44 protein-coding genes (1 of these 44 running past the window's edge) are annotated in these 57671 nt (G+C 62.6%); 34 read left to right on the forward strand and 10 right to left on the reverse strand.

The genetic code is table 11. The annotated features are described in order from the left end of the window. The first annotated feature begins 532 nt into the window (after nucleotides 1–532). The 18 genes from PQR53_RS24365 to PQR53_RS24450 all read left to right on the forward strand — a co-directional run bounded on the left by PQR53_RS24365 (nucleotide 533) and on the right by PQR53_RS24450 (nucleotide 22978). On the forward strand, nucleotides 533–4627 hold the full coding sequence (locus PQR53_RS24365; protein WP_408459547.1) for a DUF3683 domain-containing protein: 4095 nt from the start codon (nucleotides 533–535) through the stop codon (nucleotides 4625–4627). Nucleotides 4628–4661: 34 nt separating this feature from the next. Further along, on the forward strand, nucleotides 4662–5090 hold the full coding sequence (locus tag PQR53_RS24370) for an HIT family protein (protein ID WP_408459550.1): 429 nt from the start codon (nucleotides 4662–4664) through the stop codon (nucleotides 5088–5090). An 84-nt stretch (nucleotides 5091–5174) separates the two neighbouring features. Further along, on the forward strand, nucleotides 5175–5588 hold the full coding sequence (locus tag PQR53_RS24375; protein WP_408338487.1) for a gamma-butyrobetaine hydroxylase family protein: 414 nt from the start codon (nucleotides 5175–5177) through the stop codon (nucleotides 5586–5588). A gap of 67 nt (nucleotides 5589–5655) precedes the next feature. Beyond that, on the forward strand, nucleotides 5656–6387 hold the full coding sequence (gene ubiE / locus PQR53_RS24380) for a bifunctional demethylmenaquinone methyltransferase/2-methoxy-6-polyprenyl-1,4-benzoquinol methylase UbiE (RefSeq protein ID WP_408418522.1): 732 nt from the start codon (nucleotides 5656–5658) through the stop codon (nucleotides 6385–6387). A 38-nt stretch (nucleotides 6388–6425) separates the two neighbouring features. Next, nucleotides 6426–7418: a Tim44 domain-containing protein gene (locus tag PQR53_RS24385; protein ID WP_408459554.1), complete on the forward strand. Its 993-nt coding sequence runs from the start codon at nucleotides 6426–6428 to the stop codon at nucleotides 7416–7418. 152 nt (nucleotides 7419–7570) lie between these two features. Then, nucleotides 7571–8215 (forward strand): ubiquinone biosynthesis accessory factor UbiJ, encoded by a 645-nt coding sequence (locus PQR53_RS24390; RefSeq protein WP_408459557.1) that lies wholly within the window; start codon nucleotides 7571–7573, stop codon nucleotides 8213–8215. Nucleotides 8216–8230: 15 nt separating this feature from the next. Beyond that, nucleotides 8231–9808 (forward strand): ubiquinone biosynthesis regulatory protein kinase UbiB, encoded by a 1578-nt coding sequence (ubiB, locus tag PQR53_RS24395; RefSeq protein ID WP_408459560.1) that lies wholly within the window; start codon nucleotides 8231–8233, stop codon nucleotides 9806–9808. A 29-nt stretch (nucleotides 9809–9837) separates the two neighbouring features. Next, a complete protein-coding gene (locus PQR53_RS24400; protein WP_408459563.1) occupies nucleotides 9838–10461 on the forward strand; it encodes a methyltransferase domain-containing protein in 624 nt (207 codons plus the stop codon). A 153-nt stretch (nucleotides 10462–10614) separates the two neighbouring features. After that, on the forward strand, nucleotides 10615–11019 hold the full coding sequence (locus tag PQR53_RS24405) for an FmdB family zinc ribbon protein (RefSeq protein ID WP_408459566.1): 405 nt from the start codon (nucleotides 10615–10617) through the stop codon (nucleotides 11017–11019). A gap of 75 nt (nucleotides 11020–11094) precedes the next feature. Continuing rightward, nucleotides 11095–11748, forward strand: coding sequence for a DUF502 domain-containing protein (locus tag PQR53_RS24410; protein WP_408459569.1), 654 nt, complete (start codon nucleotides 11095–11097; stop codon nucleotides 11746–11748). Nucleotides 11749–11824: 76 nt separating this feature from the next. Further along, entirely contained in the window at nucleotides 11825–13624 is a 1800-nt protein-coding gene (gene aspS, locus PQR53_RS24415) for an aspartate--tRNA ligase (protein ID WP_408459571.1), read from the forward strand. Between the two features lie 204 nt (nucleotides 13625–13828). Continuing rightward, a complete protein-coding gene (gene nudB / locus PQR53_RS24420; protein WP_408459574.1) occupies nucleotides 13829–14332 on the forward strand; it encodes a dihydroneopterin triphosphate diphosphatase in 504 nt (167 codons plus the stop codon). Beyond that, entirely contained in the window at nucleotides 14329–15588 is a 1260-nt protein-coding gene (gene clsB, locus PQR53_RS24425; RefSeq protein WP_408459576.1) for a cardiolipin synthase ClsB, read from the forward strand. The genes nudB and clsB overlap by 4 nt, the downstream gene beginning before the upstream one ends. A 226-nt stretch (nucleotides 15589–15814) precedes the next feature. After that, a complete protein-coding gene (locus PQR53_RS24430; protein WP_179736094.1) occupies nucleotides 15815–16414 on the forward strand; it encodes a TetR/AcrR family transcriptional regulator in 600 nt (199 codons plus the stop codon). 99 nt (nucleotides 16415–16513) lie between these two features. Beyond that, on the forward strand, nucleotides 16514–18301 hold the full coding sequence (locus PQR53_RS24435; protein ID WP_408459579.1) for an acyl-CoA dehydrogenase C-terminal domain-containing protein: 1788 nt from the start codon (nucleotides 16514–16516) through the stop codon (nucleotides 18299–18301). A gap of 102 nt (nucleotides 18302–18403) precedes the next feature. Continuing rightward, the gene (locus PQR53_RS24440) at nucleotides 18404–20839 is read left to right on the forward strand and encodes a 3-hydroxyacyl-CoA dehydrogenase/enoyl-CoA hydratase family protein (protein ID WP_408459582.1); all 2436 of its coding nucleotides are present in this window, start codon (nucleotides 18404–18406) and stop codon (nucleotides 20837–20839) included. Between the two features lie 19 nt (nucleotides 20840–20858). Next, entirely contained in the window at nucleotides 20859–22058 is a 1200-nt protein-coding gene (locus tag PQR53_RS24445) for an acetyl-CoA C-acyltransferase (RefSeq protein ID WP_408459585.1), read from the forward strand. Between the two features lie 149 nt (nucleotides 22059–22207). Then, a complete protein-coding gene (locus tag PQR53_RS24450; RefSeq protein ID WP_408459588.1) occupies nucleotides 22208–22978 on the forward strand; it encodes an enoyl-CoA hydratase in 771 nt (256 codons plus the stop codon). A 121-nt stretch (nucleotides 22979–23099) separates the two neighbouring features. Here PQR53_RS24450 and fdhD read toward each other — a convergent pair whose 3' ends face one another. After that, on the reverse strand, nucleotides 23100–23939 hold the full coding sequence (gene fdhD, locus PQR53_RS24455; RefSeq protein ID WP_408459591.1) for a formate dehydrogenase accessory sulfurtransferase FdhD: 840 nt from the start codon (nucleotides 23937–23939) through the stop codon (nucleotides 23100–23102). 156 nt (nucleotides 23940–24095) lie between these two features. On the opposite strand from fdhD, the gene PQR53_RS24460 reads away from it, so the two are divergent. Together PQR53_RS24460 and PQR53_RS24465 are read left to right on the forward strand one after the other, a co-directional pair. Beyond that, entirely contained in the window at nucleotides 24096–24572 is a 477-nt protein-coding gene (locus PQR53_RS24460; protein ID WP_408459594.1) for a nitrate reductase associated protein, read from the forward strand. Between the two features lie 153 nt (nucleotides 24573–24725). Continuing rightward, the gene (locus tag PQR53_RS24465; protein ID WP_408459597.1) at nucleotides 24726–27836 is read left to right on the forward strand and encodes a sensor domain-containing protein; all 3111 of its coding nucleotides are present in this window, start codon (nucleotides 24726–24728) and stop codon (nucleotides 27834–27836) included. Between the two features lie 126 nt (nucleotides 27837–27962). On the opposite strand, the gene PQR53_RS24470 is transcribed toward PQR53_RS24465, so the two are convergent. Further along, nucleotides 27963–28577 (reverse strand): glutathione S-transferase, encoded by a 615-nt coding sequence (locus PQR53_RS24470; protein WP_408459599.1) that lies wholly within the window; start codon nucleotides 28575–28577, stop codon nucleotides 27963–27965. 330 nt (nucleotides 28578–28907) lie between these two features. Between PQR53_RS24470 and PQR53_RS24475 the strand changes: the two genes are divergently transcribed. Next, a complete protein-coding gene (locus tag PQR53_RS24475; RefSeq protein WP_408459602.1) occupies nucleotides 28908–29240 on the forward strand; it encodes a DUF4148 domain-containing protein in 333 nt (110 codons plus the stop codon). A 179-nt stretch (nucleotides 29241–29419) separates the two neighbouring features. Here the strand turns inward: PQR53_RS24475 and PQR53_RS24480 are convergent, their stop codons facing one another. Further along, complete coding sequence (locus PQR53_RS24480; RefSeq protein WP_408459605.1) at nucleotides 29420–29815, reverse strand: acyl-CoA thioesterase; 396 nt, start codon at nucleotides 29813–29815, stop codon at nucleotides 29420–29422. A gap of 524 nt (nucleotides 29816–30339) precedes the next feature. Between PQR53_RS24480 and PQR53_RS24485 the strand changes: the two genes are divergently transcribed. Together PQR53_RS24485 and PQR53_RS24490 are read left to right on the forward strand one after the other, a co-directional pair. After that, nucleotides 30340–32100 carry a cytotoxic necrotizing factor Rho-activating domain-containing protein gene (locus tag PQR53_RS24485; RefSeq protein WP_408459608.1) on the forward strand — a complete coding sequence of 587 codons (1761 nt, stop codon included), beginning with the start codon at nucleotides 30340–30342 and terminating at the stop codon, nucleotides 32098–32100. 248 nt (nucleotides 32101–32348) lie between these two features. Beyond that, nucleotides 32349–34229 (forward strand): ABCB family ABC transporter ATP-binding protein/permease, encoded by a 1881-nt coding sequence (locus tag PQR53_RS24490; protein ID WP_323043221.1) that lies wholly within the window; start codon nucleotides 32349–32351, stop codon nucleotides 34227–34229. 116 nt (nucleotides 34230–34345) lie between these two features. On the opposite strand, the gene murU is transcribed toward PQR53_RS24490, so the two are convergent. Together murU and PQR53_RS24500 are read right to left on the reverse strand one after the other, a co-directional pair. Then, nucleotides 34346–35059: an N-acetylmuramate alpha-1-phosphate uridylyltransferase MurU gene (gene murU / locus PQR53_RS24495; RefSeq protein WP_408459611.1), complete on the reverse strand. Its 714-nt coding sequence runs from the start codon at nucleotides 35057–35059 to the stop codon at nucleotides 34346–34348. Between the two features lie 3 nt (nucleotides 35060–35062). Beyond that, the gene (locus tag PQR53_RS24500; protein WP_408459614.1) at nucleotides 35063–36154 is read right to left on the reverse strand and encodes an aminoglycoside phosphotransferase family protein; all 1092 of its coding nucleotides are present in this window, start codon (nucleotides 36152–36154) and stop codon (nucleotides 35063–35065) included. 222 nt (nucleotides 36155–36376) lie between these two features. Between PQR53_RS24500 and PQR53_RS24505 the strand changes: the two genes are divergently transcribed. The 4 genes from PQR53_RS24505 (at nucleotide 36377) to rsmA (ending at nucleotide 42238) form a co-directional block, all read left to right on the forward strand. Further along, entirely contained in the window at nucleotides 36377–38743 is a 2367-nt protein-coding gene (locus tag PQR53_RS24505) for an LPS-assembly protein LptD (RefSeq protein WP_408459617.1), read from the forward strand. 67 nt (nucleotides 38744–38810) lie between these two features. Beyond that, entirely contained in the window at nucleotides 38811–40175 is a 1365-nt protein-coding gene (locus PQR53_RS24510) for a peptidylprolyl isomerase (RefSeq protein WP_408459620.1), read from the forward strand. Nucleotides 40176–40180: 5 nt separating this feature from the next. After that, nucleotides 40181–41191, forward strand: a complete 1011-nt coding sequence (gene pdxA, locus PQR53_RS24515) for a 4-hydroxythreonine-4-phosphate dehydrogenase PdxA (RefSeq protein ID WP_408459623.1) — start codon at nucleotides 40181–40183, stop codon at nucleotides 41189–41191. A gap of 180 nt (nucleotides 41192–41371) precedes the next feature. After that, nucleotides 41372–42238 carry a 16S rRNA (adenine(1518)-N(6)/adenine(1519)-N(6))-dimethyltransferase RsmA gene (gene rsmA, locus PQR53_RS24520; protein ID WP_408459626.1) on the forward strand — a complete coding sequence of 289 codons (867 nt, stop codon included), beginning with the start codon at nucleotides 41372–41374 and terminating at the stop codon, nucleotides 42236–42238. A 78-nt stretch (nucleotides 42239–42316) separates the two neighbouring features. Here rsmA and PQR53_RS24525 read toward each other — a convergent pair whose 3' ends face one another. Then, nucleotides 42317–43252 (reverse strand): DMT family transporter, encoded by a 936-nt coding sequence (locus PQR53_RS24525; RefSeq protein WP_408459629.1) that lies wholly within the window; start codon nucleotides 43250–43252, stop codon nucleotides 42317–42319. 344 nt (nucleotides 43253–43596) lie between these two features. Between PQR53_RS24525 and PQR53_RS24530 the strand changes: the two genes are divergently transcribed. Then, nucleotides 43597–44706, forward strand: coding sequence for a porin (locus tag PQR53_RS24530; protein WP_408459632.1), 1110 nt, complete (start codon nucleotides 43597–43599; stop codon nucleotides 44704–44706). A gap of 4 nt (nucleotides 44707–44710) precedes the next feature. On the opposite strand, the gene PQR53_RS24535 is transcribed toward PQR53_RS24530, so the two are convergent. Both PQR53_RS24535 and PQR53_RS24540 read right to left on the reverse strand, forming a co-directional pair. Beyond that, nucleotides 44711–47563: an autotransporter family protein gene (locus tag PQR53_RS24535; protein WP_408459635.1), complete on the reverse strand. Its 2853-nt coding sequence runs from the start codon at nucleotides 47561–47563 to the stop codon at nucleotides 44711–44713. A 482-nt stretch (nucleotides 47564–48045) separates the two neighbouring features. Continuing rightward, nucleotides 48046–49404 carry an MFS transporter gene (locus PQR53_RS24540; protein WP_408459638.1) on the reverse strand — a complete coding sequence of 453 codons (1359 nt, stop codon included), beginning with the start codon at nucleotides 49402–49404 and terminating at the stop codon, nucleotides 48046–48048. A 103-nt stretch (nucleotides 49405–49507) separates the two neighbouring features. Between PQR53_RS24540 and PQR53_RS24545 the strand changes: the two genes are divergently transcribed. The 6 genes from PQR53_RS24545 to PQR53_RS24570 all read left to right on the forward strand — a co-directional run bounded on the left by PQR53_RS24545 (nucleotide 49508) and on the right by PQR53_RS24570 (nucleotide 55918). Next, nucleotides 49508–50464, forward strand: coding sequence for a LysR family transcriptional regulator (locus tag PQR53_RS24545; RefSeq protein ID WP_408459641.1), 957 nt, complete (start codon nucleotides 49508–49510; stop codon nucleotides 50462–50464). Nucleotides 50465–50625: 161 nt separating this feature from the next. Continuing rightward, on the forward strand, nucleotides 50626–51318 hold the full coding sequence (locus PQR53_RS24550) for a TetR/AcrR family transcriptional regulator (RefSeq protein ID WP_408459644.1): 693 nt from the start codon (nucleotides 50626–50628) through the stop codon (nucleotides 51316–51318). 112 nt (nucleotides 51319–51430) lie between these two features. Then, nucleotides 51431–53251 carry an alkyl sulfatase dimerization domain-containing protein gene (locus PQR53_RS24555; protein ID WP_408459647.1) on the forward strand — a complete coding sequence of 607 codons (1821 nt, stop codon included), beginning with the start codon at nucleotides 51431–51433 and terminating at the stop codon, nucleotides 53249–53251. A 101-nt stretch (nucleotides 53252–53352) separates the two neighbouring features. Continuing rightward, on the forward strand, nucleotides 53353–55005 hold the full coding sequence (locus PQR53_RS24560; RefSeq protein WP_408459650.1) for a long-chain-fatty-acid--CoA ligase: 1653 nt from the start codon (nucleotides 53353–53355) through the stop codon (nucleotides 55003–55005). Between the two features lie 101 nt (nucleotides 55006–55106). After that, a complete protein-coding gene (gene gloA / locus PQR53_RS24565) occupies nucleotides 55107–55493 on the forward strand; it encodes a lactoylglutathione lyase (protein ID WP_179736147.1) in 387 nt (128 codons plus the stop codon). 26 nt (nucleotides 55494–55519) lie between these two features. Then, nucleotides 55520–55918, forward strand: coding sequence for a hypothetical protein (locus PQR53_RS24570; RefSeq protein ID WP_408459653.1), 399 nt, complete (start codon nucleotides 55520–55522; stop codon nucleotides 55916–55918). Between the two features lie 149 nt (nucleotides 55919–56067). On the opposite strand, the gene PQR53_RS24575 is transcribed toward PQR53_RS24570, so the two are convergent. After that, nucleotides 56068–56955, reverse strand: a complete 888-nt coding sequence (locus PQR53_RS24575) for a M48 family metallopeptidase (RefSeq protein ID WP_408459656.1) — start codon at nucleotides 56953–56955, stop codon at nucleotides 56068–56070. 44 nt (nucleotides 56956–56999) lie between these two features. Continuing rightward, nucleotides 57000–57671 carry the 3' portion of a lysophospholipid acyltransferase family protein gene (locus tag PQR53_RS24580; protein ID WP_408459659.1) on the reverse strand. It continues 87 nt past the right edge of the window, so only the last 672 of its 759 coding nucleotides appear in the window; the start codon falls outside the window, past its right edge; it ends in the stop codon at nucleotides 57000–57002.

Consider the following 57671-nt stretch of genomic DNA (forward strand, 5'->3'; position numbering starts at 1 on the left):
GAAGCCATGCGGGTGGCGCGGTGCGCTTTGTGAGACGGGAAAGGGTCAATGATAGCGCCAACGGTGTGCGCTCTGGCCTTTGGCAAACCGTCAACGAAGCTTCCACGTACGCGCGAGGGCCGCCAGCAAAGGCCCGCCCGACCGTTCGGTCGGAGAATTATCCGTAGGCGCGTGTGGCCCCCGTTCAGCGCAAAAACGCTCAAACCCCAGCCACAAACCCGATTTCAGGCGTCAACGCGCGGCTGGATCATGGGGTAGAATTCCATTTTGGAATAAGGATCGGAAGATGCACTGGCAGCCTCGGATCGCCCATTTGATGCCCGTCCCGCGTGAGTCTTGTCCCGCGGCGGAGCGTCACGTCCGTCAGGCACGATCGTGTAGCTGTCTCTGAGCGCCGTGAAGCGACTGATGTGGGTAGGCCGTCGGTTGCGCTTCGCTCCCCTAGAAGATTTCCAGCATTGCGCGCCACGCGCACTGTCAGCCAGCGCCTCACCGATGAGCGCGCCGGGTTGACCCACCGAGTCGTCCAAACATGAACGCACCTCAAGTTTTCGATCCGCACGGGGCCGCCACTGCGGTGGCCGCCGATCCTGAAGCGCGTCTGCGCGAAATTCCCTATAACTACACGTCATTTTCCGACCGCGAAATCGTCATCCGTCTGTTAGGCGACGACGCCTGGACGGCTTTGGCCGAACTGCGCGCGGAACGTCGCACCGGCCGCTCAGCCCGGATGCTGTACGAAGTGCTCGGCGACATCTGGGTCGTGCGCCGCAATCCTTACCTGCAGGACGACCTGCTCGACAATCCGAAGCGCCGCGCGCTGCTGATCGAGGCGCTGCACCACCGTCTGACCGAAATCGAAAAGCGCCGCCGCGCCGATCTGGTCGCGCATGGCGACGAAGCGGGCGTCGATCGGGCCGCCCGCGTTGAAACGCTGGTCGCGGCTGCGCGCCGTGCCGTCGACGATTTCGAAAGCGAGTTCCAGAAGACCTTCGATTTGCGCCGTCGCGCGAACAAGGTGCTGGGCAAGGTCACGGAAAAAGACAACATCAAGTTCGACGGCTTGTCCCGCGTTTCGCACGTGACCGACGCGACCGACTGGCGCGTCGAATATCCGTTCGTCGTGTTGACACCGGATACGGAAGCCGAGATCGCCGGCATGATCAAGGCGTGTTTCGAGCTCGGTCTGACGGTCATCCCGCGCGGAGGCGGCACCGGCTACACCGGCGGCGCGGTCCCGCTCACGCCGTTCTCGGCGGTCATCAATACCGAGAAGCTTGAACAACTTGGTGCGGTCGAAATGACCGACCTGCCGGGTGTTGGCCGCAAGGTGGCGACGATTTTCTCCGGTGCGGGCGTGGTCACACGCCGCGTGACCGAAGCGGCCGAGCAGGCCGGCTTCGTGTTCGCGGTTGATCCGACCTCGCTGGACGCATCCTGCGTAGGCGGCAACGTCGCGATGAACGCGGGCGGCAAGAAAGCGGTGTTGTGGGGCACGGCGCTCGACAACCTCGCGTGGTGGCGCATGGTCGACCCGGAAGGGAACTGGCTCGAAGTCACGCGTCTGGATCACAACCTCGGCAAGATTCACGACATCGAAGTCGCGCGTTTCGAACTGAAGTGGTTCGACGGCAGCTACGCGCCGGGCGAAAAGCTGCTGCGCACGGAAGCGCTCGACATCAAGGGCCGCGTGTTCCGTAAGGAAGGTCTTGGCAAGGACGTGACCGACAAATTCCTCGCCGGTCTGCCGGGCGTGCAGAAGGAAGGCTGCGATGGGCTGATCACATCCGCGCGCTGGGTGCTGCACAAGATGCCGGCGCATACGCGCACCGTCTGCCTCGAATTCTTCGGCCAGGCGCGCGAAGCGATTCCGAGCATCGTCGAGATCAAAGACTATCTGTTCGAAACGTCGCGGCAAGGCGGCGCGATTCTCGCCGGCCTCGAGCATCTGGATGAGCGCTATCTGCGCGCGGTCGGTTATGCGACCAAGTCCAAGCGCAACGCGTTTCCGAAAATGGTGCTGATCGGTGACATCGTCGGCGACGATGCGGACGCGGTGGCGCAAGCCACTTCTGAAGTGGTGCGCATGGCCAACGGCAAGAGCGGCGAAGGTTTCGTCGCGGTCAACGCGGAAGCGCGCAAGCGTTTCTGGCTCGACCGCAGCCGCACCGCCGCGATCGCGAAGCACACCAACGCGTTCAAGATCAACGAAGACGTGGTGATTCCGCTCGACCGCATGGGCGAGTACACCGACGGGATCGAGCGCATCAACATCGAACTGTCGGTCAAGAACAAGCTGCAGCTGGTCGACGCGCTTGAAGCGTTCTTCAAAGCCGGCAAGCTGCCGCTCGGCAAGAGCGACGACGCCAATGAAATCCCGAGCGCCGAGTTGCTCGAAGATCGCGTGCAACAGGCGCTCGATCTGCTGAAGAAGGTGCGCGCGCGCTGGGAATTCCTGCGTGACAAGCTCGATCTGTCGGTGCGCGAAGCGCAGCATTATCTGGTCGGCCTCGGCTACGAAGGTCTGGCGGAGAAGTTCGCCGATCGCGCGGACGCGCAGCCCGACGCCACCGTGTTCCACATCACGCAGGACCGCACGATCCGCGTGTCGTGGAAGCAGGAGATCCGCGCCGAGTTACGGCAGATCTTCAATGGCGGCGAATTCAAGCCGATCCTCGACGAAGCGCAGGCGATCCACAAGAAGGTGCTGCGGGGCCGCGTGTTCGTCGCGCTGCACATGCACGCGGGCGATGGCAACGTCCATACGAACCTGCCGGTCAACTCCGACAACTACGAGATGCTGCAGGACGCCCACACGGCGGTCGCGCGCATCATGAAGCTGGCGCGTTCGCTCGACGGCGTGATTTCCGGCGAGCACGGTATCGGCATTACCAAGCTCGAGTTCCTGACCGATGAGGAAATCGGCGAATTCCGCGCGTACAAGCAGCGCGTCGATCCGCATGGCCGCTTCAATGCGGGCAAGCTGCTCGAAGGCGCCGACCTGCGCAACGCCTACACGCCGAGCTTCGGCCTGATGGGCTACGAATCGCTGATCATGCAGCAGTCCGACATCGGCGCGATTTCGGAATCGATCAAGGACTGCCTGCGTTGCGGCAAGTGCAAGCCGGTGTGCGCGACCCACGTGCCGCGCGCGAACCTGCTGTACAGCCCGCGCAACAAGATTCTCGCCACCTCGCTGCTGGTCGAGGCGTTCCTGTACGAAGAGCAGACCCGTCGTGGCGTGTCGATCAAGCACTGGGACGAGTTCAACGATGTCGCCGATCACTGCACCGTCTGTCACAAATGCGTGACGCCGTGTCCGGTAAAGATCGACTTCGGCGACGTGACGATGAACATGCGCAACCTGCTGCGCAAGATGGGCAAGAAGAAGTTCAATCCGGGCAACGCGGCCGGCATGTTCTTCCTGAACGCCACCAATCCGCAGACCATCAATCTCGCGCGCACCGCGATGATGGGCATCGGCTATAAAGCTCAGCGCCTCGGCAACGACGTGCTGAAGAAGTTCGCGAAGAAGCAGACGGCGCACCCGCCAGCCACCGTCGGCAAGCCGAAGGTCACGCAGCAGGTGATCCACTTCATGAACAAGAAGATGCCGGGCAACCTGCCGAAGAAAACCGCGCGCGCGTTGCTGGACATCGAGGACAACAAGATCGTCCCGATCATCCGCAATCCGAAGACGACCACCGCCGATACGGAAGCGGTCTTCTACTTCCCGGGCTGCGGCTCGGAGCGGCTGTTCTCGCAAGTCGGTCTGGCGACACAAGCCATGCTGTGGGAGGCGGGCGTGCAAACCGTATTGCCGCCGGGCTATCTGTGTTGCGGCTATCCGCAGCGCGGCTCAGGCCAGTTCGACAAGGCCGAGCAGATCGTCACGGATAACCGCGTGCTGTTCCACCGCGTCGCCAATACGCTGAACTATCTCGACATCAAGACGGTGGTGGTGTCCTGCGGCACGTGTTACGACCAGCTTGCCGGTTACGAATTCGAGAAGATCTTCCCGGGCTGCCGGATCATCGACATCCACGAGTTTCTGCTCGAGAAAGGCATCAAGCTCGAAGGCGTGAACGGCGTGCGTTACATGTACCACGACCCGTGCCACTCGCCGATCAAGACGATGGATCCGGTCAAGCTCGTCAATCAGCTGATGGGTTCGGAGAACGACGGCTACAAGATCGAGAAGAACGATCGCTGCTGTGGCGAATCCGGCACGCTCGCGGTGACGCGCCCGGATATCTCGACGCAAGTCCGCTTCCGCAAGGAAGAGGAAATGCGCAAGGGGGCGGCCAAGCTGCGCGGCATTCCTCTGGTGGCTGAGGCCGGCGCCAACGCGATCAACACGGCCAATGCATCGGCCGGCGCGGCGGGTGCGCCGAACGGTTCCGTGCTCAAGGCCGGCGACGGGCCGCAACGCAACGGCGCCACCGACGTGAAAATTCTGACCAGTTGCCCGTCCTGCCTGCAGGGCTTGTCGCGCTACAACGAAGACGCGGGCACCGAGGCGGACTACATCGTCGTCGAAATGGCACGTCACGTGCTGGGCGAAGACTGGATGGCGGATTACGTCCAACGGGCGAACAATGGCGGAATCGAGCGCGTGCTGGTTTAATGGCACGACTGACGATTTTTGCCTGAGGACGACGATGGAATGCGTTTTTTGCCGTGAAGATGGCGGTGATGTGCTGTGGCAGGACGACACCTTGCGTGTCGTCCTCGCCGATGAACACGATTACCCGGGCTTCTGCCGGGTGATCTGGAACAAGCATGTGGCCGAGTTTTCCGACCTTGCCGGAAGCGACCGCGATCGCGTGATGAAAGCCGTGTATGCGGTCGAACACGCGATGCGGCGCATCATGCAACCGGTCAAGGTCAACCTGGCGAGCCTGGGCAACCAGGTGCCGCACGTGCATTGGCATGTGATTCCGCGTTATTCGAACGACGCGCATTTTCCCCTGCCCATCTGGGCGCCGCGCCAGCGCACGGTGTCCGAGGCCATGCTGTCGTCGCGCCGCGCGCAAGCTACCCTGCTGCGCGAAGCGGTGAGACAGGAAATCGAACAGGCGCTCGGCTGAGCGCCGCTGAATCTGTCGCCTGGCGCCGGGCCTTCCTGCGGGCGGAAAACCTGGGGCAGCCCGGCGTGTTCTTACGAGGTCAATATGAGTGGTCTGACTCCCGATACCCCGGTCCCGACCGGCGTGGTCGTGCATTCCAAATCGCGCGTGCTTGAATTGCAGTACGCAAACGGCGAATCGTATCGCCTGCCGTTCGAACTGCTGCGCGTGTACTCGCCGTCGGCGGAAGTGATGGGCCATGGGCCAGGCCAGGAAACCCTGCAAACCGGCAAGCGTGACGTCACGATCACGATGATCGAGGGCGTCGGCAACTACGCGTTGCAGCCGACTTTCTCCGACGGGCATGCCACGGGCATCTATTCCTGGGACCTGCTGCACGATATGGCCGTTCGTCAGGATGAACTCTGGCGCGACTATCTCGCCAAACTGGCAGCGGCCGGTGTCGACCGCGATGCGCCGATGGCCGTAGCGGGCGCTGCGCACGGGCACTGTCACTGATACGATTCGCCCTGGTCGCCGCACTGATGCGGCGCAACATTTCAGAATACGCGAAAGGACGAGCGCGATGAGCAAAACCCACTTCGGCTTTCAATCGGTCGACGAGCAGGAAAAAGCGCAGAAGGTGGCGGGCGTGTTCCACTCGGTCGCTTCCAACTACGACTTGATGAACGACCTGATGTCGGGCGGGTTGCACCGGGCATGGAAGATGTTCACGATCGCCCAGGCCAACGTCCGGCCGGGCTTCAAAGTGCTCGATATCGCGGGGGGCACGGGCGATCTGTCGAAGGCATTTGCCAAACAGGCCGGCGAAACCGGTGAAGTCTGGCATACCGACATCAACGAATCGATGCTGCGGGTGGGCCGCGACCGCCTGCTGGACAAGGGCGTCATTACCCCGGCGCTGCTTTGCGACGCCGAGAAAATTCCCTTTCCGGACAATTACTTCGACGTGGTGACCGTGGCATTCGGCTTGCGCAACATGACGCACAAGGATGTCGCGCTGGCGGAAATGCGCCGCGTGCTGAAGCCTGCAGGCCGTCTGTTGGTGCTGGAGTTCTCGAAGGTGTGGGATCCGCTCAAAAAGGTCTACGACGTCTATTCTTTTAAGGTGTTGCCGTGGCTCGGCGACCGTTTTGCGAAAGACGCCGATAGCTACCGCTACCTGGCGGAATCGATCCGGATGCATCCGGACCAGGAAACTTTAAAAACAATGATGGAACAAGCGGGCCTGGACGGCGTCAAATATTACAATTTGTCAGCTGGCGTGGTAGCTTTACATGTGGGGACCAAATACTAGGGTTCCTAACCCATCGATTTTTAAAGGAAAGTACGAAAATGTCCGATTCAGGTGTGTTATCTCCCCGTAAGGTTAAGCGGTCGTTGGTGAGAAGAATCGGACTGATCGCGATGGTCGGTCTGATCATGGCCGGCTCTCTCGCCTCGCTCGATGCGGAAGCTCGCCGCATGGGCGGTGGCCGTAGTCTTGGCCGTCAGTCGAACACCGTTCAACAGCAATCCGCCCCGTCGCAACCTTCCCAAAGCAATCAGGCGATGCAGCAGCGCGCCCAGCCGGCACCGGCGCCCGCGCCGACGCCGGCCGCCGCGCCTAACCGCTCGCGCTGGCTTGGCCCAATCGCCGGTCTCGCGGCCGGTCTTGGTATCGCTGCGTTGTTGTCGCATTTCGGTCTGGGCGGCGCGTTTGCCGGCGCCATGGCCAACATCATCGTGATCGCGATCATTGCGATGATCGGCATCTGGTTGATTCGCCGCTTCATGGGCCGCAAGCGCGATACCGCGCAACCGGCGTACGCGGGCAGCGCACCTTCGCTGAATGCGGGTAACACTGGCTATTCGCAGGAACCGCGCTACAGCGCTCCGCCCGCCGGCTCGTATCTGGAGCCGCAAGGCAACCCGCTGACCACGCCGTCCATCAACGCAGCCCCCGTAGTGCCGGCCGGCTTCGATTCGGAAGCGTTCCTGCGCAACGCCAAGGTGTACTTCGTGCGGCTGCAAGCTGCATGGGACGTCGGTAACACGGAAGACATCCGCGAATTCACCACGCCGGAAATGTTCGCCGAAGTGAAGGTCGATCTGACCTCGCGCGGCGCTGAATCCAATCAGACCGACGTGGTGCAGCTGAACGCCGAATTGCTGGGCGTTGAAGAGCGCGCGACCGAATACTTCGCCAGCGTGCGCTTTTCCGGCTTGATCCGTGAATCGGCGGATGCGGCGGCTGAGCCTTTCGTCGAGGTCTGGAACCTGACAAAGGCGAACCGGCCGGGTGAAGGCTGGCTGCTGGCCGGCATTCAGCAGGTAGCGCAGCACTGAGCAATAGCAGGGCGGAGACAGGGCAGTCCTGCCCGCCTTGATTCTGCGCACAGGATTGGCCGTTCGGCATAGCAGGCCGCGAAGCGAACGGACGTTACAATAGGAACCCGTGCGGGCACCTCGCCCGCGCGGGTTTTTTCTTGCCACTTTCAATGACCCTCGCCGCCAAGCCCTTCGCCGCTGCTGTCAATCATCTGCTCGCCCGCGAATCGTGGGCTCGCGAGCGTCTCGCCCCTTACGCGGGCAAGACCGCGAGTCTGTCTTGTCCGCCCGTCGTACTGATGCTGCTGGTGCAGCCGGACGGCTACCTGAGCGCGGTCGAGGCAACCGAGGCGCAACAGTTCGACGTGACCATCTCGGTGCCGTCCGAGGCCCTGCCGGCTTTCGTGCAAGGCGGCCAGGCCGCTGTGATGAAGCACGTCAAGATCGAAGGTGACGCTGAGTTCGCGACTGTGATCGCCAAGCTCGCCGAACATCTGCGCTGGGAGCCGGAAGAGGATCTGGCCAGGCTGATCGGCGACGGTCCGGCGTGGCGGGTCGCGTCGGTGGTGCGCACGGTCGGCGAACACGCGCGTCGTACCGGGCGCAATCTGCTCGACACCGCCGCCGAATATCTGCTCGACGAAAATCCGCAACTGGTGCGGCGCACCGCGCTGGAGGATTTCAACGTCGAGCTGGCCCGCGCCCGCGATGCCTTGGCGCGCGTGGAGAAGCGCATCGAGCGTCTTGAACAGAAGGTCGAAGCCCGCGGCGCCAATGCGCCGGGCGGCGCCGCCACGTTGCGCGGCACGCGCTAGTCACCGGGCACAACTATGCGTTTTCTGCGTTTCCTCAAGATTTTCTTCACGGTCATCCGCTTCGGTCTCGACGAGATGATGCTCGGCCGCGTCAACGACCGGCGGGTGCGTCTGCTGCTGCGTATCACCACGATCGGTCGCAAGTTCGACGCGCCGCCGGGCGTGCGCTTGCGGCTCGCGCTCGAAAGCCTCGGGCCGATCTTCGTCAAGTTCGGCCAGGTGCTGTCCACGCGGCGCGATCTGCTGCCGGTCGACATCGCCAATGAACTGGCCAAGCTGCAGGATCAGGTGCCGCCGTTCGACTCGGCGGTGGCGATCGGGTTGGTCGAGAAGTCGCTCGGCGCGCCGGTCGACGTGCTGTTCGACGATTTCGAGCGGGTGCCGGTTGCAAGCGCGTCGATCGCGCAGGTTCACTTCGCGAAGGTGAAAGCAGGGCAGCACGCGGGCAAGGCCGTCGCCGTGAAAGTGTTGCGACCGAACATGCTGCCGGTGATCGACTCTGACCTGGCTTTGCTGCGCGACATCGCCGTATGGGCCGAGCGGCTGTGGGCCGACGGCAAGCGTTTGAAGCCGCGCGAGGTGGTCGCCGAATTTGACAAGTATCTGCACGACGAACTCGATCTGATGCGCGAAGCGGCGAACGGCAGCCAGCTGCGCCGCAACTTCGCCGGGCTCGATCTCCTGCTGGTGCCGGAGATGTACTGGGAATTCTGCACGCCCACGGTGCTGGTGATGGAGCGCATGGTCGGCGTGCCGATCAGCCAGGTGGAGACGCTGCGCGCGGCGGGGGTCGACATTCCGAAGCTGGCGCGTGAAGGTGTTGAGATTTTCTTCACCCAGGTGTTCCGCGATGGTTTTTTCCACGCCGACATGCACCCGGGCAACATCCAGGTGAGTCTCGATCCGGCGCACTTCGGCCGCTATATCGCGCTGGATTTCGGCATCATTGGCGCGCTGTCGGACTTCGACAAAAACTACCTCGCGCAGAACTTCCTCGCTTTCTTCAAGCGTGACTACCATCGCGTCGCCACGCTGCATCTGGAGTCGGGCTGGGTGCCGCCCACGACTCGCGTCGAAGAACTGGAAAGCGCGATTCGGGCGGTGTGCGAGCCGTATTTCGACCGCGCACTGAAAGATATTTCGCTCGGCCAGGTGCTGATGCGGCTGTTCTCGACCTCGCGCCGCTTCAACGTCGAGATCCAGCCGCAACTGGTGCTGCTCCAGAAAACCATGTTGAACGTCGAAGGGCTCGGCCGCTCGCTCGATCCTGAGCTGGACCTGTGGAAGACGGCCAAGCCCTATCTCGAACGCTGGATGAACGAGCAGATCGGTTTGCGCGGCTGGTACGAGCGGCTGAAGATCGAGGCGCCGCAGTGGAGCAAGACGCTGCCGCAGTTGCCGCGGCTGATCCATCACGTGCTGGCTGAGCGTCACGACAACACGCGTGGCGCGAACGACGACATGATTCGCCAGATCCTGCTCGAACAGAAGCGTACCAACCGGTTGCTGCAAGGGCTGCTGCTGTTCGGCGCGGCGGTCGGCGTGGGCGCGGTGCTGGCACGGGCGTTTCTGGCGTTCGCCTACGGCGGGTGAACCCGCTTCTGATCCACACGAGGCATGCCATGAGCGACCCGACCCAGCCCTCCGCCCCCGACTTTGCGACGCGCGACCCCAACTCGCCCGAGTTCTGGGACGAACGCTTCGAGCGCCGTTTCATGCCATGGGATCAGGCTGGCGTGCCGGCGGCGTTCCAGTCGTTCGTCAGCCGGCACAGCGACGCTGCCGTGTTGATTCCTGGTTGCGGGAGTGCCTACGAGGCACTTTGGCTGGCTGAGCAAGGCAATTCAGTCCGGGCGATCGATTTCTCGCCGGCCGCCGTAGCGGCCGCGCGCGAGCAATTGGGCGCGCAGCATGCGCAACTGGTCGAGCAGGCTGACTTCTTCACTTATGAGCCGCCGTTCACGCCGGCCTGGATCTATGAGCGCGCGTTCCTTTGCGCGCTGCCGTTGGCGCGCCGCGCTGACTACGCGCAACGGATGGCCGAGTTGTTGCCTGACGGCGCGTTGCTGGCGGGTTTCTATTTCCTCGGCGCGACGCCGAAAGGGCCGCCGTTTGGTATCGAGCGCGCTGAACTCGAGGCCTTGCTCACGCCGCACTTCGATCTGATCGAAGACGAAGCCGTGAACGATTCGATTGCCGTCTTCGCCGGACGCGAGCGTTGGATGACCTGGCGCCGTCGCGCTTGATCGCACCGCACTTGATTCGAGAACGGCCGCCCCAATCTAGGCGAACGGCGGCTGCGCCTGGCGCGCCGGCCCCGAAATTCGCGGGTGGCTAGCCAGATACGGCTATAATTCAAGGCTTTGCAGGCGTTACGAGATTTCAGTAGGGAAAAGATTATGCCGATCTACGCTTATCGTTGCGAGTCATGCGGCTTCGGGAAGGACGTGCTTCAGAAGATGAGCGACCCCCAGCTGACGCAGTGTCCCGAGTGCGGGCAAGACACCTTTCGCAAGCAGGTGACTGCCGCCGGTTTCCAGTTGAAGGGTTCCGGCTGGTATGTGACCGATTTCCGCGGCGGTAACAGCGGCGCGAGCGCGCCGGCCAAGCCCGACGCGAATGGCGACTCGAGTGCAAATTCGGGCGAAAACGCCGCAGCCGGGAATAACGGCGCAGCGAAATCCGACACGGCTTCGGCCAACGGCACGGCCGCCGCCGCTTCATCGGGCGCCGCCGCAACGCCCGCCGCGCCTGCTGCCGCACCCGCCGCATCGGCGAGTTCGAGCGGTTCCGGCAGCGCCTAGTGGGACTGCCGCCCTCAGGGGCGGCGCACACGCCGCGCATCGAGTATCGGTTCGCGCGGCTTTCTGGCGGTACACATGACGACGAAAAAAACGACGCTCAAATCGGTGTTCCTGACTGGCCTGCTGGTGCTGGTGCCTCTGGCTATCACACTGTGGGTGCTCGGCCTGATCATCGGCACGATGGACCAGACGCTGTTGCTGCTGCCTACCGCATGGCAGCCGGAGCGCGCGCTCGGCTTCCGTCTGCCAGGTCTTGGCGCGGTGCTGACGCTGGCGTTCATCTTTGTTGTCGGTCTGTTGACGCAAAACTTCATCGGGCAGAAGCTCGTGAAGTGGTGGGAAGTCGTGGTCGCTCACATTCCGGTGGTCGGCCCGATCTACACCAGCGTGAAGCAGGTGTCGGACACCTTGTTGTCGAGCAGCGGCAATGCGTTTCGCAAGGCACTCCTGATCGAGTACCCGCGCCGCGGTTCCTATACGATTGCGTTTCTGACCGGCATTCCGGGCGGCGACGTGATCAACCACCTGAAAGAAGATCACGTCAGCGTGTATGTGCCGACTACGCCGAACCCAACGTCCGGCTTCTTCCTGATGGTGCCGAGGAGCGAAGTGATCGAGCTCGACATGACGGTCGACGCTGCGCTCAAGTACATCGTCTCGATGGGCGTCGTGGCGCCGTCCGCGCCGCCGGCGCCGGTGCGCCGCACCACAGTCGAGCCTCCGCTGTAATGCCGGTGCGCAGCGTTTCACGCAGTGTCAGATTGCTGCGCGCCGTTCAATCAATGCAAAACGAAAGACAAACATCATGTCGATGAGATCTGAATACTGCGGTCTGGTGACCGAAGAACTGCTGGGCCAATCCGTCTCGCTGTGCGGCTGGGTAAGCCGCCGTCGCGACCATGGCGGCGTCATCTTCATCGACTTGCGCGACCGCGAAGGCCTCGTTCAGGTCGTCTGCGATCCGGATCGCGCGGAGATGTTCAAGACGGCCGAAGGCGTGCGCAACGAGTTCTGCCTGCAGATCAAGGGTGTGGTTCGCGCCCGTCCGGAAGGCACGACGAACGCCGCGCTCAAGAGCGGCAAGATCGAAGTGCTGTGCCACGAACTGATCGTGCTGAACGCGTCGATCACGCCGCCGTTCCAGCTCGACGACGACAACCTGTCGGAAACCACGCGCCTCACGCACCGCGTGCTGGACCTGCGCCGTCCGCAGATGCAGCACAACCTGCGTCTGCGCTACCGCGTCGCGATCGAAGTGCGCAAGTACCTGGACTCGCTGGGCTTCATCGACATCGAAACGCCGATGCTCACCAAGAGCACGCCGGAAGGCGCGCGCGACTACCTCGTGCCGTCGCGTACCAACCCGGGCCAGTTCTTCGCGCTGCCGCAGTCGCCGCAGCTGTTCAAGCAGTTGCTGATGGTCGCTAACTTCGACCGCTACTACCAGATCGTCAAGTGCTTCCGCGACGAAGACCTGCGCGCGGACCGTCAGCCGGAATTCACGCAGATCGACTGCGAAACCTCGTTCCTGTCGGAACAGGAAATCCGCGATCTGTTCGAAGCGATGATCCGTCACGTGTTCAAGGAAACGATCGGCGTCGAACTGGCCGATAAATTCCCGGTCATGGAGTACTCGGAGGCGATGCGCCGTTTCGGCTCGGACAAGCCGGACCTGCGCGTCAAGCTCGAATTCACGGACCTGACCGACGCCGTCAAGGACGTCGACTTCAAGGTGTTCAGCACGCCGGCCAACACGAAAGACGGCCGCGTCGCGGCGATCCGCGTGCCGAAGGGCGGCGAGCTCTCGCGTGGCGATATCGACAGCTACACGGAATTCGTGCGCATCTACGGCGCGAAGGGCCTGGCATGGATCAAGGTCAACGAAGTCGCGAAGGGCCGTGACGGCCTGCAAAGCCCGATCGTCAAGAACCTGCACGACGAAGCGGTCAAGGCGATCATCGAGCGCACTGGTGCGCAAGACGGCGACATCATTTTCTTCGCGGCAGATCGCGCGAAGGTGGTGAACGACAGCCTGGGCGCACTGCGCCTGAAGATCGGTCATTCGGAATTCGGCAAGGCCAATGGTCTGGTTGAATCCGGCTGGAAGCCGCTGTGGGTGGTCGACTTCCCGATGTTCGAATACGACGAGGAAGACAACCGCTACGTCGCCGCGCATCACCCGTTCACGAGCCCGAAAGACGAGCACCTCGAGTATCTGGAAACGGATCCGGCGCGCTGCCTCGCGAAGGCCTACGACATGGTGCTGAACGGCTGGGAAATCGGCGGCGGTTCGGTGCGTATTCACCGTGAAGAAGTGCAGAGCAAGGTGTTCCGCGCGCTGAAGATCAACGCGGAAGAAGCGCAAGCCAAGTTTGGCTTCCTGCTCGACGCGCTGCAATACGGTGCGCCGCCGCACGGCGGTATCGCCTTCGGTCTGGACCGCATCATCACGATGATGGCCGGCGCCGATTCGATCCGCGACGTGATCGCGTTCCCGAAGACGCAGCGTGCGCAGGATCTGCTCACGCAGGCGCCGAGCGAAGTGGACGAGCGCCAGCTGCGCGAGTTGCACATCCGCCTGCGTCAGCCGGAACCGAAGGCCTAAGGTGCCCACCTAAGGTGCCGGCGTAACAGTCGAGCCGGTCAAAGCTGCCAGAACCTTGGCAGTTTCAAGCAAACGAGAAAGGCGCGTGATGCGCCTTTTTCGTTTTTTGCGTTACAGTCGCAGCAACCGGTCTCGACCCTTCGTGGGACCACTTGAACACTCGCCGACATGTACCGCGCAAGCATTGCGCCCAGTTCTTACGCCATGCCGAAACCGCCGAAGATCCCGCAATCCGTACTCGTCGTCATCCATACGCCCGCGCTCGACGTACTGTTGATCGAGCGTGCCGACCATGCAGGCTTCTGGCAGTCGGTGACGGGCTCCAAAGACCAGCTCGACGAACCCTTCGTCGAGACGGCCGCGCGCGAGGTCGCCGAGGAAACCGGCATCGTGGTCGGCAGTGCACTGGTGCCGCACAGCGCGCTGTTCGATTGGCAGTACGCGATTGAATATGAGATCTACCCGCAGTTCCGGCATCGCTATGCCGAGGGCGTGATCCACAACACCGAACATTGGTTCAGCCTGGAAGTGCCCGAACAGCTCGAGGTGACGCTCGCGCCGCGAGAACACACCGCATTCCTGTGGCTGCCGTATGAAGAGGCGGCGTCGCGCTGCTTTTCATCGTCGAATGCGGATGCGATCCTGCAAATGCCGAAGCGGCTCGCTGGGCGCCCGGATGACGGGCAGCCCAAGGAGCGTGCCCGGTGAGCGTCGGCGGCGCGCGCCGTTTCGCGCGACTCCGGCAATCGCTGCTCGGCCGCCGCTACTGGCAGCGCTACCGCTTTACCAGCGGCAACGACGTCAAGCTGCTGCGTTCCGGCGACGAGTTCTTCGCGGCGCTCGTCGAACGCATCGACGCGGCGCAGAGCGACGTGGTTCTCGAAACCTATATCTTCTGCAACGATAGTGCCGGCCAGGCCGTTAGCGCCGCGCTGATCCGCGCCGCGTCGCGCGGCGTGAAGGTGCGCGTGATCACCGACGGCATCGGCACGGCCCGCCTCCAGATGTTCGCCGAATGGCCGCTTGCCGGCATCGATCACCGCATCTATAACCCGCACATCTTCGGCCGCTTAGGCTTCTCGCGGACGCACCGCAAGATCGCGGTGGTGGACGATCAGTTCGCGTATTGCGGCGGTATCAACATCGTCGACGATTACGAGAACAACGGCGAGAAGCTGCCGTACCGGCGCTGGGATTTCGCGGTGGAACTGCATGGGCCGGTGGTCGCCGATATCCGCCAGGCGTTCGAGGTGCAATGGCGGCGGATCCGCCTCGGGCATCGGCCGTTGGAGTCCCTCGAGCCCGATCTCGGGCCGAAGACCATGGCGTCGCTCGGCACGCTGCGCCGCCGGCGCCGCAACCGCAACGAGGCACTCTGGGCCGGCGGGCAGCCGTGCGTGGCCTTCGTCGCACGCGACAACCTGATCAACCGCCGCGCCATCGAAAAAGCGTATCTGACCTCGATCGGCCAGGCCCGCAGCGAAGTGCTGCTGGCCAACCCGTACTTCATGCCGGGCCGCAAGCTGCGGCGCGCGCTGGTGTTCGCGGCGCGGCGCGGCGTCGAGGTAAAGCTGATCATCGGGCGCAAGGAATTCAAGGCGCTCGATTACGCGGTGCCGTTTCTGTATCGTGCCCTGCTCAAGGCCGGCGTGCAGATCGCCGAGTACGAGAAAACCCTGCTGCACGGCAAGGTCGCGGTGGTGGATTCGAACTGGGGGACCGTCGGCTCGTCGAACCTCGATGCGTTGAGTCTGATGCTCAACAACGAGGCCAACGTCGTGCTGGTGAACGATCCCTCGATCGACGCGCTGCGTGAAGCGATCCTCGTCGCCTTCAAGGATTCGCGCAGGATCGATGAGGCGCGCTACGATGCCCGTCCGGCGGGCGAGCGCGCTCTCAACTGGCTGGCCTACACGACCTACCGGGCCGTGATGAAGCTGTTGACGGTGGGCGGCTATGACTAGCGCTCGCTCCACTCTCACCTAAGCGCAAAGGCGTGGCGTCAATGAAAGGCAGCAAAAGAAGGCAAACGCCTCTAAAAAATCTCCTTCCTCTGATTGACGGATGCAGCAGAATTGGAACCTGGTTAGAAACCGGTTTCTAATAAAGTCCTTGTTTCGCGGACGGCGGCACTCAATAATAGTACGGCCGTTCGATTTTCTTTCGGTCACATTAGAACGGTAAAAAGCTATGCGAAAAGGCGAACAAACACGAGCCGCGATTCTCGAAGCAGCACTCGATCTGGCAAGCCGCGACGGACTGGAAGGTCTGACGATTGGGCTGCTGGCCGAACGCATGCAGATGAGCAAAAGCGGTGTGTTCGCGCATTTCGGGTCGCGCGAGGATTTGCAGGTCGAGGTCGTGCGCGAATACCACCGTCGTTTTGAAGACGAGGTATTTTTCCCGAGCTTGCGCGAGCCTCGTGGGTTGCCGCGCTTGCGCGCGATGATCTCCCGCTGGATCGAGAAACGCATTCAGGAAGTCACCACTGGGTGCATCTACATCAGCGGTGCCGTCGAGTACGACGACCGTGCGGACAACCCGGTGCGCGAGCAACTGGTGTCGAGCGTGACGATCTGGCGCGCGGCGCTCACCCGGGCGATTTCGCAAGCCATGGAAGAAGGGCATCTGCGAGCCGATACCGATCCGCAGCTGATGCTGTTCGAACTGTACAGCTTCACGCTCGGCCTGCATCACGACGCGCGCTTCCTGCACTTGCCGGATGCCGTGCGTCTGACGTGGGCTGCGCTGGAAAAACTGATTATTTCGTATCAGAGCGAAAGCCGTTAGCAGGGCCGCCGAACTTAAACAGATTCAGCGGCGCTGATCGATCCGATCCACGGACTCAGCTAACAGCCTGGCTCCTTGTCAAACTTGGGAGAGAGAGTCATGGGACAGTACGCCGCGCCGCTGCGCGACATGCAATTCGTGTTGCACGAACTGCTTAACGTCGAAGCCGAAATCCAGCAGATGCCGAAGCACGCGGATCTCGACGCGGATACGATCAACGCCGTGCTCGAAGAGGCCGGCAAGTTCTGCTCCGAAGTGCTGTTCCCGCTCAATCACAGCGGGGACCAGGAAGGCTGCACGTACGTTGGCGACGGCGTCGTGACCACACCGAAGGGCTTCAAGGAAGCCTACAAGCAGTACGTGGAAGCCGGCTGGCCGGCACTCGGCTGCGACCCGGAATACGGCGGCCAGGGCCTGCCCGCGTTCGTCAACAACGCGCTGTATGAAATGCTGAACTCGGCGAACCAGGCGTGGACGATGTACCCGGGCCTCTCGCATGGCGCGTATGAATGCCTGCACGCGCACGGCACGCCGGAGCTGCAACAACGTTATCTGCCGAAGCTGGTCGCGGGCGTCTGGACCGGCACGATGTGTCTGACCGAACCGCATTGCGGCACCGACCTCGGCATTCTGCGCACCAAGGCCGAACCGAACAGCGACGGCTCGTACGCGATCAGCGGCACGAAGATTTTCATCTCCAGCGGCGAACACGATCTGGCGGAGAACATCGTTCACCTGGTGCTCGCGCGTCTGCCGGATGCGCCGAAGGGCACCAAGGGCATTTCTCTGTTCATCGTGCCGAAGTTCGTCCCGAACGAAGCGGGCGAACCGGGCGAGCGCAACGGCGTGAAGTGCGGCTCCATCGAACACAAGATGGGCATTCACGGCAACGCCACCTGCGTGATCAATCTCGACAACGCGAAGGGCTGGCTGGTCGGCGAGCCGAACAAGGGCTTGAACGCGATGTTCGTGATGATGAACGCCGCGCGCCTGGGCGTTGGCATGCAGAGCCTGGGCCTGACCGAAATCGGCTATCAGAACTCGCTGGTGTATGCGAAAGAGCGTCTCCAGATGCGGTCGCTGACGGGCCCGAAGGCGCCGGAAAAAGCCGCTGATCCGATCATCGTGCACCCCGACGTGCGCCGCATGCTGCTCACGCAAAAAGCCTACGCGGAAGGCGCGCGCGCGTTCTCGTACTGGTCCGCGCTGCACATCGACAAGGAACTGTCCCACGCCGACGAATCGGTGCGTAAAGAAGCCGCGGATCTGGTCGCCCTGCTCACGCCGATCCTGAAAGCGTTCCTGTCGGACAACGCGTTCGAAAGCACCAACCACGCGATGCAGATTTACGGCGGCCACGGCTTCATCGCCGAGTGGGGCATGGAGCAATACGTGCGCGACGCGCGTATCAACATGATCTACGAAGGCACCAACGCCATTCAGGCGCTCGACCTGCTGGGCCGCAAGATTCTCGGCGACATGGGCGCCAAGATGAAGAAGTTCGGCAAACTCGTGGCGGACTTTGTCGAAGCCGAAGGCGTGAAGCCGGAAATGCAGGAGTTCATCAACCCGCTCGCCGACATCGGCGAAAAGGTGCAGAAGCTGACGATGGAAATCGGCATGAAGGCCATGCAGAATCCGGACGAAGTCGGCGCTGCCGCCGTGCCGTATCTGCGCACCGTCGGCCACCTGGTGTTTTCGTACTTCTGGGCGCGCATGGCACGTGTCGCGCTGGATAACGAAGCATCGGGCGATCCGTTCTACAAGGCGAAGCTCGCTACCGCACGCTTCTACTTCGCGAAGCTGCTGCCGGAAACGGCGATGACGATCCGTCAGGCGCGCGCGGGTTCGAAGTCGATGATGGAAGTCGACGAAGCGCTGTTCTAAAGCACATCACGGCAAGCGTCACGCGCTTTGAAACGCGTGGCGCTTCGCCAGCCACACATCGCGACAAATACGCGACACCGCATAACTCCCCGGAGGAACGACGTGAGCAATCTGATCATTCGCAAGGTAGCCGTGCTCGGCGCCGGCGTGATGGGCGCGCAGATCGCAGCGCACCTGATCAACGCCAAGGTGCCCGTGCTGCTGTTCGACCTGCCCGCAAAAGAAGGCCCGAAGAACGCGATTGCGCTGAAGGCGATCGAGAATCTGAAGAAGCTGTCGCCCGCGCCGTTCGGCGTGAAGGACGACGCGCAATACATCCAGCCCGCCAACTACGACGACGACATCGAGAAGCTCGCTGAGTGCGACCTCGTGATCGAAGCGATCGCCGAACGCATGGACTGGAAGCACGACCTGTACAAGAAGGTCTCGCCGCACATCGCACCGAATGCGATCTTCGCGACCAACACGTCGGGTCTGTCGATCACCGATCTGTCGAACGGTTTCACGGATGAACTGAAGGCGCGCTTCTGCGGCGTGCACTTCTTCAATCCGCCGCGCTACATGCATCTGGTCGAACTGATCCCGACCGCGACTACCCGTCCGGAGATTCTCGACCAGCTCGAATCGTTCCTGACGAGCGTGGTCGGCAAGGGCGTCGTGCGGGCAAAAGACACGCCGAACTTCATCGCCAACCGCGTCGGTATTTTCTCGATCCTCGCCGTGATCACCGAAGCCGCGAAGTTCGGCCTGCGTTTCGACGAAGTGGACGACCTGACGGGCTCGCGTCTGGGCCGCGCGAAGTCGGCAACGTTCCGCACGGCCGACGTGGTCGGTCTCGACACCATGGCGCACGTCATCAAGACGATGCAGGACACGCTGAAAGACGACCCATTCTTCCCGGTCTACGAAACGCCGGCTGTGCTCGCTGAACTGGTGAAGAAGGGCGCGCTCGGTCAGAAGACCGGCGGCGGCTTCTACAAGAAGGAAGGCAAGGCGATCAAGGTGCTCGACCCGCAGACGGGCGAGTATGTCGACGGCGGCGCGAAGGCCGACGAACTGGTTGGCCGCATCCTGAAGCGCCCGCCGGCGGAACGTCTGAAACTGCTGCGCGAATCAGAGCATCCACAGGCGCAATTCCTGTGGTCGATTTTCCGCGACGTGTATCACTACATCGGCGTGCATCTGGAATCGATCGCTGACAACGCGCGCGACGTCGATCTGGCGATTCGCTGGGGGTTCGGCTGGAACGAAGGTCCGTTCGAAGGTTGGCAGACGGCCGGCTGGAAACAGGTCGCCGAATGGGTGCAGGAAGACATCGCGGCAGGCAAGGCACTGTCGAACGTGCCGCTGCCGTCGTGGGTATTGGAAGGTCCGGTTGCCGAGAAGGGCGGCGTGCATACGAACGAAGGTTCGTGGTCGCCGGCATCGAAGACTTTTGTGCCGCGCTCGTCGCTGTCGGTCTACGACAAGCAGGTGTTCCGTGCCCCGCTGGTCGGCGAGACCGCCGCGGACCCGAAGACCTACGGCAAGACGCTGTTTGAAACCGACGCCGTGCGCGCCTGGGTCGACGACCGCGCCGGCGAGAACGACGTCCTGATCGTGTCGTTCAAGAGCAAGATGAACACGATCGGACCGTCGGTGATCGACGGCCTGACGCAAGCCATCGAACTCGCCGAGAAAGACTACAAGGGTCTGGTCGTGTGGCAGCCTACGTCGCTGAAACTCGGCACGCCGGGCGGCCCGTTCTCCGCCGGCGCGAACCTGGAAGAAGCGATGCCCGCCTTCATGATGGGCGGCGCGAAAGGTATCGAGCCGTTCGTGCAGAAATTCCAGCAAGGCATGCTGCGCGTGAAGTATGCGAGCGTGCCGGTCATCTCGGCGGTGTCGGGCATCGCGCTCGGCGGCGGCTGCGAACTGGCGCTGCATAGCGCGAAGCGTGTCGCGCACATCGAAAGCTATATCGGTCTGGTCGAAGTCGGCGTGGGTCTCGTGCCCGCGGGCGGCGGTCTGAAGGAAGCGGCATTGCGCGCGGCGGAAGCTGCAACGCAAGTGGGTGCGACCAACGATCTGCTGAAGTTCGTGCAGAAGTCGTTCGAAAACGCCGCAATGGCTAAGGTCTCGGCCTCGGCGCTGGACGCCCGCGCAATGGGCTACCTGAAGCCGTCCGACACGATCGTGTTCAACGTGTTCGAACTACTCGACGTCGCGAAGAAGGAAGCGCGTGCGTTGTCGGCAGCGGGCTACCGTCCGCCGCTGCGTGTCACGCAAGTGCCGGTGGCCGGCCGCTCGGCGATTGCGACCATCAAGGCATCGCTCGTCAACATGCGCGACGGCCGTTTCATCAGCGAGCACGACTATCTGATCGCGAGCCGCATCGCTGAAGCGGTGTGCGGCGGTGACGTGGAAGCCGGCAGTCTGGTCGACGAAGAATGGCTGCTGAAACTCGAGCGTCGTGCGTTCGTCGATCTGCTCGGCACGCAAAAGACGCAGGAACGGATCATGGGCATGCTGCAAACCGGCAAGCCGGTGCGTAACTAAGCGGCAAGGGAGATATTCAATGGCAAAGCAATTGCAAGACGCATACATCGTCGCCGCGAGCCGCACGCCGATCGGCAAGGCGCCGCGCGGGATGTTCAAGAACACGCGACCGGACGAACTGCTGGTGCACGCGATCCGATCGGCTGTGGCGCAGGTACCCGGCCTCGATACCAAAGTGATCGAAGATGCGATCATCGGCTGCGCGATTCCGGAAGCGGAACAAGGCTTGAACGTCGCGCGAATGGGCGCGCTGCTGGCAGGCCTGCCGAACACGGTCGGCGGCGTGACGGTGAACCGCTTCTGCGCCTCGGGCCTCACCGCGCTGGCAATGGCGGCGGATCGCATCCGCGTCGGCGAATCGGACGCGATGATCGCCGGCGGCTGCGAATCGATGAGTATGGTGCCGATGATGGGCAACAAGCCGTCAATGTCGCCGCACATCTTCGATCGCAATGAAGACATCGGCATCGCCTACGGCATGGGCCTGACGGCAGAGAAGGTCGCGGATCGCTGGAAGATCAGCCGCGAAGCGCAAGACGCGTTCTCGGTCGAATCGCATCGCCGCGCGATCGCCGCGCAGCAAGCCGGTGAGTTCAACGACGAAATCGCGGCCTACACGATCACTGAGCGTTTCCCCGATCTCGCCACCGGCGAAGTGAAGGTGAAGACGCGCGAAGTCTCGCTCGATGAAGGTCCGCGCGGCGATACCTCAATGGAAGGCCTCGCCAGGCTGCGCACCGTGTTCGCCAACAAGGGTTCGGTGACCGCCGGCAACAGCTCGCAAACGTCGGACGGCGCGGGCGCGCTGATCGTCGTGTCGGAAAAGATGCTGAAGGAATTCAACCTGACGCCGCTCGCCCGTTTCGTCAGCTTCGCCGTGCGCGGTGTGCCGCCGGAAATCATGGGCATCGGGCCGAAGGAAGCGATTCCGGCCGCCTTGAAGGCCGCCGGCCTGAAGATCGAAGACATGGACTGGATCGAGCTGAACGAAGCATTCGCCGCGCAATCGCTGGCGGTGATTCAGGACCTCGGTCTCGATCCGTCGAAGATCAACCCGCTAGGTGGCGCGATCGCTCTGGGCCATCCGCTGGGTGCGACGGGTGCGATTCGTGCGTCGACGGTGGTGCACGGCCTGCGCCGCCGCAACTTCAAGTACGGCATGGTGACGATGTGCGTCGGCACCGGCATGGGCGCGGCCGGCATCATCGAGCGTCTGTAATCGTGGTTGCCCGGGTCCCCGCGGCGGTCGCTGGAGCGATCCTCGCAGTGATTGCCGCAGTGGTCCCCTAGGGATCACGGAAACGGTTCGCAGGCCGCCTGGCTTGCGAACCGTTTTTTCCTTTCAGCAGCAAAGAGGAGTACGAGGAGATGACAATGGATATTCTGATCGAGCGCGCCGATGGCGTGCTGACGATTGCCTTCAACCGGCCCGACAAGAAAAACGCGATCACGGCCGCCATGTATCAGACGATGGCTGACGCGCTGGTCGAAGCACAGGGCGACGCGTCGATCCGGGCGATTCTGATTCGCGGCAGCGCCGGCATCTTCAGCGCGGGCAACGATCTCGAAGACTTCATGAAGACCCCGCCGATGGGCGAAAACGCGCCGGTGTTCCAGTTCCTGCGTGCGATCAGCTCGGCGGAAAGGCCGGTGGTGGTATCGGTGGCGGGGCCGGCGGTCGGCATCGGCACGACGCTGCTACTGCACTGCGACCTGGTTTATGCGGCGGATACGGCGAGTTTTTCGCTGCCGTTTACTCAACTTGGGCTGTGTCCGGAAGCGGCGTCGAGTTTGCTGTTGCAGCGCGTGGCCGGCTACCAGGCGGCAGCGGAGAAACTGCTGCTAGGCGAAGCGTTCGATGCCGCCGAAGCACACCGCATGGGCTTCGTGAATCGCGTGCTGCCCGCCGCTGAAGTCGATGCGTTCGCGGCAGCGCAAGCGGCGAAGCTGGCGGCACTGCCGGCCTCGTCGTTGCGCGTGACGAAGAATCTGATGAAGCGCGCGAGCCACCAGGAACTGCATACGCAAATGACAGAGGAAGCGGTGCACTTCGGCAAGATGCTGCTCGCGCCGGAAGCGCGCGAGGCGTTCAAGGCGTTCTTCGAGAAGCGCAAGCCGGATTTCCGGCAGTTCGACTGAGCGAGGGCTGCGTTTGGGTGCTTGAATGGCGGCGAAGGATGCCAGAGAGGCCTGAATGCACTAGATGCGTCCGGCGATCATGCGCATCAACAGTTGCAGATCCTCCCGGCATTTCCTCCGCTTAAAGCTGCGTCGACTGCAACGTGTCATAGTCGACGTAGCTGGTTTCGCGGCAGAAGCTGACCAGCCGCACGCCGGCCTTGCGGGCAATTGCAATCGCCAGCGACGACGGCGCCGAAATCGTCGCGACCATCGGCACGTCGACACGCGCTGCCTTGCGCACCAGCTCGTAGCTGGCTCGGCTCGACAGAAACACAAAACCTTCCTTGGTATCCACGCGATCAAGCACCAGCTGGCCGATCAGCTTGTCGAGTGCGTTGTGACGGCCGACATCCTCGAACGCGTAGCGAATCGCGCCTGCCGCATCGCACCATGCGGCGGCGTGCAGGCCGCCGGTCAGACGCGTCAGCGACTGGTGTTCCGGCAATTCGCGCGCGGCACGAGCAATCGCATCCGGCGCGAGCCGTTGCAGAAAGCCGGTGTCGGGCACGCGCTCCGGATTCAGATCCAGCAGATCGATGCTTTCGATTCCGCACACGCCACAGCCGGTGCGCCCGGCGAGCGCGCGGCGCTTTTCCTTCAGCGCGACGAAAGCCTGCTGCACCACTTTCAATTGCACCTCGGCGTGCGGCAATTCGTCATCGTCGTGTAGCTCGACCTCGATGTCCTGAATGTCGCTGCCGCGTTCCACGATCCCTTCCGAAATCGCAAAACCGACCGCGAACGCTTCCAGATCGCGCGGCGTGCACATCATTACCGCGTGCGAGATGCCGTTGAAGACGAGCGCCACCGGCCACTCCTGACCGACGTGATCGGTGACGGATTCGACCAACGCGCCGCGATGCCGGTGTACGTGGCGCTCCACGGTGCCCGGCTGCCCGGCTGTATCCAGTTCGTTCAAGCTGTTTCACTCCTGTCATGCTGCGCGGTTGAGCGGCTGGCAGCGTTGCCCGGCGTTGTGAAGCGGTGCCAGACCACGCCGCTATTACGCGAATAAGGTTCTAAAATACCTCAAGCTGGGCTGGTGCGCTGCCCGCTACCAACGAGGAATACTGTCATGGGACTCAACGAAGCACCGCTTCTGTTCAACTTCGAAGTCGCGTCTTCGGAGAATTTCACCTACATCCCGATGTCGGTGCGCTTCAATCTTGATCGCTTCGGGTTGCGCATCACGCTCGCGCAGTGGCAGCTGCTGCCGCTCGAGGATCGCAAGCTGCTGGCGCGTTTTCCGGTCGAAGAGGACGCGGAAATCGAACCGAATTTCGACCATGCGCTGTTCGAAATGCTGCGCACGCACGCCAACGTCGAGCCGGAGTGGTTTACGCCCGAGGAAGCGCCCGCCTGGCGCCGCACGGATAGCGTGCCGGATGGCGTCGCGCATCAGGCGGGGCTGGCCGGCCTGCCGACGCCGGACGTTGCCCAGTGGGCCGAACTCGGGCCGTTCAAACGCTACGTGCTCGCCAAATTGTCGCGCAAGCCGGACAGCAACCACGACTTCGTCCCCGCGATGAAGGAATTTGGTGCGGCCGGCTAGGTGCGGCGTTTTTTTTCATCCCTCGCCCTCAATCTGTTCCGAACCCTGCCGTTATCCATGGGTTGGCGCGTAAAAAGACTCGACTCGATGCGACCCGACGCACCGAAAGCGACCCCGCGCTCCCGCCCTCAGAACGATTGACGTTCGGAATCCATGACTCCTTTTTTATCGAAGCGGCTGCTGATCAATCTGGCGGTCGTCGCCGCGGCGGTCGGCGCGAACGCGTGCGTCGCCTATACGCAGATTTGCGGCCAGCGTGACGCCGACGCGCGCATGCTGCGTTCGGCGAGCGTGCGTCAGAACCTCGACGCCTACCATACGGCGCTCGACGGCGGGCTGGCCACGCTTGGCCGTTTCGAAGCGATAGGTGAGGCCGTGCCGGTGAACGAGGTCGCCGCCATGGCGCCCGTGCTGGCGGGTCTGGAGCATGATTTGCGCAACGAGCTCGCCGGCGAGCCCGCGATGCTCGACACGCTCGCCAGGCTCAGCGCGGACAGTCACGTGCTGCAGCACGATATCGCCGATGCGCTGTTGACGGGCGCCGGCGCGACGCCGAACGAATCGCGCGGGTGGGCGGTGTCGACCTATACGCATCTCGGGCTGGGCCTCGGCCGAGTGGAGGCCGGTCTCGCGGCGTTGCGCCAGCAGGAGGATGAGGCGTTGCAGGTGTCGCTCGCGGCTTCCACGAGCGAGACCCGGCGCGCCATGTTTCTGCTGCTCGTGACGATGCTAGGCGGTGGCGCGCTCCTGATCTTCACGTTCGGCGCCCGCGAAAGCCGCGCGCGTGAAAAGCTGCGCACCGTCGGCGCGATTAGCCGCAACGACGAGCGTTTTCGCGGCCTGTTCGATGATCATCCGGTGCCGATGTACATTTTCGATCGCGAGACGCTGCGCTTTCTCGCGGTCAACGCGGCCGCGATCCAGCAATACGGCTACTCGGAAAGCGAATTTCTCGGCATGACGATTCGGGCGATCCGGCCGAATGTCGAAATCTCGCGACTCGAATCGTACTTGCAGCGCAGCGATGTCCAGCAACAGGGCCGCACGATGGCGGGCATCTGGCACCACCGGCGCAAGGACGGTTCGATGATCAGCGCCGACATTTCGTATCACGCGCTCAACTTCATGGGCCGCGCCGCTTTCTTCGTGCTGGCCGATGACGTCACCGAGCAGATCAACGCCGAAGCCGAAGCGCAGCGTTCGAACCAGATGCTTGAAACGGTGATCGACAACATTCCGCAGCGGATTTTCTGGAAGGATCGGGAGTCGCGCTATCTCGGCTGCAATATGGCGTTCGCGCGCGATGCGGGGCTCTCGTATTCCGAGCAGGTCGTCGGCAAGAGCGACAGCGAGATGCCGTGGCGCGCTTACGCCGAGCTGCTGAACGAGCACGATAGGGAAGTGGTGACCACCGGCGTGCCGAAGATGAACTTCGAGGTCGATGTGCTGATCGACGGCGTCCATCGCACCATGGTCACGAGCAAGCTGCCGTTCACTGACAGCGACGGACGCGTGATCGGCGTGCTCGGGTCTTATACGGACATCACCGAGCGCAAGCGCTCCGATCTGGCTTTGCGTCTGCAAAGCCGTGCGCTCGACGCCAGCGTCAACGCGATTCTGATAACCGCGCCGTCGCCGGCGGGCAATCTGATCGAATACGTGAACCCCGCGTTCATGCGCATCACCGGTTACGACCCCGCCGAAGTGATCGGCCACGATTGCCGTGTCCTGCAGCGCGACGACCGCGACCAGGAAGGCGTTGCGCTGATCCGTCAGGCGCTCGCCGCGAACCGCGAGGTGAGCGCCGTGGTGCGCAACTATCGCAAGGACGGCGCGCTGTTCTGGAATCAACTGTTCATCGCACCGGTGCCGAACGCGGAAGGCGTGATCACGCACCACATCGGTGTGATCAACGACGTGACCGATCTGATCCGCTATCAGGAACAGCTCGAGTATCAGGCCAACTACGACAGTCTCACGCGGCTGCCGAATCGCAATCTGCTGCGCGATCGTCTGCAGCATGCGTTGATCGTTGCGCACCGGCACCACAAGGGCGTTGCGGTCGTGTTCATCGATCTGGATGGTTTCAAGAACGTCAACGATACCCTCGGTCATAGCGTCGGCGACCGCTTGCTGAGCGTGGTGGCCGAGCGGCTCGCGCGCTGCTCGCGAACCAGCGACACGGTGGCGCGGCACGGTGGCGACGAGTTCGTGATCGTGATGACCGATACCGTCGACGAGCAGTCGCTGATCGCGTGGATGGAGCGTGTGCGCGCGTCGATTTCCGAGCCGGTGTGGCTCGACGGCACCGAGTTGTATGTCGGCTGCAGCATGGGCGCGAGCCTCTTTCCGCAGGACGGCGAAGACGCGGAAACGCTGATGAAAAAAGCCGACCTCGCGATGTATCGCGCGAAGGACATGGGCCGCAATACCTTCCAGTTCTACCAGCCGGAGATGAATGCGAGCGCGGGCGCGCGCCTGAATCTTGAGCGGCGTTTGCGCCGCGCGTTGCGCGACAACGAGTTCCTGTTGCACTACCAGCCGCAGGTGGATATCGAGAGCGGACGGATCGTCGGCACCGAGGCGCTGGTGCGCTGGCACGATCCGGAAGTCGGCCTGGTGCTGCCGTCGCTATTCATTCCGGTTGCCGAGGAGAGCGGCTTGATCGGGCCGTTGTCGGAATGGGTGTTGCGCGAGGCGTGCCGCCAGAACAAGGCGTGGCAGGACGAAGGCTTGCCGCCGGCGCGGGTCTCGGTGAATCTGTCGGCGCGCGTGTTTCAGCAGCGCGATATCGCGAAGCTGGTCAAACAGGTGCTGGCCGAGACGGGTCTCGAGCCGCAGTATCTCGAACTCGAGCTTACCGAAAGCACCATCATGCGCAATGCCGAGGAGGCGGTGTCGATGCTCAACGAGCTGCACGCGCTCGGCATCGGCCTTGCCATCGACGACTTCGGCACCGGCTATTCGAGCCTGAGCTATCTGAAGCGCTTTCCGGTGGACCGGCTGAAGATCGACCGCTCGTTCGTGTCGGATATCGGCGTGTCGGGCGACGATGAAACGATTACCTCGGCGATCATCGCGCTCGCGCATTCGCTGAAGTTGCAGGTGATCGCGGAAGGCGTGGAGACGTCGGCGCAACTCGACTTTCTGAAAGAGCGTGCATGCGACGAAATGCAGGGCTTCTACTTCGCAAGGCCGCTGTCGACGGATGCGATCTCCGAGTTGTTCCAGGGTGGCGTGGACCGGGAAGCGGCGACGGTGTAAGCCGTGACTGCGGATGAGCGCCGGCAGCCAAAGCGCGGCCGGCCGTCCCGGCGCCTGCAATCGGCAGTGAAGCCCGTTGCAGGCTGCGCTTGTTGCTCGCTGGCTGGCTAGCCGCCCGGGCGCGTTTTATACCGCTGGCGTGTCGACGAACACCGGCAACTGCTCGGCTGCCTCGGAAAATGCCTGGAGTTGCGGATGTGCCGCCTTGGTGACGATCTCCGGCAAGAACATCTGCGTGAAATTCCACGCTACGGCTACCGTCACGTCCGCCGCGCCGAAACGGTTCGCTTCGACGGGTAGCGGGGTCGACACGAGTTCCGCTTCGAGTTCGCGGTAAGCGGCGAGCAATTGCTCGGTCACGCGGTCGACCCACGGCTCGTGCTGCTTGTCCGCCGGACGCAGATTGCGTTCGTAGACGATCTGCACGGACTTCTCACAAGCGGCCAGCGCGAGGCCCGTGAGACGCGCGGCGCGCAGGCAGTGCTCCGCTTGTGTCGGGAAGATCCGTTGCTCCGGCGCGGCGAGCGTGGCGACGTATTGCAGGATCACGGTCGAGTCCATCACGCGCTGGCCGTTGTCGAGGATCAGGGTTGGCGCTTTCACGACCGGATTGATCTTCGCGAACGCCTCATACGTGCTGAATACGGAAATCGACTTGTGGTCGAAGTCGAGCTTCAGCAACTTCAGGCAGATAGCGACGCGCCGCACGTAGGGCGAATCCAGCATTCCAATCAGTTTCATTTCACTCCCGTTAGAAGATCCATCGGACTTGCCCGAGCGGGCGAGGATGTCGCCGTTCGACTGCCAGACGGCGTTCGTGCAGTATTAAGCCAGTAGATCAAGGCGTTCGCCAAGCCAAAAAGCGACATTAATCGACGATTCGACCGGTCTTTCGCCGGGTAAAGCGGTTTGCGCGCGAGGGTCAGTCGTATATATTCGAGTTTCCCATCTCAGACTTCGCTGGGAACCACGAAGCACCGATTCACGTGGCGTTGCGCCCGCTTTTCGCTGCTCGCACTCTGTCATGGGCGTTTCGCCGTCGAATATCTGCCAATCCGACTGGAGAGAAAAATGACGTCTTCACCTGCAAGGAAATGGGCTGTGTTGCTGGCATCGGTTGTACTGAGCGTGGCTTCGGTTGCACCGGCGTTCGCGCAAAGCGGCGGTGGCGGTGGCCCGGCGGGGAATGACGCCGATGCTGCCAAGCCAATGGCCGCTTCAAAGGCAACCACCACGAAGGCCGAGCGCAGTGCCGCGGCCAAGCAGCGACGGGCGAAGAAGAACGCCGAGCTGAAGCAATTGGAGAGTAACGGGTATAACCCGTCGCGCAACGACCCGAACTATCCGACTGACCTGCAGAACGCGCAGAAGAAGGCGGGGATAGGCGCAGCGGCGAGCCAATGAACGTGAGCCAATAAACGGCTGCGGGCCGGACGGAGGCTGGCGGTTCGGTCGTGCTGGCGCTGGGAGATTCCGGCATACGCAACCCGGCGTGCACGGCCTGGCAACACAACCCGCCAGGCACAACGTATGAAGATAAACGAGGCGCTCAGGCGCCTCGTTTTTCATTCAGTATCCGCCGCTCAATCCAGCACCGGCAGCGCGCGCGGGCGCCGGTCGCTATCGGTCGCGACATAGGTCAGGGTCGCTTCGGTGACCTTCACGAGCTCTTCGGTCAGGCTCATGCGTTGCGCGTAGACCTCGACCGCCACCGTCACCGACGTGTTGCCCGTCTTGACGATATCGGCATAAAAACTCAACAGATCGCCGACAAACACCGGCTGCTTGAAGACGAACGAATTGACCGCGATGGTCGCCACGCGCCCATTGGCACGACGGCTTGCCGGAATCGAACCGGCGATATCCACTTGCGCCATGATCCAGCCACCGAACACATCGCCGTGGACATTCGCGTCCGACGGTTGCGGCATGACGCGTAGCGCGCAAGGTTTTTGCGGGAGTTGAAGAATATCGGTCATCGGGGCACCCTTGAAGTTCGTAATGGCTCGGCCGGCTCGACTAGCAGGCGGGGGATTTCACGAAGACTGTACGACACAGCAGTACGACACAGCGGTTCGGCACGGCCACGCGGCACACCGGCACGGCCCGGATGAAACCTCGGCCGGCCATTCCATGAAAGCGGCGCCAGCCAGCTTCTGCGACAGTAAAAGATCAGGAATTGTACGGGAAAGCGCCTGCTCAGGGCGCGTACCGGAAAGCAGTGAGTCAGACGTTCGCTGCCGGACGGCGTGCCGCTGATAACACCTGGTCCGCCGGGAATTGACGGCGCGCGGTCCTGTTGGTTCTATTTCGATGATCTCGATGTGAAATGGCGCTCCGAAGTACGGGGGTAACACCTTCGGCAAAAACATCAGCGCACGATGGCGGTTCCCGTGCGGATTGCCTCGTCCCGGATATCCAGGACGCTGCCGCGGATGGCGGTTTCGGGCCAGACAAAGCGAGCAGTGCGCACGTCCCGAAATCCGACGACGCGAGATTATCGATGAGAATCACCAGCAGTATTGCAGTGTCCCATTGGCAAGAGCCGGAGCCGAACAATATAGGACGCGCCGGCGATGAACGAAGCGTGCGCTCCGGTGGCGCACGCGTGAAGCGCTCTATACCTGGAGACGACCCGCCAGCTTCTCCGCCCAGGAAGGAGCCGCCGCATAACGGCCCGGAGGAGGTCCGATATGTGGGAGGTATTCGCGTCAGAACCGATTACACGTTGGAAGGTGTGCTGGAAACCGTCAAAGATGCGCTTAAACACCCGATTGGCGCGTTTGCCGCGAGTATCAGCGATGTGCACCACGTCGTGATGCATGGCAGGAATATCACAGATCAGGAGAGGAAGGAGATTGCCGAAGATACCGCTCAGATCGACTCCGTTCTGGTGGCCATTCGCGGGGTGACACCGGGCGGCGGCGTGATGAATGTCATCACTGTTTCCGCCGACGTGCTCACCGCCATGTCCAAAGACAAGCCATTGACGCTGGATCAGGTGCACGATCTGGTCTTCAGCATCAACGATTTGCCTTCCGGAAAAAGCGCCGAAATACCCATCAGGCGAGAGGAGGGCGTGGCCCCGAAGGCGCCGCCGAGCCGTCCGGATTTCCATCCTCCGAAGCGATTGCCGGACGGCCGTACAGGCTATCCGCTGAGTCCAACCGAGCCCCCGAAACTACCCGGCGAGTTGACGGGAGCCGGCGCAAGCGAGCATGGGGCGCGGCCCAAAAAAAAGGCACCGCCTCCCGAGGCGCCCCAAGCCGGAACAAGCGAGCCGCAACCGGGCCCGAGCCAGAAAAGGCCGCGCACTCCCATCAAGTCGAAAATCCGGGGCGCTTTCTATAGCGACGCCAACCGGGTCAGGAAAGGCGATATTGCGCCGCTTGAAGGGAGAGGCGCCATTTACCTCAAGACGCCGGGCAAGAACAACACCAGGTTTAGTTTTTATCGTCACGACAAGGAGATGAAAATGTCCAGCCCGACTAACTCATCGGAAATCTCACCCGCTGCGGCACAAGAGGTTCTGCGAACGGGAAATGGGCGGGACGTCACTTCTTTTTCTTCGAATTCGAACAGTTATTTCGGTCAATGGGGGCGAGGCAAGCGCACGCTGAGTGAGCAGGTCGATGTGATCGAACTCGAAAACGGCCGGGAAGGCGTGGGTGCTGTGCAAATATCGTTTGCGGATATACCGCCCAAGGGGGCGGTTCTGGTGACGACTGGGAGTCTCAGCGGATGTACCACGATGTTCGCTGCGGATAACCAGAAATTTTATGCTTACCATACCGGGACATCGACTCCGAATGCCAACTGGAAAACCGCTCGGGAAGGCGTGAGCAGTCTGCGCGAGGCGCATGAACATTTAAAACCCGATGCGCAAAAGAAGGCACTGGCACAACCCAGTAATAACGACCTGGTCGACATGGGGAATGACTATCCATTTTCCGTGATCACCTACAACGGAAAATTCAATAAGGCCCGCCCGCAGGACGACACGCGGATTAATCGTCCGGAATGGGAGTGGTCGAAAGGAACCCACGTTAACAATTATTTTGAACCTGACGGAAAAATGCCGTCGATAGGAACGAGTGTTGCCTTGATTCGAAAAGATGCACGGGGACGCGTCACTGTCAGCGTGCTTTATGAAAAAGGTGGGCTGAAAAGAGCGGCCTCCAAAGGGCGCGTGGGCGATCCCCTCACGTACGACTACAAAGCCATGGAGACGGAGAAATATAAGTTCACCCCGCAAGGCAGTTGACGGGCCGGGCAAGCGGCTGGAGGCGAAGTACTGCTGCCGCTGCCGGGGTCCTTCTGGACATGGTCCGGCTGCCGGCATGGCAAGATCGCGACCGGCGCAAGCCGGACACTCCAGGATACGGTAGACTGATCCGCAATGACCCGGCGCTTAAGCCATCCGCAGTGAAGGCGGGCGCCGTGGCTTCACTGGAGCGCGTCTGGCCTGTACAGGGCGGTTCCGGCGCTTCCACTCTCTCCCCAGCCGATCCCATGCGCCGTACGCCCTCATCCGAACCTTCACCGATCTCGACCCAGCCGCGTAACGACTGGCAAACGATCCTGTCGCTGCTGCCTTACCTCGCCACCTATAAATGGCGCGTTGGCTTTGCGCTGAGCTGCCTGATCGGCGCGAAGGTCGCCAACCTCGGTGTGCCGATCGTGATGAAGCGGATCGTCGACAGCCTCGCGTCGGTGCAACATCTCACCGCACTCGGCCGTGCGCACGATTCGCCCGGCATCGTGCTGCTGGGCGGCGTCGGCTTGCTGGTGGTCGCCTATGCGGTGGTGCGGCTGTCCACTTCGCTTTTCACCGAGCTGCGCGAAATCCTGTTTGCGAAAGTGACCGAAAGCGCGGTGCGCCAGCTCGCGCTGAAAGTGTTCCGCCATTTACATGCGCTGTCCTTGCGGTTTCATCTCGACCGCCAGACGGGCGGCATGTCGCGCGATATCGAGCGCGGCACGCGCGGCATTACGCAGCTGATTTCGTATTCGCTGTACAGCATCCTGCCGACGCTGGTTGAAGTCGGTCTCGTGCTCGGCTTTTTTGTCGTCAAATACGAGGCGTATTACGCGATCGTCACGTTTATTGCGCTCGCCACGTACATCACGTTTACCGTGAAAGTCACCGAATGGCGCACGCATTTTCGCCGCACGATGAACGACCTCGATTCAAAGGCGAATTCGCGCGCAATCGATTCATTGCTCAACTACGAGACGGTCAAATACTTCGGCAATGAAGAGTGGGAAGCGCATCGTTACGACGAAAACCTCAAGCGCTATCGCACGGCCGCGATCAAATCGCAGCGCTCGCTGTCGGCGTTGAACTTCGGGCAGCAGGCGATCATCGGCACCGGGCTCGTGTTCATTCTGTGGCGCGCGACCGAAGGCGTGATGGCCGGCCGCCTTACGCTCGGCGATCTGGTGTTGATCAACACCTTCATGTTGCAGCTTTATATTCCGCTGAATTTTCTCGGTGTCGTGTATCGGGAACTGAAGCAAAGCCTCACCGATATGGACCGCATGTTCACGCTGCTTGGCGCGGCCCAGGAAGTGCCCGATGTGCCGGGCGCGCCCGAGTTGCGGGTGAGCGGTGCGCAGGTCCGCTTCGAGCAGGTGAACTTTTCATATGAGCCGGCGCGGCAGATTCTGCACGACGTGAGCTTCACGATTCCGGCCGGCACCACCACGGCGGTGGTCGGCCACAGCGGTTCGGGCAAATCGACGCTCGCGCGGCTGATGTTCCGTTTCTATGATCTGGACCGCGCAACGGGCGGCGCGATCACCATCGACGGTCAGGATATTCGCGACGTGACGCAGGATTCGCTGCGGGCTTCGATCGGCATCGTGCCGCAGGACACCGTGCTGTTCAACGATTCGATCTACTACAACATCGCTTATGGCCGTCCGTCGGCCACGCGTGAGGAAGTGATCGCGGCGGCGCGCGCGGCGCATATTCACGACTTCATCGAAGGGTTGCCGAAGGGTTACGAGACGCCGGTCGGCGAGCGTGGCCTGAAGTTGTCCGGTGGTGAAAAGCAGCGCGTGGCGATTGCGCGGACCATCCTCAAGAACCCGCCGATCCTGTTGTTCGACGAGGCGACGTCGGCGCTCGATTCGCGTTCGGAGCGCGCGATCCAGCATGAGCTCGACCAGATTGCCCGCGAGCGGACGACGCTGATCATCGCGCACCGGTTGTCGACGGTGGTGCACGCGCAGCAGATCATCGTGATGGACAAGGGGCGCATCGTCGAGCGCGGGACGCACGCCGAGTTGCTGCGTGCCGACGGCCTGTTCGCGCAGATGTGGGCGTTGCAGCAGCAACGTGCCGCGCAGGCGCCGGAGTCGGCTGAAACGGTGGATAGCGAGCACTGAGCAAGCAGCAGCGAGACGCCCTGCTGGGCGAGCGGCGTTGTCCGCTCAGTGTTGACCATGACACGCTGCGCCGCGTACGTTATTCCGTTGCGTCGTCAGCACCATGCGGCCTGCAATCAGCGTGCGCTCAAACGCTGATCCAAAGCCTGCAACTGCGCCGGCGTGCCGACGTTCTCCCACAAGCCTTCGTACAACTCGCCGCTCGCGAGACCGCGTGCAATCGTCTCGCGGTAGTAAGGCGAGAGCGCGCGCCGCGTACCACGCGGTAGACCGCGCACCATGCGCGTGTCGTAGAGGCCGATGTTGCCGAACGTGAAGCGCGGTTGTGCATCGAGCGACAGCACGCCGTCGATCAAACCGAAGTCGCCGCCAGGATGGAACGCCGGGTTCGGCACCATCACCAGATGCATGCCTGGCTCAGGCAATGCCTTCAGCGCTTCGGCGCGTGTGTTCAGCGTCGCGTAATCGAAATCCGCGTAGACGTCGCCGCTTACCGCGACGAACACTTCGCTGTTGCCCTCGTCTTCGAGCAGGGGCAACGCCTGTACGATCCCGCCCGCCGTTTCCAACGCTTCATGCTCGGCCGAGTAGCGCAATTCGACGTTCCAGCGTGAGCCGTCGCCGAGCGCGGCTTCGATCCGCTCGCCGAGCCACGCGTGGTTGATCACGATGGTTTGAAAACCGGCGCGCGCGAGGCGTTCGATCTGCCACACGATCAACGGCTTGCCGCCCACTTCGAGCAAAGGCTTCGGGCACGTGTCGGTCAACGGACGCATGCGCTCACCGCGGCCCGCCGCGAAAATCATCGCTTTCTTCAGAGACATCGTCATCGCTCAGAACGTGTAGCCGACTTCATTCGCGCGGCCTTCGAGTTCGTCGAGCAGCTTCGCGAACGGGCGCAGCGGCGCATAGCGTTCCGCCACCTTGCGTGCATAGCCGATGAAACGCGGCAGATCCTTCATGTAGTGCGGTTTGCTGTCGCGGTAGTTGATCCGGCAGAACAGCCCCAGCACCTTGATGTGCCGTTGCAGCCCCATCCATTCGAGCTGGCGGTAGAACTCGCCGAAATCCGGATCGACCGGCAGGCCCGCTTTTTTCGCGCGCTCCCAGTAGTACACGAAGCAATCCAGTTCGAACTCTTCGTCCCAGCCGAGGAACGCGTCGCGCAACAACGAGGCGACGTCGTAAGTGATCGGGCCGTACACCGCGTCCTGAAAGTCCAGCACGCCGGGATTCACGGGGTTGGGGGCGGTCGCGATCATCAGATTGCGCGGCATGAAATCGCGCAGCATGAACACCTGCGGTTGCGCCCGGGCGCTCGCGATCAGCAGCGCGAAGGTGCGATCGAGCAGCCCGCGGGTCTTGTCGTCGATCTCACGGCCCAGATGGCGGCCGATGAACCATTCCGGCATCAACTCCATCTCGCGGCGCAGAAAGGCTTCGTCGAACGGCGGCAGCACGCCTTCGCGCGACGTGAGCTGCCAGCGGATCAGCGCGTCGAGCGCGTCGCGCATCAACGTGCGGGCCCGGCGCGGGTCATCGCCGCTTTGCGCCGCGCTCAGCGCGCCGAGGTACGAATCGGTGCCCAGATCGGTGACGAGCATGAAGCCGGCCTCGAAATCGACCTCGAGCACACGCGGCACATGCACGTTGGCGGCGTCGAGCAATTGCGCGACTTGCACAAATTCGCGGCACTTTTCGGGCGGCGGCGCATCGACGGCGATCAGGGTGCCGGCGCTTGCGCCTTCCGCCGCCTTACCGGAGAGCCGGAAATAGCGACGGAAACTGGCGTCGGAGGAAGCCGGCGAAAGTGTGTCCAGTTCGAGCGCATAGCGCGCTACATGGGCGTTCAGCCAGGCCTTGAGCAGGTCGAGGCGGCTGTCGGAGGAAGCTTGAGTCGGGTCTTTGGCAGGGGGCAGCGTCATGAAAACCGGCGGCAAATTCTGAGGGGCAACGTCTTGCCATATAATACCCCACGACTTTTTTGACGCGACTCACGCCAGCTTTCGCGTGTTCCGCTTTACCGCCCGCCTCATCGTTCGAAAGATTGTAAATATTGATGTGCAGCCGACTGTCACGGTCGGGGTGTGCAGGCGGTGGATCGTGACTGCAGAAGCTGACGGACGGGCCGATTCGCCAAACGATACATGCCGCCTAGACAGCTTTCCCAAACGACTCCCTCTTGTGCTGTAGTGCCGCGCAAAAGGCGGCTCGTCGCGGCGTTGATCGCCGTTCCGGGCCTGATGCCCGCGCTTGCGCACGCCCAGCTGGTGGGGGAAGCCGCGCAGCCGCAACCTATCGACGCGCCATGGGGCATGCAGCTCGCCCCGCAGCTCGAAGAACATCCGTTGCAGGCGGGCCAGAAGCCGGCCACCTTCGTGCTTGGCGACACGACAAGCGGCACGACCGACCAGGACATGGCCGCCAAGGGTTCGGCCGAGGTGCGGCGCAATACTTTCGTGATCAAGGCCGACGCGCTGCACTACGATCAGGACACGGACATGGCCGACGCTTACGGCCAGGTTCACCTGAACAATAACGGCGCCACGTTTGCCGGCCCGGAAGCGCATATGCGGGTGGACTCGAGCGAAGGCTTCATGTCCTCGCCGAAGTACCACTTCAACGTGACGGGCGGCTCGGGCAGCGCGGAGCGCGTCGATCTGCTCGACAACGAGCGCTCGGTGTTCACGAAAGGCACGTACACGGCGTGCTCGTGCACGGACAATCCGGCCTGGTATATCAAGGGCAGCGAGTTCGATTTCGACACCGGCGCGGACGAAGGCGTCGCGTACAACAGCGTGCTGTTCTTCCAGGGCGTGCCGATATTCGCGTCGCCGTGGCTGTCGTTCCCGTTGTCGGGCGAACGGCGCAGCGGAGTGTTGCCGCCCACGTTCTCGGTCAGTTCGACGAACGGTTTCGAACTGTCGGTGCCGTATTACTTCAACATCGCGCCGAATCGAGATCTGACTGTCACGCCGCGCCTGATCTCGAAGCGCGGTGTGCAACTGCAGTCCACCTTCCGTTATCTGTCGCCCACCTATTCGGGCTCGATCACGGGAGAGTTCCTGCCTGACGATCACCTGACGCATACCAACCGCTACGCGCTGTACATCCAGCACAACCAGAACTTCGGCAACGGGTTCGGCGGTTACATCTATTACAACAAGGTTTCGGACAACACGTATCCGGAAGACCTGTCGTCGTCGGTCAATCAGTTCATGAACGGCACCCAGCTCCTGTATCAACAGGAAGCCGGGTTGACCTATAACAACGGCCCGTGGTCGGTGCTCGCGCGCGAGCAGCACTGGCAGACGCTGACGCCGTCCGTCGCGCCGTACGGCCGCGAGCCGCAGTTGAACGTGAAGTACGCGAAGTACAACGTCGGCGGCTTCGACTACGGCGCGGAAGCCGATTACTCGAATTTTCGCATCACCACCGCGGACATGACCCAAGGTCAGCGGGTGATGTTCAACCCGTACCTGTCGTATTCGGTGGTCGGGCCAGGTTACTTCGTGACGCCGAAGGTGCAGTGGCACTTTGCGTCGTACAACCTGAACAACATCAGTGGTGACGTACCGGTCGGCACGCCGAAGAATTTCACCGAATCGATCCCGACGCTCAGTTTCGACACCGGGCTGATTTTCGATCGCTCGGTGCGGATCTTCGGCGAGGATTACATCCAGACGCTGGAGCCGCGGCTTTACTACGTCTACACGCCGTACCGCAACCAGGAGTCCGCGCCGCTGTTCGATACGGCCGACTCCGACTTCGGTCTCGCGGAAATCTTCACGCCGAACACGTTCGTCGGGAATGACCGGATCGCCGACGCGAACCGTCTGACGGCGGCCCTCACCACGCGCTTCATCAACCCGGCCACCGGCGACGAACGCGCGCGCTTCGTGATCGCGCAGCAGTACTACTTCCAGGACCAGCGCGTCACGCTGCTGCCGACCCAGACCAGCACGCAGGCCACGCATTCGGACTTGATCCTGGGCGCGTCGCTCAAGCTCGGCGCCGGTTTCGCTTCGGAAACGGCGTTCCAATATAATGCCGACAACAACCAGTTGGTGAAGACGAGCGTGGGCTTCGGGTTCAGTCCGGCTACCGGCAAGGTGATCAATGTCGCGTACCGCTACACCCGCGCGAACACCACGCTGGACAACCAGCCGATCAATCAGGTGCTGATCTCGGGGCAATGGCCGCTGACACACCGGGTGTACGGGGTAGGCCGTTTCAATTACGACCTGGGCGGGCATCGGATCGTCGACGGTCTGATCGGCCTGCAATACGACGCCGACTGCTGGACGCTCGGCGCCGGGATTCAGCGCTATGCGAACGGGGTGAACACGTCGGCCCAGCAGCAGACGGGCACGCGGTTTCTCGCGCAGTTGACGTTCAAGGGCTTGTCGAGCGTCGACAACGGACTGATTTCCGCATTCCGCACCAGCGTGGCGGGCTATACGCCGTTGCCGCCACCGCCGCCGCCGGAAGCGCGTTTCACCAATTACGAATGACGCTCGCACGCTCATTTATAGAATGCGAAAAGACGGGCCAGGCGCGCCCGACATCATTGGAGTATCTGTGGCAATCATGAAAAAGCTTCGCTTGGCAACGCTTGCGGCCGGTCTTGCCGCCGCGGCGTCTTTCCTGTCGGTTGCGCCGGTTCAGGCGCAGGCGCTGTCGTCCGGCAATGGCGGCCAGACGGTCGATACCATTGCCGCAGTGGTCAACAACGGTGTCATCACGCGGCGCGAGCTCGACGAGCGCATCGGCCTGATCACGCGCCGGCTGAACCAGCAGAACGCGCCGGTCCCGCCGATGGACCAGTTGCGTCAGCAGGTGCTCAACCAGATGGTGCTGGAACGCATCCAGTTGCAGAAAGCGAAAGAAGACGGCATCAACATCGACGACGCCGCCGTGCAAAAAACACTCGAGCGCCTCGCACAGGCGAACAACATGACGCTCGACATGTACCGCTCGCGTATCGAGGCGCAAGGCGTACCCTGGACCACCTTCACGAGCGACGCGCGCACCGAGCTCACGCTCTCGCGTCTGCGTGAGAAGGAAGTGGACAGCAAGGTCACCGTGTCGGACGCCGAAGTGGCGAACTACATTGCCAGCCAGCGTGGTCCGAACTCCGGTCTGACAAACGATCTGCATCTTCAGCACATTCTGGTGAAGGCGCCGTTGAACGCGTCGGAAACCGATATCGAGGCCGCGCAGCAAAAGGCTCAGGCCCTGCTGACCGAAGCCAAGGGCGGCGCCAATTTCGAAAAGCTGGCGAAGGCGAATTCGCAAGCACCGGATGCGTCGAAAGGCGGCGATACCGGTTTCATGCCGCCGTCCAAGCTGCCGCCTGAGTTCGTCAAGGCCGCTTCGGCGCTGCGTCCGGGCGAGGTCAATCCGGATCTGGTCCGCACCAACGACGGCTTCGAAATCGTGCGTCTCGTCGATCGTCGCGCGGGCCAGGGCACCAGCTCCGATGCACCGAAGCTCGTGCAGACGCACGTGCGCCACATTCTGCTGCGCGTCGGCGACGGCATGTCCGAGCCGCAAGCGCGTCAAAGGCTGCTCGACATCAAGAGCCAGATTGCCGCGGGCGGCGACTTCGCGAAGTTCGCGCACACCTACTCGCAAGACGGTTCGTCGTCGCAAGGCGGTGACCTCGGTTGGATCAGCCCGGGCGAGACGGTGCCGGAATTCGAGCGCGCCATGAACAGCTTGCAGGACGGTCAGATCAGCGACCCGGTGCGCAGCGAATACGGCTATCACCTGATTCAGGTGCTGGGCCGCCGCGAATCGGAAGGCTCGGTTTCACAGCAGATGGATCTGGCGCGTCAGGCGATCGGTCAGCGTAAGGCGGAACAGGCCTACGCCGACTGGCTGCGCGAATTGCGCGACACCGCCTACGTGGAAGTGAAGCCGACTCTGTCCAGCACGCAATAACCATCATGACAAGCGCCGCGCCGTCCACCAGCCTTCCGTTGCAGATCGCGATCACGACCGGCGAGCCTGCCGGCGTCGGCCCCGAGCTGACCGCGCAGGCGCTGGCGGGCGCGGCGGCGCATTGGCCCGGCGCGCAGTTCACCGTGCTGGGCGATGCGGATCTGCTGACGGAGCGCGCGCGTGCGATCGGCGTCGATTGGGCCGCGTTGATGGCCGACGGCAAGCGCGTGCGGGTACAGCATCGGCCGCTCGGTGCGCCTTCGCTGGCTGGCAAGCTGGACGCCGCCAACGGCCGCTACGTGCTCGATCTGCTCGACAGCGCGATCGACGGCGCCGTGGCCGGCACGTTCGACGCGATCGTTACCGCGCCGCTGCAAAAAAGCACCATCAACGATGCCGGTGTACCGTTCACAGGCCACACGGAATATCTTGCCGAGCGCACCCACACACCGCGCGTGGTGATGATGCTGGCCGGCACCGGCAAGCGTCCGTTGCGCGTTGCACTTGCCACCACGCATCTGCCGCTCAAAGACGTCTCCGCCGCGCTGACGGTCGAAGGTATCGTCGAGACGTTGCGCATTATCGACCACGATCTTCGCCACCATTTCGGTTTGCCCGCGCCGCGCATTCTCGTCACGGGCCTGAACCCGCATGCGGGCGAAAACGGTTATCTGGGCCGCGAGGAGATCGACGTGATTTCACCGGCGCTGAAGCTCGCGAACGCGCAAGGCATCGACGCGCCCGGCCCCTATCCGGCCGACACCTTGTTCCAGCCGCGTTATCTGGAACAGGCCGACTGCGTGCTGGCCATGTTCCACGATCAGGGCTTGCCGGTCTTGAAATACGCGACGTTCGGCGAAGGCATCAATGTCACGCTCGGTTTGCCGATCATCCGCACCTCGGTCGATCATGGCACCGCGCTCGATCTGGCCGGCACCGGCCGTGCCGACGCGGGCAGTCTGATTGCCGCGATCGATACAGCAGTTTCGATGGCGCAGCACCGCCGCGCGGGTTGATACAGCTGTGTCGATCGCCTATCACCGTCGAACGGGCTGATCCAGCGGTGTCGATGGCGTAGCATTGCCGCGCAGGCCGCAACAGCCGCCAGGGAGTACGACTTCATTGGCGTTTCCCACGATTGCGAGTCGTTCCGCTTGCTCTCTTTTTAAGCAGTTTTCTTTCTTAGCGTTTCTTCGATGTCCACCAGCAGACAGCAACAGGGCCGGCACCAAGGCCACATCGCGCGCAAGCGTTTCGGACAGAATTTTCTGGTCGATATGGGCGTGATCGATTCGATCGTCGACGTGATCCGGCCGCAGCGCGGCGAGCGCATGGTCGAGATCGGGCCGGGCCTCGGCGCGCTCACCGAACCGCTGATCGAGCGTCTGGCGACACCAGAGGCGCCATTGCACGCGGTGGAACTGGATCGCGATCTGATCGGCCGCCTCAAGACAAAATTCGGCGACCTGCTCGAGTTGCATGCGGGCGATGCGCTCGCGTTCGACTTCGGTACGCTGGCGGCAGCTGGCGAAAAGGCCTCGCTGCGCATTGTCGGCAATCTGCCGTACAACATTTCGAGCCCGTTGCTGTTTCATCTGACCGCGTTCGCGCATCGCGTGATCGATCAGCACTTCATGCTGCAGAACGAAGTGGTCGAGCGCATGGTGGCCGAGCCGGGCACCAAGGCGTTCAGCCGCCTCTCGGTGATGCTGCAATACCGCTACGTGATCGACAAGCAACTCGACGTGCCGCCCGAGGCATTCAACCCACCGCCGAAGGTCGATTCGGCGATCGTGCGGATGATCCCTTACGAACTGCATGAACTGCCTGCCGTGGACGAGCGCGTGCTCGGCGAAGTGGTGACGGCGGCCTTCTCGCAGCGTCGAAAGATGCTGCGCAACACGTTGGCCGCGTATCGTGACTCGGTGGATTTCGAGGCGCTCGGCTTCGATCTGCAACGCCGCGCCGAGGATGTGCCGGTGGCCGAATATGTGCAAGTGGCGCAAATCGTGGCGGCTTCGCCGGCGCGTGGCGCCGCGGCCGCCGGAAACGGCGAGGCCTGAACGGAGCGCACAAGTGGAGCACAAGGTTGGAAGAGGCGCGCCATTGTCAGAGGTGGCGCGCTTCTACATCCCACGTTCCTAACCAGCTCGACGTTTCCCGGGCGCATTGACCAGCGCAATGCCGGTCAGCACCAGCACGGCGGCCATCAGAAAGCGCAAGCTGAACGATTCGCCGAGCAGCAATACGCCGAAGGTCACGCCGAACAACGGCGTCAAAAACGAGAACACCGACAGGCGCGACGCGATGTAGCGCGTCAACAGCCAGAACCACACCAGATAGCTGACGAACGCCACGATCACCGCCTGATACCCGAGGCTCAGCACCGCCAGAGGCGTGACGTTGTCCACGTGTGCCTGGCCTAGCCCCAGCGCGAGCGCGATCAGCACTACCGCCGACACCGTCAATTGATAGAAGAGCGTCTTGCTGGCGCTCGAATGGGCGAGGCGCGTGGCGCGCACCACCACGGTGGTCGCGGCCCACGCGATGCCGGCCAGCACCCCAAGCGCGTCGCCGGCGGCGCCCTTCAGCGTCGCGCCCTGCGCGCCGTGGCCGTGCAGGAAGCCGTCCGCGAATGCCAGCGCCATCCCTGCAAACGCCACCAGGATGCCGAGCCATTGAACGCGCCGCATCCGCTCGCCGTCGACAAACCAGTGCAGCCCGAGCGCCGTGAAGCAGGGCGCGGTGTATAGAAAGACCGCCATGCGCGAAGCGCTGGTCAGCGTCAGGCCGAGAAAAATGCAGACGAATTCCGCCGCGAACAGCACACCCGCGAGCAAGCCCGCACCCAACGTGCCGTCGTCGCGAAAGAGCGGGGTGCCGCGCGAGCGCGCCCAGCCCCATACCAGCACAGCTGCGATGGCCGAGCGCAAGCCGGCCTGGAATACCGGCGGCAGCGCCGCGTTGGTGCTCTTGATCGCGACTTGCTGGAGTCCCCAGATCGCGCACAAGCCGATCATCAGCACGATGGCGAAGCTATCTGGCGCGCGGCGCGCGGGCAGGACTGTTGTGCTCATGAGGAGTGTCGATTGGCGATCATAGGTCATACGATAGCAAAACAGTTCGTGCCGCAATGCGATGACCCCACCGCCTACGCGTGCTTCTTACAAGCTGCAAGCCCTTCGATGACATAACAACAGTTACATCAGTCTATTTTCTTGCGGCTTCAGATTCGCGCTAAGGTTCACCCAGACGCATTTCGTCAGCTTATTCGCGCAGCCCGCAGGGGTCGCCATGCAAGGCTCCGAGCCGGACCCGTCGATTTGCGCGGTCTCGAATGAGCAGCGTGCCGGTACTTTGCATCAGGTATGGCGGTGTCGAAATATCCGCGAAAAGTGGGAATCTGTACAGGGGAGACGATATGAGGAACGCAAGCCGGTGGGCGATCGCAGTGGTGCCCGCAGCGTTGGCATGTCACATGGCGCATGCGCAATCCAGCGTGACGCTCTACGGTGTGGTCGACGAAAGCGTGCGGTATCTGACCCACGTCAATAGCGCAGGAGATTCGAAGCTCGCGCTCGGCAACGGCGGCACGACCGAAAGCCGCTGGGGCATCAGAGGGGTCGAGGATCTCGGCGGCGGCTGGTCTACGTTCTTCAAGCTCGAAAACCGCTTCTACATAAATAGCGGCCAAAGCGATCCCAACATGCCGTTCTTCAATGAGGCGCAAGTGGGCGTGCGCTCGGACACCTATGGTCAGGTGATCTTCGGCCGGCAATACAACGTGATGATCGAGGGCATCACCATCGGCGGGTACGGCAGCAATCTTTGGATTCCGTACGATTTCAGCTTCCAGCCGGAAGTGACCATGACCGGCGGTATCTGGACCAGCAATCAGGTGCAGTATCAGGCGAAATACAACGGCTTCTATTTTGCCACCGGCTACGCGTTCGGCGGCAACGCGGGCAATTCGTACGGCAGCCAGATCGGCGCGACGCTCGCGTATGCGCCGGGCGGTCCGTTCACGCTTGGCGCCGCGTATGAAGAGTCGAAAGATTCGGTCAACGGCTCAGCCGCGAAAGACTGGACCATTGGCGGGTCGTACACGTGGAACATGACGCGGTTCTCGGTCGGCTATATCGTCAATCAGAACGACGCCGGTTTTTCGAACTTCGCCAACGGGCCGTTCACCGCGCCCGCGTTGGCCGCGCTCAAGTACACCGACTTTTCGCGGCGCCGCATGATCATGGGCGGCATCTCGCAACAGGTCGGCACCGCATGGCACTTCGCCGCGAACGTCTGGCGCACGCTGCAGGACGGCAAGACCGCGGCGCAGGACGGTTCGGCATGGCAGTACCAGCTGATGGCCGACTACAACCTCTCGAAGCGCACCGATGTTTATCTGGAAGGCGATTACTCGCTGTACCGGGGCGACCTGATCGGCGCGCAGTTGCAGGGCGTCAATGGGGTCGGGCTCGCGCAAAAGGGCAGCCAGATCGGCCTGATGGCCGGTCTACGGCATCAGTTCTGAGCCCTTACCAACTCCAGCGCGCGCCCAGATTGCCCTCCACCGTGCTGCGGTGCTCGCCGTTCACGTTCGTGGTGTAACTCGCCGTGGCGAACACGCTGCCGCGCGCGCTCAGATGCGCGACCATGCCGACGCCGAACTGGGCGGCCGTGGCGGCGACATCGGTGGGAATCACGGTCGTGCCGGCGAAGGTCGCACTATCGGTGCCATGGAAATAGCGCCACAGATTCGCGCGCAGATAGGGTTGCCACTGCGCGCCCGCACCTTCGAAACTGCCTTGCAGGCGTAGGCCGAGTCGGCCCACCAGGCCGTTTGCCGCGTGAAACGATACGTTCGAAATGCCGTCGTTCAGATCGTTGATCGATGCGTGCTGCCAGATCAGTTGCGCTTGGGGTTCGAGACGGAGATTGGCGCGCAGCGGAATCGGCAAGCCGGCTTCCAGTGAGGTCGTGACCGAATGGCCGTGCGTACTCGCGCCAATGCCCTGATTCGACGAAGGATCGAGCGTGAGTGAGCTGCCCATCGCAACCGCATCGGTGTACCAGCCGCCTGGGCCGATATGAGTCCAATACACGCCTGCACTGTATGCATTGATCGACAGACGACCAGCCGAGAGATCGGGGACGCCGAGCGCGAAGCCGTTCACGTCGCCTTGAGCGCGGGCAAAGCCGATGAAGAAGCCATAGTGATTGCGATGGCCGCTTTCGCTGCGATCCGCGTAAATATCCTGACCCACTTGCACGCCGGCCATCGTGCCGCTGAATTCGGGGTTGGCCGCGCCGCTGTTGCTTTGCGAACTATGCTCGCCCCAGACACGTGTCCATGTGGCGGCAAGCGGGCCGCTGTCGTTCAGCAGCGCCTGCTCGCCCTGGCGGTCATGGAACGTGCCAATCTGCGCGATGCCGAGTTCGCGTGTGAGAACCGGGACCTCGGCGTAGACGGGCACTTCCATACGGTAGAGCGGTGTGGGGGCGGCGCCCGCGGGCGGTGGTGCGGGCAGGGACGGCGTGCCGGGCGCGGGGATCGGAGCGGCTGGGGCGACCGGTGTTGGTGTCGGCGTCGGTGTGGGTGTTGGTGTTGGTGTTTGAGTCGGTGTCGGTGTCGGTGTCGGCGTGGGCGTTGGAGTCGGCGTTGGTGTCGGAGTCGCGGCCAGACTCGAGCGCAGATACCAGTTGTCTGCTGTCCCCGCGCTCACACCGCCCTTGAACAGATAGTATGTATAGGCGCCCGTGGTCAAGGACTTCGGCAGCGTGAAAGCGTTCGCCGTCGTTGTTGCGCCGTTCGTCGCCTGCACGACGAGAATGCCGTCCGTGAGCGTGGCGCCGCCCGTGCCGCCGACATTGACGACGCCAAGCGAAGTATTGCCCGAGCCGACGCCTTGCGCGATCACCAGCTTGTCGCTAGGCGAGCCGTCTCCGCCAAGCACCGTCTGTAGCAGCAAGCGGCCATTGAGCCCGGTGTAGTTGCCGTTGATCACCAGCGTATTGCGCGTCGCCGTCGCGCCGTTGGTCAGATCGATTGTGCCCGCATTGTTGACGTTGACGCGTTGCCCCACAACTGCCGATGCGATCGCCGCCGTGCCGCCAAAGCCGCCCGCAAACACCGTGCTGCTCGAATCGACGTTGAGCGTGCCGGTCAGTGTGCCGCTATCGCCGAGCACCAGGCCGTTGGCGTCGAGCGTCAACTGGCCGCCGTTGGTGACGTTGACCGTCTCCCAGTTGATGAAACGCCCAAGGCCGCTTGCCGACGTGCCGTTGAAATTGAGCACGTCGTTGCCGGTGCCCCCGTCGAAGCTCGGCACGCCGGCGAGATTGGTGTCGGCGAGGCCGGTGAGGTTGGCAATGTCGTCGCCTGCGTCGAGACGCACGAAGCCGGTGACGGTGCCCCCGCTCCAGTTGAAGGTGTCGTTGCCGGCATCGGTCCAGATCGCGCGGCCGTTGCCGCCCGCAATGGTACCGGTGTTGTTGATGACGATAGCGAAGGCGGTGGTGGAACTGATCGCCTGACTCCCGGCCGCGGTGATGGAGCCGCTATTCGTGATCGTTGCCGGAGCATTGGCAAAGGCGACCGCGTTGATAGCACCCGCAATCGTGCCCGCATTGTTGAAGGTGCCGCCGCCGTTCGCGACTATAGCATTGGCCTGCAGGCTGACGATGCTCGCGCCCGCCGCATTGTTTAACGTGACGGGGCCGGAGAAGATGGCGCCGAGACCACCAACGCCACGTGCCGTCACCGAGCCGGTGTTCGTCACGACGCCGGGCGCAATATCCTGTGAAACGAGGCCGTGCGAACCCGCACCTGAGACGTCGATCGTGCCGTGATTCGTCAGCACGTTGTTGCCCGGGCCGTCGATGGCGTTACCGTTGGCCTGCATGCCATACGAACCGGCGCCCGTCGTCGTGATCGAGCCGTTGTTGACGAGCGTGTCGTTATTAGTCAGCGCAGCCATGCCGTGTGAGCCGTCGCCGCTCGTCGAGAGCCTGCCGTTGTTGGTCAGCGTTCCGCCACCGTGGCTTGCGAAGTCATGCATCGCGACTGAGTTGTTGCCGGTAGTGCTGATCACACCGGTGGTGTCATTGAGCATCGTGACCGCGGCAGCGCTGTTGAACATGCCTTCCGATTCGACACCGCTCGTGACGATCGTGCCGCGGTTGATCAACACGTCATGGCCGGCGCCGCCGCTCGCGCCATGCGCCGAGATGGCATCGAAGGTGTCACCTGCGCCATGCAAGGTGCCGAGGTTGGTGACGGTGCTGCCGTCGCGCACGAGGATGACGTTGTTGCCGGTCACGTCGAGTTCGGCGCCCGCTTGCACGTTCACCGTGACGTTGGTGCTGCCGGCAACCGCGGCGATTGGCATAGCGGCCGGATTGGGGGCGCTGCTACCGCAGGTGACGGTCTGGCCGCTGGCCGGCGCAGTGTTGTCACAAGCTGCGAATGCAGGCTCGCATGGCAAAAGAATCGCTATCCCAAGTGCGGACGAAAGGGCTTCGAAAAGACGCGAACGAACAGACACATGCAGCGGACATGCACGACGCATACGACGGTTCTCCAGTAGAACAGGTCTGGTCAGTTCCTGCTGGGTTTGTTATGTGCGCTGCGTCGTCTCTTGGGATGCCGCGTCTGGACGATGTGAAAGAGAATGTACCGTCGGATGAATTTAGTCAACGGTACTAATGACGTGGAAAGGGAATGATATGCCGCATGACTGAACATGAAGGAACTGTTCGAGCAGGGCGTTAAAAGGTGGAGCAAAAATCGCACTGAGGGCGAGAGAAAACGATGCGAATGGCTACGAGAAAAGGCGGCGCGAACGGCCATGCGAAAGTTAGCCCGGGCGTATCACCCCGCAATGCCCTCGATGCGCCGCTTCGACCGTTGTGGATCGATCAATGCGAAACCCGCCGCGCCGACGATCAGCAGCAACACGCCGGTTACCGCGAAGCCGATTTCATAGCCACGCGCGTCGCCTGCCACGCCGAGCAGCTTGCCCATCGCAACGGGGCCGATCAGTCCTGCAGTGGTGACAATCGAGTTGGTGATCGCGAGCAGCGCGCCGCGCCGCGTTGCCGGCGCAACTTCGGCGACCAGCATCGGACCGAAGGTGAACGTCTGGATCGCCAACGCGCTGGCAAGTCCCATCAACGCGACCTTGATGAACGGCGGCGCGCCGAACAACAGTGAGCAGTACGCCAAGCCACTCACGACGCATGCCGCGCTGATCAGTTTGCCGCGCGCCACCTTCGACGGCACGCCGCGTTTGAGCATTCGATGCGACGCAATCGCGAGTGCGATGCCAGGCGGAATCTGCGCCGCGACTTGCAGTGCGAACAACCAGCCGGCCTGGGTCGCGGCAAAGCCGAGGCCGAGCCGGAAATACGCGGGCACCCAGGTGAAGCCGATCGCGATCACCGCATAGCCGACAAAGCATTGCAGCATCACGCCGATCACCGTGCGGTCGCTGAGCATGCGCCGAAAGCGCAATGACGCAGCATGAGGCCCGGCTGCGACCACCGGTGCAAACGCGGGCGACGCGTTGTGCTGACGATCGCCGGTCTTGCCCAGGCACAGCCACAGAATGGTCCAGCCAATGCCGACCGCGCCGAGCGTGAGAAACGTCGCGTGCCAGTGCCAACGCTGCGAGATGTAGGTGAGCAACGGTCCCGCGATGATGACACCCGAGGTTGCCCCTTGCTGAACGATGGCGGTGGGAAGATTGCGTTCGCGGTCGTCGAACCAGGTGTAGACCACATGCAGTGCGAGCGGCGAGGCCGGCCCTTCGCCTGCCCCTAGCAGCACACGGCACAGCAGCAGCACGGCGAAGCTGGTCGGCCAAGCAAGCGGCAACTGCGCGACCGCCCAGATAAGCGCGAGCGCGGCGAGCAGCCATTTCATGTTGACCCGGTCGGCGATCAGGCCCACGGCGATGCCTGAGATCGAGAACAGCACGAAAAACGCGCTGCCGACGAGCCCGAACTGACCGTGCGTCAATTGCATGTCATGCATCAGCGGGATCGCGACGAGACCGAGTACGGCCTTGTCGGCGAAATTGATCAGCATGAACAGGAACAGCGCGGCGACGATCACCCACCGACGGCCTTGCACGGTCTCGCGCGCGTGGGCGGGTTGGGTTGGGTGAGCCGACGCCGTGTCGGCGGCAAGTGCCGTGCAGCGCTTCGTGCTGCTGAGGAAAATGGGCAAGGCGGGTCTCCGTTTCTGGCGCGGGGGCGCTGGGTTTTCGCCCATTTGAGGTGGTATAACTGAATTGTTCAAGTGCATTCTCGTTATCGGGAGCTTGCAAACTATGCATGAGGTCAATTCTCGCCGTCTTACCCATCTGATCGCGCTCGCGGAGGAGGGTAGTTTCGCGCGCGCGGCGGAGCGGGTTCATCTGAGCCAGCCGGCATTGAGCCGCAGCATTCAGGCGCTCGAAGAGGAAGTCGGCATGAAACTGTTCGACCGCGCCGCGCGTGGCGTCGCGATGACGGCGGCCGGGAGGATGCTGGTCGAGCGCGCCCGGCGCGTGCTGTTCGAAACGCGCTGCCTGTTTCGCGACGTCGAACTGCTGAAGGCGCATGAGCTCGGCGAGGTGCGCATCGGCCTCGGGCCCTATGCGGCTGTCGTGCTGCTGCCGGACCTGCTGGTGCAGTTCGCACGGCGCTTTCCGAAGATCAAGGTGTCGATCGAGCTCGGCGAAGGCGATGCGCTGCTGGCCAAGCTGCGCGCCGAACAGATCGACTTTCTGGTCACCGATCGCCGGGTGCCTCCCGTGACGCCCGATGTCACGTTGCAGCGTCTGCCGCGTCACGAGGGCGGCTGGTTCGCGCGCCCGGGCCATCCGCTGTTTGCGCGCGACACGGTGCTGCTCGCGGCGTTGCGCGAGTTTCCGCTGGTCTCGGTGAGCTTGCCGGCGTTCATGAAGGACGCGCTGCATCGTCTGCTCAAGTACCGCGCGCACGAGCAGATTCCGTTGCAGATCGAATGCAACGACGTGGCGGTGCTGAAGGACGTGGTTGCGCAGAGCGATTCGGTGCTGTTCGCGACGGCGTCCGCGGTGCGGCGCGATCTGGAGATGCGGCGGCTCGCGCGCATTCCGCTTGTCAATCCGCCGCGTCTCGCGCTGGAATTCGCGCTGGTGTATCTTGCCGAGCGCACGCCGTCGCCTGCCGCCTCTTCCGCCCTGGAGCTCGCCGAGCAGGTGATGGAGGACGCCAACCGGACCGCGCAGGGCTTGCTGCATCCCGACTCAATGTCGACATGAATGGATCGCTGAACGGCCGCCGGAGTGATCGTATGACCGCCCCGTGATTACCCTGGATGCGATTGACACAGCGATCCTAATCACGGACGATCCGGAATCCAGATTCCGGTTTGCCGTGAGTCTTCATTTTCTCAGAGCAGCGAACCGAAGCTGAAACCTGCATGACAACGATTTCACCACGCAGCCGCGAGGCACAGCAGCCCAGCGCCATTGCGGCGCCGCGCCAAGCGCGCAGTCAGCAAGGGCTCGTGCGCATGCTGCAAGCCGGGCGCGAATTGCTCGAAGCGAGCGGCAATCTCGACGATCTGTCGATCAACGAGATCGTCGAGCGTGCAGGCACGTCGATCGGCGCGTTCTACCGGCGCTTTGATAACAAGGACAGCTTCTTCGAAGTCGTCCAGGACGCGGTGATGCAAGAGGGGCTCGATCATGTGCGCCAGACCGTCGAGCGTGACCCGGCCTGGCGCTCGAACGATACAGGCACGCTTGCCGATGCGGTCATTTCGTTTTACGTGATGACGTTCCGGCGCAATCGCGGGTTATATCACGCGTCGTTGCTGCGAGCTTCGCAGCGCAAGGCGAGCTGGGACGCCGTGAAATCGACCAATCACGAGGTTCTGGCGATGATCGTGCCGCGTCTCGTCAGCACGTTGGCACAGTCACGCGGCATCAAGGCCAATGAGAACGCAACCCAGTCGCTCGAATTCGAAGTGCGTGCCACGTTGCAGATGATCCTCGGCATGCTGGTCAATAGCGTGTTGAACGACCCCGGTCCGTTGTCGCTCTCCAGCCGGCAACTGCGCTCGTGGCTGCAAATTCGGGTGCGGCGCTGCCTCGGTTTGCCGGACAGCTAATTTTTTTACCTTAAGACCGGAATCAGAATTCCGGTTCCATTAATCGAAAAATCGATCCTCAAATGCGGCGCGATGCCCGCTACGCGCAGCCGACTATCCCAGGAGACACCGCATGAGCTCATGTTGCCCCGCACAGGTCCGCAATCCCGACTTCGACGCGCCACATATCGGCGAACCGCTCGATGTCGCGTTCGACGCCGGCGTGAATCTCGCTTTCGCCATTGCCGCGCCGACCGTGCCGCCGCGCCTCACCGAACACTCGCGGCGCATGGCACAACGTATCTATCGCGTCGCTGAACGCGTGTATTGCGCGGTCGGCTACGCAATCGCAAACATCATCTTCGTGGTGGGTGACGACGGTATCGTGGTGATCGACGCGACCGAAGCCGTGTCCGCTGCGAAACGCATCTACGAGGACTTCTGCGCGATCGATCCGCGGCATGCCGAGCTGCCGGTCAAGGCCATGGTTTATACGCACAATCACACGGACCATACCGGCGGCGTGCGAGCCTTTGTCGATGAAGCCGCGCTCGCGGCGGGCAGCGTCGAGATCATTGCGCACCGCTCGTTGATGGACACCGTGATCAACAACGCGAATCTCGTCGCGCCGATTCTCGCCACGCGTTCGGCCTACAGCTTCGGCACGCTGCTGCCGCCCGGCGCGACCGGCAAGGTCAACGCGGGCATCGGCCCCGTGCTGATCGCCGAGCCGGCGAGCTTCTTCGCACCGACCCGCGTGTTCGACGACACGCTCGACATCGTGCTGGCGGGCGTGCGCTTCGAGTTCCGCTACGCACCTTCGGAGGCCGACGACGAAATCGTCATGTGGCTGCCGGAACTCGGCGTGCTGCTGTCGGCGGAAGTGATCCAGGGCGAGTGCCTGGCGAACGTGCATACGCTGCGCGGCACGCGTTACCGCGATCCGGTGCGCTGGTACCAGACCATCGACATGATGCGCGGCTTCAACGCGGCGCATATGGTGCCGGCGCATGGCCGGCCGGTATCGGGCGCGCAGTATGTCGCCGAGGTGCTATGCGTGTATCGCGACGCCATCCAGTTCATCCACGATCAGACCATCCGTCACATGAACTTCGGTCTGAGCCCGGACGAACTCGCTGAAGCGATTCCCGCGCTGCCGCCGCATCTCGCGGCGCATGCGTGGCTCGGCGAATACTATGGCACGGTCAAGCATTCGGTGCGGCAGGTATATAGCGGTCAGCTCGGCTGGTTCGATGGCGATCCGGCGTCGCTCGATCCGCTGCCGCGCGCCGAACGTTCGCAACGCATGATCGGGATGATGGGCGGGGTGGACGCAGTGCGCGCTGCCGCGCGGATCGCGTTGGGCGATTTGGACTGGCGCTGGGCCGCGGAATTGTCGACGCTGCTGGTGCGCCTCGATACCTCCGACACCGACGCGCGCAATATCAAGGCGAGCGCGCTACGCGAGTTGGGCTACCGCACGGTGAACACCAATTGGCGCAACTGGTATCTGAGCGCGGCACGCGAACTCGAACACGCATACGACGATCTGCCGTTTGCGGGCAGCGCGAGTCTCGCCTCGACGGATGTGTTGCGCGCTCAACCGTTGCGCAATGTGTTCCAGCGCTTCAGCGTGAACGTCGATCCGGATCGTTGCGCGGACCTGCAGATGACGCTGGCATTCCGCGTGACGGATCGCAATGAAACGCATGCGCTCGAACTACGGCGTGGCGTGTTGCAGGTTCACGAACGCATGCCTTCAACGATCGATGTTCAACTCACGCTGGAAACCAGCACCCTGTACGGCATGCTGCGCGACGTGGCGACGCAGTTGCCGCAGTGCCTCGAGAGCGGCACCGCGGTGCTGGAGCGCGGCACGGCTGAGCAGTTGCGCAGGTTCTTCGATTGCTTCGACCGGCCCGCGCGCCGTATGCCCGCGCTGACTACGCGATAGACACGGCGTACCTTGCAGCGCACAGCGGCGCAACAGCGCAACAGCGCGACGGCACATCGTGCGGTGATGCATCGCGATGCAAAACCAACAAGGGAGAAGACATGGAAAAAATCTGGTTGAAGTCCTATCCGCCGGGCGTGCCGGCCGAGATCGACGCGACGCGGTTCAGCTCCGTTGCGGACTTGCTGGAGCAAAGCTTCCAGAAGCACGCGGCAGAGTGCGCGTTCGTCTGCATGGGCCGCGAGTTGACCTACGGCGAACTCGATGCGAAGTCGCGTCATCTCGCAGCGTGGTTTCAATGGCTAGGTCTCGCGCGCGGCGCGCGCATCGCCGTGATGCTGCCGAACGTATTGCAGTACCCGGTAGTCATGGCGGCGATTCTGCGTGCCGGTTACGTGCTGGTGAACGTCAACCCGCTGTATACGCCGCGCGAACTCGGGCATCAGTTGAACGACAGCGGCGCGCAAGCGATCGTGCTGCTCGAACCATTTTCTCAAACGCTGGAGGCCGTGCAGGCGCAGACGCCGATCAAGCATGTCGTGCTGACCTCGATCGGCGAGATGCTCGGCGCGGACAGCCCCGAGATCGCGGCCGATGTGCCGCCCACGGCGCGCATTGCATTGAACGATGCGATCGCACGTGGCGCGGACGCGGGCTTTACACCGGCCACGCTCAGGCGGGGCGACGTCGCGGTGCTGCAATACACGGGCGGCACCACGGGCGTTTCGAAAGGCGCCACGCTCCTGCACGGCAACCTGATCGCCAACGTCTTGCAATCGGAGTTGTGGCGCGAGCCGGTCTATCGCGGACGCACCGACATCAAGCAACCCATCACCGTGGTGGCGCTGCCGCTGTATCACATCTTCGGACTGACGGTCTCCGGCTTGCTGACGATGCGTTGCGGCGGCATGGGCATTCTGATTCCGAATCCGCGCGATCTGGCCAGCCTGATCAAAGCCTTGCGCGGCTACGCGATCAATTCGTTCCCCGGCGTGAACACGATGTACAACGCGCTGCTGAACGAACCCGACTTCAAAACGCTCGACTTCTCGAAGCTGGTGCAATCGAACGGCGGCGGCATGGCGGTACAGCATGCCGTTGCGCAACGCTGGCAAGCGCTCACCGGCGTGCCGATCGTCGAAGGGTATGGATTGTCGGAAACCTCGCCGTGTGCCACCACCAATCTGCCGACGTCGACCGCGTTCACCGGGACGGTCGGTTTGCCGTTGCCGTCCACGGATATCTCGATCCGCGACGACGCCGGCAACGAAGTGCCGGTCGGAGAACGCGGCGAAATCTGCATTCGCGGGCCGCAGGTGATGGCGGGCTACTGGAACCGTCCCGACGAAACCACGAAGGTGATGACGCCGGACGGCTTCTTCAAATCCGGCGACATCGGCGTGATGACAGAAGAAGGCTTCGTGAAGATCGTCGATCGCAAGAAAGACATGATTCTGGTGTCGGGCTTCAACGTCTACCCGAATGAAATCGAGGATGTGGTGGCGAGGCACCCGGGTGTGTTCGAAGTGGTGGCAGTCGGTGTGCCGGACGCGGAGGCTGGCGAAGTGGTGAAGCTTTACGTCGTGAAGAAAGACCCTTTGCTCACCGAGGCGGACATTCTTGCGTTCTGCAAGGAACAACTAACCGGCTACAAGCGCCCCAAGATCATCGAATTTCGCAGCGAACTGCCGAAGACAAACGTCGGCAAGATTCTGCGACGCGTATTGCGCGACGAAATGACGCGGGCGGGGTGAAGCGGGCGTGCCACGGGCCTGCCGGCGTGGGGCACGCTCTGCAGCGCTGCGCGATTCGGGGTACATTTACGCTCTCGACATCACGCACTAGGGAATTCACGATGCGCCTGCTTCACACCATGCTCCGGGTCGGCGACCTGGACCGTTCCATTGCGTTCTACAACGACCTGCTCGGAATGAAATTGCTACGCCGCCAGGACTATCCGGAAGGCAAGTTCACCCTTGCCTTCGTCGGCTATGAAGATGAACGTGACGGCACCGTTCTCGAATTGACGCACAACTGGGACACGCCGTCGTACGAACTCGGCAACGGCTTCGGCCACCTCGCCGTCGAAGTCGACGACGCGTATGCCGCTTGCGACAAGATCAAGGCACAGGGCGGCAAGGTCGTGCGCGAAGCCGGCCCGATGAAACACGGCACCACCGTGATCGCCTTTGTCGAAGATCCGGACGGCTACAAGATCGAGTTCATCCAGAAGAAAGCGTGACGTAAGCGGCGGGGCGACGACAAGCAATGACTAACAGCAATCCCTACTTCAAAGAACTTGGCGACATTCACGCCGATATCCAGGCGCTGTTCGACGGCTCCGCGGATCACGGTGTGCTGGATCGCATCATGGCGCGCTTCGCTCCGCAATTCACGCTGATCATGACCTCCGGTATTGCACTGGACCACGCGGGCGTTCGCGAGATTTTCGCGAAGCTGAACGGCGCGCGTCCGGGCTCGCAAATCTCGATCCGCGATATGGAGATCGTGTCCGAGTATCCATCGGGCGCGGTGGTGAAATATCGTGAGTATCAGCGCGACAACACGGGCAACGCGAACGTGCGGCGCTCGACAGCGGTGATGGATCTGGACGCGCAGGGCAAGGTGACGTGGCGTCATCTGCAGGAAACCTTCTGCACGGCATGAGCCTTCTCGGCGCTCGGAAGGTCGGCGCTTTGGGTCAAAGCGCCGCCTTCAAATCTTCATGCAGGGTCTTCGGTTCGGGCTGTTGACCGAAAGACTCAAAGACCGGATCCAATAGCCGGACAACGCAAAAGCCGCAGGATCCGATAGCGCTAAAGCGTCGGCAGCAATTCCGGCGGATGCGACTTCAACGTCTGCCGCGCTTCGCGGAATTCCGGAAAAATCGATTCGACCGTCTGCCAGAAGCGCGGACTGTGATTCATCTCGCGCAGATGCGCAAGCTCGTGCGCGACGACGTAATCGATAATCGACAATGGGAAGTGGATCAGCCGCCAGTTCAGGCGAATTTTGCCGTCGCTCGAACAACTGCCCCAACGCGTGGCCGCCGAAGAAAGTGCATACGCACGATAGTTGACGCCCAGCTTCTCCGCGTAGATCGCGAGACGCTCGCCGAACAGGCGTTTCGCTTCGCCTTGCAGCCAGCCCTGCACACGATCCTTGATCTGCTGAGGATCGGCTTGCAAGGGCAGCGGCACTTGCAATGCGGCTTCATCCGCATTGAACGCGAGCATGCCTTGCGGTGAACCGAGCTTCACGCGCACCGGCCGGCCGAGATACGGCACTTCCGCGCCATCTTTCCAGTCGACCTTGGGCAACGCACGTTGTTCGACACGTGTTTGCCATTCGATCAGCTTCGTAAAAATCCAGCGCTGCTTTTCGGTGATCGCGGTTTCGATATCGGCGAGCGTGACCCAACGTGGTGCGGTAATCATCAGGCCGGTGCTGTCGATTGCAAAGCCGATCGAGCGGCGTGCCGAGCGCTTGAGCGCGTAGTGCAGCGTGCGCGAACCGATGGTGAGGCTGCGCAGCTTCGTACCGTCGGGTGCGAGCGGCACGGTGGACTGCTGCCCGCTCTGCAAACCCGAAGGCGCGGAGGGTGTTGGGGACGACGACGTCGACCCCGGCTCGGCGAAGAGCGGGAGATCGAGTTGCCGGTTATCGAGCGCCACAGCGGGCTGCGACGTAGGAGACTTCTGCATCGGATTCGGCTTCGCGCAAATGCGCCTTCGAGGGCGCGGGCGCGTCAGATTGGTGCGGCGGCGGAGCTGCTATCCGCCGCGCGGTACGCGGTAGGATCGATGCGACGCATTTCAGCTTCGATCCACTGTTCGACGCGCGTGTTGACTTCATCGGGCGTGAGCCCCGTCGTCTCGATCGGCTTGCCGATCGACACTGTGACTATACCCGCATATTTGAGAAACGAGTTGCGAGGCCACACACGTCCAGCGTTGTGTGCGATCGGCACGACCGGCGCGCCGGTGGCAATCGCGAAACGCGCGCCGCCGGTTTTGTACTTGCCTTGCTTGCCGGTCGGCGTACGCGTGCCTTCCGGAAACATGATCACCCAGGCGCCTTCCGCCATGCGCGCGTTGCCTTGCTTGATGACGGAGTTGAACGCGTACTTGCCTTCCTTGCGGTCGATGTGAACCATCTTCAGCATGCCGAGCGCCCAGCCGAAGAACGGCACATACAGCAGCTCGCGCTTGAACACGTAGCACAGCGGCCGTGGCATCAGCGCCGGAAACGCCAGCGTTTCCCATGCCGATTGATGCTTCGACAGCAGCACGGCCGGACCGTCGGGCAAGTTCTCATAGCCGTCGATCTTGTAGCGGATGCCGTTCAGCCAACGCACCGTGTTGAGCGTGGCGCGGCACCAGCCGGCAGCCATCCAGTACCGATTGTCGGCGCGCATGAA

It is taken from the genome of Paraburkholderia fungorum (assembly GCF_046027605.1).
Classification (GTDB): domain Bacteria; phylum Pseudomonadota; class Gammaproteobacteria; order Burkholderiales; family Burkholderiaceae; genus Paraburkholderia; species Paraburkholderia fungorum_F.

Bases quoted from the DNA above. Each gene is read 5' to 3' on its own strand.
- PQR53_RS24365 (WP_408459547.1), top strand. From the start codon at position 533: ATGAACGCACCTCAAGTTTTCGATCCGCACGGGGCCGCCACTGCGGTG.
- PQR53_RS24370 (WP_408459550.1), top strand. From the start codon at position 4,662: ATGGAATGCGTTTTTTGCCGTGAAGATGGCGGTGATGTGCTGTGGCAG.
- PQR53_RS24375 (WP_408338487.1), top strand. From the start codon at position 5,175: ATGAGTGGTCTGACTCCCGATACCCCGGTCCCGACCGGCGTGGTCGTG.
- ubiE (WP_408418522.1), top strand. From the start codon at position 5,656: ATGAGCAAAACCCACTTCGGCTTTCAATCGGTCGACGAGCAGGAAAAA.
- PQR53_RS24385 (WP_408459554.1), top strand. From the start codon at position 6,426: ATGTCCGATTCAGGTGTGTTATCTCCCCGTAAGGTTAAGCGGTCGTTG.
- PQR53_RS24390 (WP_408459557.1), top strand. From the start codon at position 7,571: ATGACCCTCGCCGCCAAGCCCTTCGCCGCTGCTGTCAATCATCTGCTC.
- ubiB (WP_408459560.1), top strand. From the start codon at position 8,231: ATGCGTTTTCTGCGTTTCCTCAAGATTTTCTTCACGGTCATCCGCTTC.
- PQR53_RS24400 (WP_408459563.1), top strand. From the start codon at position 9,838: ATGAGCGACCCGACCCAGCCCTCCGCCCCCGACTTTGCGACGCGCGAC.
- PQR53_RS24405 (WP_408459566.1), top strand. From the start codon at position 10,615: ATGCCGATCTACGCTTATCGTTGCGAGTCATGCGGCTTCGGGAAGGAC.
- PQR53_RS24410 (WP_408459569.1), top strand. From the start codon at position 11,095: ATGACGACGAAAAAAACGACGCTCAAATCGGTGTTCCTGACTGGCCTG.
- aspS (WP_408459571.1), top strand. From the start codon at position 11,825: ATGTCGATGAGATCTGAATACTGCGGTCTGGTGACCGAAGAACTGCTG.
- nudB (WP_408459574.1), top strand. From the start codon at position 13,829: ATGCCGAAACCGCCGAAGATCCCGCAATCCGTACTCGTCGTCATCCAT.
- PQR53_RS24430 (WP_179736094.1), top strand. From the start codon at position 15,815: ATGCGAAAAGGCGAACAAACACGAGCCGCGATTCTCGAAGCAGCACTC.
- PQR53_RS24435 (WP_408459579.1), top strand. From the start codon at position 16,514: ATGGGACAGTACGCCGCGCCGCTGCGCGACATGCAATTCGTGTTGCAC.
- PQR53_RS24445 (WP_408459585.1), top strand. From the start codon at position 20,859: ATGGCAAAGCAATTGCAAGACGCATACATCGTCGCCGCGAGCCGCACG.
- PQR53_RS24450 (WP_408459588.1), top strand. From the start codon at position 22,208: ATGACAATGGATATTCTGATCGAGCGCGCCGATGGCGTGCTGACGATT.
- PQR53_RS24460 (WP_408459594.1), top strand. From the start codon at position 24,096: ATGGGACTCAACGAAGCACCGCTTCTGTTCAACTTCGAAGTCGCGTCT.
- PQR53_RS24465 (WP_408459597.1), top strand. From the start codon at position 24,726: ATGACTCCTTTTTTATCGAAGCGGCTGCTGATCAATCTGGCGGTCGTC.
- PQR53_RS24470 (WP_408459599.1), bottom strand. From the start codon at position 28,577: ATGAAACTGATTGGAATGCTGGATTCGCCCTACGTGCGGCGCGTCGCT.
- PQR53_RS24475 (WP_408459602.1), top strand. From the start codon at position 28,908: ATGACGTCTTCACCTGCAAGGAAATGGGCTGTGTTGCTGGCATCGGTT.
- PQR53_RS24480 (WP_408459605.1), bottom strand. From the start codon at position 29,815: ATGACCGATATTCTTCAACTCCCGCAAAAACCTTGCGCGCTACGCGTC.
- PQR53_RS24485 (WP_408459608.1), top strand. From the start codon at position 30,340: ATGAGAATCACCAGCAGTATTGCAGTGTCCCATTGGCAAGAGCCGGAG.
- PQR53_RS24490 (WP_323043221.1), top strand. From the start codon at position 32,349: ATGCGCCGTACGCCCTCATCCGAACCTTCACCGATCTCGACCCAGCCG.
- murU (WP_408459611.1), bottom strand. From the start codon at position 35,059: ATGACGATGTCTCTGAAGAAAGCGATGATTTTCGCGGCGGGCCGCGGT.
- PQR53_RS24500 (WP_408459614.1), bottom strand. From the start codon at position 36,154: ATGACGCTGCCCCCTGCCAAAGACCCGACTCAAGCTTCCTCCGACAGC.
- PQR53_RS24505 (WP_408459617.1), top strand. From the start codon at position 36,377: ATGCCGCCTAGACAGCTTTCCCAAACGACTCCCTCTTGTGCTGTAGTG.
- pdxA (WP_408459623.1), top strand. From the start codon at position 40,181: ATGACAAGCGCCGCGCCGTCCACCAGCCTTCCGTTGCAGATCGCGATC.
- rsmA (WP_408459626.1), top strand. From the start codon at position 41,372: ATGTCCACCAGCAGACAGCAACAGGGCCGGCACCAAGGCCACATCGCG.
- PQR53_RS24525 (WP_408459629.1), bottom strand. From the start codon at position 43,252: ATGAGCACAACAGTCCTGCCCGCGCGCCGCGCGCCAGATAGCTTCGCC.
- PQR53_RS24530 (WP_408459632.1), top strand. From the start codon at position 43,597: ATGAGGAACGCAAGCCGGTGGGCGATCGCAGTGGTGCCCGCAGCGTTG.
- PQR53_RS24535 (WP_408459635.1), bottom strand. From the start codon at position 47,563: ATGCCAATCGCCGCGGTTGCCGGCAGCACCAACGTCACGGTGAACGTG.
- PQR53_RS24545 (WP_408459641.1), top strand. From the start codon at position 49,508: ATGCATGAGGTCAATTCTCGCCGTCTTACCCATCTGATCGCGCTCGCG.
- PQR53_RS24550 (WP_408459644.1), top strand. From the start codon at position 50,626: ATGACAACGATTTCACCACGCAGCCGCGAGGCACAGCAGCCCAGCGCC.
- PQR53_RS24555 (WP_408459647.1), top strand. From the start codon at position 51,431: ATGAGCTCATGTTGCCCCGCACAGGTCCGCAATCCCGACTTCGACGCG.
- PQR53_RS24560 (WP_408459650.1), top strand. From the start codon at position 53,353: ATGGAAAAAATCTGGTTGAAGTCCTATCCGCCGGGCGTGCCGGCCGAG.
- gloA (WP_179736147.1), top strand. From the start codon at position 55,107: ATGCGCCTGCTTCACACCATGCTCCGGGTCGGCGACCTGGACCGTTCC.
- PQR53_RS24570 (WP_408459653.1), top strand. From the start codon at position 55,520: ATGACTAACAGCAATCCCTACTTCAAAGAACTTGGCGACATTCACGCC.
- PQR53_RS24575 (WP_408459656.1), bottom strand. From the start codon at position 56,955: ATGCAGAAGTCTCCTACGTCGCAGCCCGCTGTGGCGCTCGATAACCGG.